Origin of the sequence: Clostridium tertium (assembly GCF_017873245.1) — a bacterium.
In the GTDB taxonomy this organism is placed as follows: domain Bacteria; phylum Bacillota; class Clostridia; order Clostridiales; family Clostridiaceae; genus Clostridium; species Clostridium tertium.
Window position 1 is genome coordinate 57672 of sequence record NZ_JAGGJY010000006.1, and the last position, 57671, is coordinate 115342.

Sequence of the window (57671 nt, forward strand, 5' to 3'; positions counted from 1 at the left end):
GAGATGCATTTATGAAGAAGAAAAAAATGTGGTTCAATCTGAAAATATGAGCTTTATAGTAGATGTTTTAGAAGGAGACCCATTTGTAAAGACAAAGAGTATTTTCTCTAATAAATACAATCATCTATGTAATAATGATAAATTAGTATCTAGTTCTTCATTTATAGATAGAGGGGTTAAGGTAGAAGCTTTTTATGAAAAGAATACTATTAATATAAGACCTCTATATGTTCATCAAAATGGTAAATCTGAACAAGCTGAAAAGGACAAGATGATCGGATTTGAAGTAAAGAGTTTAAAGGATGATGAAGAGTTTTCAATATTCTATTGTGGATTTGATACATTCAAAGGAAATAAAATCTATTATAGCGAAAAGGGTCAAGGAATATTCGGTAAGTTAACTATTTTTGATAAGGATAATAAAAGAATTAAACTTTTATAAAAGTAGCTTTAATTCATAGTAAAAAGGAGAATAATAAAATGTTAAAGGTTCAATTGATTTCAGGAAATGGAGAAGTTATTAAAGAAGCATTTAGTGAAGACCGTGTATATTTAGGTTACAAGGGAACTCTAGATGATGGAGCGTCAGTAAAAATTATTAACTCTAATCCCGGAGAATATTTATGGGTTAAGATAAACAAGTGTATTGACAAATCATTAGTTTATTTTAGAGGTACTGAGATGCATTATGTATTTCCTTTTACTGAAGAAGCTAAGGTAGCTTATCCAGTTGGAGCGTTTGAAGGCGATAGGCATTATTTTTCAGTTGAAAGACCTACTAAAGAGGAATTAATAAAGTATAGAAATGTAGCATTGAATCCTGCAGATCAAAAGAACGGAACAGGTGTTTATCCTCATGCAATAGCAAATGTTGAAACTAGAAATGAATCGGTATTCTTTGCAAGTAATGCAATAGATGGGATTTGTGTAACTGATGGACATGGAAGATGGCCATATCAATCTTGGGGAATAAATAAACAAAAGGATGCAGAGATAACTGTTGAATTTGGAAAAGAAGTTTTAATAAATAAAATAGGTTTATTCTTGAGAGCTGATTATCCACATGACAGTTATTGGACAAGCGTTAAATTATCATTATCAACTGGTAAAGAAATGATATTAAAAACAACTAATAGTTCAGAGTGTCAGTATTTTGACATTCCACTATCTAAAGTTGAATGGATAAGGTTGTCAGATCTAATAAAAAATGAAGATGAGTCAGAGTTTCCTGCGTTAACCCAAATAGAAGCATGGGGATGGATAGATGAAATTTAAATTGTTTTATTGATCAATATTAATTATATAGTAATTAATAAATAAAATAGATGAAAATTAAAAGTTAACATTGCAAAGGAAAAATAGATTAAAAGGTGCCTAAGTAATTGGGCACTTTTTGTATTATATATAAGTTACTTTAAATAACTTTCAATAAATATATATAAATAAATAAATATAAGTAGTGAAGAAGATAATAAAAAATAAAAAAGCTATAGTTCTCACTATAGCTTATAACAATCTAAAATTATCTTCTATTTTGTTCTTTTTTTGCTCTTCTACAAGAAATACATCTTGTTGGTTCGTTATCGAATCCTTTTTCTTTATAGAATTCTTGTTCTCCTACTGAAAAAATGAATTCGCTTCCGCAATCTCTGCATGTTATTGTTTTATCTGACATATATAGTCCTCCTAAAATTAAAGATTCTAATTTGATAATAATCTCTAATTTATGAGAAACTAATTATCGAAATGAAACTTTTTTGTTTTGTTAGCAACTTGCTACTCATTTATAATAACATGGATATAAATATAATGCAATAGTATTTGTAAAAAATATTAATTATTTTTTGAAAATTTTAAAATAATTATATATTATATATAAAATTATTACAAATATGTATGATGTTAAAAAATAAAAGGAAACTTGGGAATGCATTGATCCAATATCATTTACAACTGGAGAAATGAAAAAGAGATATGGTTTCATTTATGTAGATAGAAATAATGATGTTAGTGGATCACTTAAAAGATATAAAAAGAAATCTTTTGACTGGTATAAGAAAGTAATAAAATCTAACAGAGAAGTTTTATAATAATAATGTAATAGTAGACTGAGGAGATTTGAAACTTTCGTCTAGATATTGAGAAAAGAGGAGTATAATTACCACAAGGGAGTCGCGTTTCGCGACCCCCTTGTGGATTATTAATTATCAAATGAATAATCAATATTTAATGTGTATTATTTATTATTTTTTATATTACATAGGTATGATTAATTGAAGTAGAAATAAGTACTTTTAAAACCATAGTTTAATTTGGTAGTCATAAGGATGTCAAAATACCTATAACTATTGCTAGTGGTAATAGTGAAAATAATATTGATTTAATACACAAATAATGAGGTTAATTGAAAATGAAAGTTTTATAGAGATTCTTATTAATAGTGATGATTCTCAAAAGCTTATGTTTTGAAAAAGATAAAAAATATAAATATTCAGAAAAAATAAAAAAATGTATTGCGAATTAAGGAAAAAATTAGTATAATATATATGAAAATAATGTAATGTGTTTGTTTTAAGTTAGCGTGTAATCAATTAAGTTTGAGCATTAGCTGAAAAGGATTTATTATCCTTTTCAGCTTTTTTTATGCAATAATGTTATAAAAAATAATCAAATTATGAAAGAAGCCAAGTCGAAGCACAATTATAGAAAAATCAAACTTATATATGTTCATTTTGTAAGAGCAAATACATGACAAGAAAAATTTAAGGAGGAAAGAGGTAATGATAAAGAAATCGAAAAGATATTTATCAGCAATGCTTACAGGGGCCATATTATTATCAAATATGTCAGGCACAATTAGTGTATCGGCTGAAACTCTATCTAATGGAGTGCAAACTGTTGAAGTTACTACATTAGAAAATACTGAGTATGAAATTTATCCATCACCACAAAGTATAGAGTATGAGGAAGGAAGTTTTAGTTTTGACAATGGTGTAAACGTTGTTTATGAATCTGGTATAGATATTTATACTAAAGCTCGTCTTGAAAATGAAATTTTAAAAGCTAATAATATTGGATATGAAGTTTCATCATCTAATGCAGTTATTGATGGAAAAACTAATATTTTAGTAGGTATTGAAGGCTCTGGTGAATTTGTTGATAAGTATGCAGAGAAATACACTTTATCAACAGAGAATCTTTTTAGTAAAATTGATTCTTATTTCTTAGCCGCTGACAATAACATTATTACTGTTCTTGGAAAAGATACAGATGCAGCTTTTTATGGGTTAACAACTTTATATCATGTAGTAAATCAAATAAATAATAATAGAATAAGGAATTTTAAAATTGAAGACTATGCAAATGTAGTTACTAGAGGATTTATAGAAGGGTACTATGGAAATCCATGGTCAGTAGAAGACAGAAGTGATCTTATGACTTATGGTGGATATTATAAGTTAAATGCTTACTTTTATGCTCCTAAAGATGATCCAAAGCATAGAGTTCAGTGGCGTTCTCTTTACACTGAAGATGAGCTTACATGGATTAAACAGTTAGCTGATGCAGGGAATGCTTCTAAGTGTAGGTTTGTATATGGAATTCATCCATTCCCAGGAAATGATCCTTTTGGAATTAATAAAAATGAAGATGGATATCAAAAGGATTTAACTGATTTAAAAGCTAAGCTTAAACAAGTTATAGATCAAGGTGTTAGGCAAGTTGCTATACTTGCAGATGACTTTGCTAATCCAGGTGGAGAACTTGGGCTTAGATTAGTAAACGACATAACTACTTGGTTAGAAACTGAAGTAAAGTCACAATATCCTGATATGAAAACTACATTACCGTACATTCCTTTTGATTATATGGGAAATGGATCAAGTAATGAGTTCACTTCTTTAAAAAAAGCTCCAGAAAATGTACAACTTGTTATGACTGGTGGAAGAATTTGGGGGGAAGTAACTCAAAACTTCTCACAAACATTTAAGAATAATACAGGCAGAGCACCATATTATTGGATTAACTGGCCATGTTCAGATAACTCTAAGAAACATTTAATAATGGGGGGAAATGATACATTTTTACATCCAGGAGTAGATCCAACACTAATTGAAGGAATAATGTTAAATCCAATGCAACAATCAGAAGCTAACAAATCAGCGCTATTTGCAGTTGCAGATTACTCTTGGAATATTTGGGAGACTAAAGCAGAGGCAGATCAAAACTGGAATGATTCATTTAAATATATGGATCATAATACAGCTATAGAAACTGAATCTTCAGCTGCTTTACGTGAAATTAGTAAGCACATGATAAATCAAAATATGGATAGTCGTGTTACTGCATTACAAGAATCTATCGAATTAGCTCCAAAATTAACAGCATTCAAAGAAAAATATGATTCTGGTGCACTTGTTAAAGAAGATGCATTAGCATTAATTGAAGAATTTACAAAACTTAAAGATGCAGCAGATTATTATAAAAATAATCCAGGAAATTCAAAGACAAGAGATCAAATAATTTACTGGTTAAATTGCTGGGAAGATACAACAACAGCAGCAATTGGATACTTAAAAGCTATTATTGCAAATGAAGAAGGAAATAATAATGATGTTTGGACAAATTATTCAGAAGCACAAGCTGCATTTGAGAAGTCAAAGTCTTATGGATTCCACTATGTAGATCATACTGAATATGCAGAGGTAGGTGTTCAACATATTGTTCCATTCATAAAAACTATGGAACAAGCTTTAGCTCCAATAGTTTCTGGTATAGTAGATCCATCTAAGGTAGTTGCATCTGTTATAACTAATAGATCAGATGTTCCAGCTGGAAACTTATCAAATGTTTTAGATAACAATCCTTCAACTGAAGTTGTTTATAAGAATCCGAATACTATAGTAGCAGGAACTTATATTGGTGTTAAATACAATAAAGTAATTAATATTAAAGACATAGAATTTTCATTAGGTGCTATTTCTAATCCAAATGACACAATGCAAGAGGCTAAGCTTCAATATACAGTGGATGGTAGAGAATGGATAGATTTAAATGAAGAAGTTTATACTATGCCAAGTAAAATTACTGTTGATGGTTTAAATCTTGATGCAATGGGAGTTCGTGTGATTGCAACTAAAGATAGATCAAATACATGGTTTGGTGTTAAAGACATAATAATTAATAAAGATGATATTGTAGAAGAAGAACCTGGAATAAATGCAACTATAATAAGAACTCCAGGATGGCAAGGAATATATGCAGGATCTGAAGCTAACTTATTAGATGGAAATGATTCTACAGATGTTTGGTATAAAACTCATACAGGAGATATGAGTTATGCAGGAGATTATATTGGATTAGATTTAGGTTCAGTAATTCCAGTAGGAGATGTTAGATTTGTTGTTGGAAGAAATGGTTCGGGAGATAAGTGGACTAGTTACAAATTAGAATATTCAACAAACAATCAAGATTGGACAACATTTAAAGAATATACAGGAAAAGACAGTGGACAAGATATAATTGAAGAAAATCTTGAGGGAAAAGAAGCTAGATATGTTAGATTAACTAACAAGGAAGATGCACATAAATGGGTAATATTCTCAGAAATTAGTGTGAAAAAGCAAGGTTCAGATGTATCAACAAAGAATGTTTATACAAATACCGATTTAGAACTTGCATCAATTTTTGAAAATGAGGAGTTAACAAAATTAGTACCAAAAGAAAATATAACTTTACATGCTAATGAATATATAGGAATTAAATTAGATAGAATTAAAGACTTAAGTGAAATAAATTTAGAAGTATCGAATATAGATGGATTAACATTACAAACATCTATGAATGGATTAGAGTGGACTAATGTTAATTTAGAGTCAAGAAGTAATTTACAAGATGCTAGATATGTTAGATTAATAGCTAATAAAGAGGTTACTTTCAATTTAAATAAATTTGAAGTTAAATCTAATGAAATTTATGCTCCATCTATAGTAGAATCATTTGTAAAAATTAATGGTAAAGTAGAAAGCATATTTGATAAAAACTTTAATTCATCAGCATCATTTGATTCTTATCCAAGAAAAGATAGTGGTATAGTATTTGATCTAGGACAAACTATGAATATAAGTAATATTACTTATGCTGTTCTAGATACAGAAATAAATTATCTAAGAGATGCTAAATTCCAAATATCTTTAGATGGAAAAGAATGGACAGATGTAATAACTATTGGTGATGGTATAGAAAATGATGATAGTGATATTAATTCTAAGCCAGTTGATGCTGGATATGATCATGGAGATAGTACTACTATAGTTCCAATTTCTCATGCTTTTGTAAAAGGTGAATTAGATTCAGCTAAAGAAGCAAGATATTTAAGAATACTATTTACTGCAAATTATATGCATAGATGGGTTAAAATAAGCGAAATCTTAATTAACGATGGTGAATATGTTCCAGCTGTAAATGATCCAACTTTTGTTTCTAATCCAATAGAGGTAGAAGGATTTGGCCCACAAAATATTAAGGATGGCGATTTAACTACAGCATATAAACCAAATACTAATAATGGACAAGTAAAATCAGGAAGCTTAACATATCGTTTATCTGAAAATACAGATGTTAAGAAGATAAATATTGTTCAAAGTGGCAATGGTATTTCGAATGCTAAAGTTATGGTTAGAACTGGATATGATGAAGATGGACAAGAACTTTGGAATGAACTTGGAACACTAGATAAGAGTTTAAATGAAATTCTAAATACTAAGTATGATAACATCTATGAAATAAGAATTGATTGGGAAGGGGTAGCTCCTACTATATATGAAATAGTTACAATCAATAATTATGATATACCAAATATAACTGATTTAGAAGAATTAATAGCATCTTCTGAGGAGTATATAGCAGAAAACTACACAGCAGGAAGTTTTGCTATATTTACTGAAGCTTTAGAAACAGCAAAATCTACATTAGATAATTTAGCAAGTGTAAGTCAATCTGATATTGATAAAGCTAAAGAAGATTTAGTAAATGCAATAACTGGATTAGTTGATATTCAAGATTTAAAAGCTGTTATTAATAAAGCAAATGCTATTATAGGTAGTGATGTAGAGTACACAGAAGCAACATTCAATGCTCTTAAGGAAGCTTTAGAAGTTGCAAATACTGTTTTAGCTAATGCTGATGCAACAAAAGATATGGTAACAGAAGCTATAGACAATGTTGATAAAGCTATCGATTCTTTAGTTGTAGTTGAAAATAAACCTGCAAATAAAGAACAATTACAAGCTTTAGTTGATAAAGCAAGTTCAATATCAGAAGAAGATCTTTCAAAAGTTGAAGATGAATCATTAGTTGCTGAATTTAAAGAAGCTTTAGAAGAAGCTAAGGCTATACTAGCAGATGAAGAAGCAACACAAGAAGTTATAGATGCATCAGTAGCTAGATTAACTAAAGCAATAGAATCTTTATCTTTTGAAAATACAGATAAAGGAGCTTTAACTGATTTAATAGAAAAGATAATGAACTTAAATAGTGAAAACTATACAGAAGAATCCTGGAATGCCTTAAAAGATAAATTAGAAATTGCAAAGAAAGTTCTTTTAAATGAGAATGCAACTGAAGAAGAAGTTTCAAAAGCTTATGCTGAATTATTTAAAGCTTTCTCTGAATTAAAAGTAAAACCAAGCAAAGAAAGACTTGAAGCTTTAATAAATAAAGCAGAAGTTTATAAGAAGAAGGATTATACAAAAGAAAGTTTTGAAGTCCTTAGTGAAAAATTAAAAGTAGCTAAAAAAGTATTAAAAGATAAAAATGCTACAGAAGCTGATATATTAAAAGCAGAGCTTGAATTACAAAAAGCAATAGATCAGCTAGTAGTAAGAGACAATAATAACAATAATAATGGTAGCAATAACAACAGTAACAATGGTAATAACAATTCTAATAATGGTAGTGGTAATTTACCTATAACAGGAGGAACTTCATCACTTGCATTAGTAGGAATTGCAGTAACACTTATTGGTGCTGGAACTGTACTAAGAAGAAGAAAGTAATTTGAATTTTTCTGAGCCCCAGGATGATTTTCCCTTGGGGCTCAATTATTTATAAATTGAAATTATGAAAATTCTTAGATAAATCTATAAATTTCTAACAGGTTTAGTAAACAATTACATGAGACGGAAAAATAATGATATAATTTAAAATATGTAATAAAATGGATTAAAAAGTATTAGGAATATTAAATAAATAAGATTTATATTTGATTAATTATTTTTAAACTATTGTATAAATAAAATGGAGTGAAAAGATTTTAAAGTATATAATGTATATTATTTTGGATGAAACGGTAGAAAAATAAAGAATAGTAAGTAAGCTTGGATATATATAATAATCATTTATTTATTCATTCATATTTTATTTAAATACACTTATAGGGTATTGTTTAATATTATTAAATTTAAATAGTTTTAATAATATTATTCAAATAAATAAAAAAGATATTTTATAAGGGGAGGATTTAAGATGAGACCATTTCAAAAAAAATTTTGTGCTTTATTGGTAGGGATGTCTGTAATGACTAGCTTAGTACCAACAACTAGAACATCTGCAATACCTTTAAATGCTGAGGCTAAGCAAAAACAAAATGCTGAAACAGTGTATGTAGGTTTTATTAAGGATGGGGAAAGATCCACGTTATTTAACCAAGATTGGCGCTTTTACAAAGGTGATCAAGCAGGTGCAGAAGCTCTTGATTTTAATGATTCATCTTGGCGTTCTTTAAGCTTACCACATGACTGGAGTATTGAAGGAGATTTTACTGTTGAAGGTGAAGCTGAAAGTGGGTTTTTATTAGGAGGTACTGGATGGTATCGTAAACATTTTGTTATTCCAGAAAAATATGAAGGCAAAGAATTTACTATAAACTTTGATGGTGTTTATATGAATGCTGAAGTTTATGTAAATGGTAAGCTAGTAGGTGAACATAACTATGGTTATACAGCATTTGCTTTTGATATTACTGATGAATTAATATGTGATGGAGAAAGTGAAAATATAATAGCAGTAAAAGTAAAAAATCCAACTCCAAGTAGTAGATGGTATTCAGGAAGTGGAATATATAGAGATGTTACTTTAACAGTTACAGATTCTATCCATGTTTCACATTTAGGAACAACTGTTACTACACCAGAAATACAAACACAGCAAGGCGGAAATGTTGATGTAGTAGTTGAAACAGTTGTAGAAAATGAATCAGAGAACACTAGTGATATTAAACTTAAAACTACTGTTGTAAATTCTGATGGAGAAGAAGTTAGTAATCCAGTAGAAACAACTGAAAATATAGCTGCAAATGGAAACTTTACTTTTAAACAAACAGCAGTAGTAAATAATCCGAATTTATGGTCAGTTGATAACCCAAATATGTATAAAATAAAAAATGAAGTTATAGTAAATGATGAAGTAGTTGATACTTACTATACAGACTTTGGATTTAGATATTTCAATTTTGATAGAGATACAGGTTTCTCATTGAATGGAGAAAATATGAAGCTTAAGGGTGTTTGTATGCACCATGACCAAGGGGCTTTAGGAGCAGCTTCTTATTATAGAGCCGTTGAGCGTCAAATGGAGATAATGAAGGAAATGGGTGTAAATGCAATTCGTGTTACTCATAATCCTGCAAGTGAAATGTTATTAGAAATTTGCGATAGATTAGGGCTTTTAGTTATAAACGAAGCATTTGATACTTGGACAAACTCTAAGAATGGTAATGTAAATGACTTTTCTAAATTTTTCAATACCCCTATAGAAGAAGGCAATCAAATAATTAATGGAGAGCCAGGAATGTCTTGGGGAGAATTTGAAGCTAGAACAATGGTTAAAACTTCAATAAACAATCCATCAGTAATTATGTGGTCAATAGGAAACGAAGTTTTAGAGGGGATAGGTGGAAACTCTTCTAACTATTCTACAATTGCACAAAATATTGTTGAGTGGATTCAAGATGAAGATACAACAAGACCTGTTACTATTGGTGATAACAAGAGTAAGGGGGGACTTGGCAATACTAATGCCGTAGCTATTTCAGATGTTGTTGCTAATAATGGTGGTATAGTAGGGTTTAACTATGCTAATGAAAATCAATTTAACAGTTTAAGAAATAGTAAAGCTAACTGGATACTTTATGGATCAGAAACTAGTAGTGCAGTTCATAGTAGAGGATATTATAAGGTTAGAAATCATAACAATGAAAGTAAAAAGGATCTTCAACTACCTGAATTTGATAATAATTCAAATAAAGTAGGTTGGGGACATTCAGCAAGTGATGCATGGAAATACACAATAAAGCATGACTATAATGCAGGAGAATTTGTATGGACAGGATTTGATTATATTGGAGAACCTACACCTTGGAATGGGACAGGTCCAGGAAGTGTTTCAGGAGGAAATCCAGCACCAAAATCAAGTTACTTTGGTATAGTTGATACAGCGGGATTTGAAAAGGATGTTTATTATTTATATCAAAGTCAATGGAATGATGATGTAAACACATTACATGTATTACCAACATGGAATGAAGAAGATATCCCAGTTCAAAATGGAAATGTGCAAGTTGACGTGTTTACAGATGCTTATAAAGTTGAATTATATTTAAATGGAAGATTAATTGATACTAAAATATCTACAGAGCATATAACAGATGCAGGATACAAGTACTATACTTTTGAAAATGATTCATTATATCCAAGCTTCACTGTTCCATATGAGGCAGGTACAATAGAAGCAAAAGGATATGATAAGGAAGGTAATTTATTAACTAATACAGAAGGGAGATCTTCAGTTACAACTTATGGAGAAGTATCGACTGTAGATTTAAGTGCTGATAAAACTACTATAAGTGCAGATGGATATGACTTATCTTATATTACTGTTGATTTAGTAGATGCAGATGGAAACATAGCTTCAGGTGCAAATAATAGATTAACTTATACTCTTGAGGGAAATGGTAAAATAGTTGGTTTAGATAATGGTAACGCAGCGGATACAGATAGGTATAAACCAGCAACTGATAAATCAGGAACTAGAAGTGCATTTAGTGGTAAAGCTTTAGTTATAGTTCAATCAACTAAAGATGCAGGAGAAATGACTTTAACTGTTTCAGGTAAAGGATTAGAATCTAAATCTATAACTATTAATACTGTAAATACTGCAGGGGATAACAAGTATATAGAATCTTATGATATAGTTAAAGATTATTATGTATCATTAGAAGAAAAGCCATTATTACCAAAAGAAGTTACAGCTAGATATAGTGATGGTACTACTGAAACTGTAAAAGTTGATTGGAATGAATATGATGAAGCACAATTAAGTACTCCACAAATATTTAAAGTTACTGGTAAATTATCAGGTACAGATATTGCAGTAATTGTTAATATACATGTAATTGGTAATGTAGTTTCAATGGAAAATGTATCAACTTTCACTTATGCAGGAAATATACCTACACTTCCTAAGACAGTAAAAGGATATTTAGCAAATGGTACTGAATCAGAAGAGTTTGTTGTTAATTGGAATCTTGATGGTTTAGATTTTTCAACTGAAAATACAAATGTTTCAGTTCCTGGTACTGTAGAATTATTAGGGGAAACTTATAATGTTATAGCAAATGTACGTGTAGTTCCAGCTTTAAAAGCAGCTAAAAATCTTGCAATAAATAAATCAAGTGAAAATGATGATGTTCCAACATTATCTCAAAGTTGTAAAGTAACAGCAGATAACTTAAGTTCAATCAACAATGGAATTACAAATGGTGGGGAAAATGTTAATGAACGTTGGACAAACTGGAATGAGCGTAATTTAACTGGAGAAAATGGTGAACCTAAGGGTGCATATGTTCAATTTGATTGGAATAACAAATATGATATAGATCGTCTAGATTTATGGTTATTTACAGATAATTTAAGTGCAAGAATTCCAAAAAAAGTTGAAATTAGCTATAAAAATGAAAATGGAGAATACGTTATTGCGCCACATACAAATACAACAGAAGTATCACATACAGCTGGTGAAACAACTTACTTCTTAGATGAAGTTATAAACACTGATAGTATTAGAATTTATATGCAACAACCACAAGCTGGAAATTGTATTGGATTAACAGAAGTAAAAGTTTATGAATATGTAATGCAAGAAAATGCTAAGACTACAAACACTTTAACAGAAATAAAAATAGATGGAAAAGTTTTAGATAACTTTAATCCATCTACAAATGAATACTCAATTAATTTAGAAAAATTACCAGAGTTAGTTGAAGCAACATCAGAAGAAAATGCAGCAATAACTATATTACCAATTCATAATAATAAATCAACAATAGTTGTACGTGCAGAAGATGGATCTAAAAATGTTTATACTGTAAATTATATATTACCAGTACCAAAAGAGTATACAGTTACAGTAAATAAAACAGAGGGAGGTTCAGTTGCAGGTTCAGGAAAATATATAGAAGGTGAAGAAGCTACTTTAGTTGCAACAGCAAATGAAGGATATAAGTTCATAGGTTGGTTTGATGCAGAAGGAAAAGAAGTTAGCAAAGATGCAACTTACAGATTTATAGTTAGTTCTGATGTAGTATTAAATGCTAAATTCGAAAAAGTTCCTGAAGTTGTAGATCCAAGTGAACCAACAGACCCAGAAGAACCAACAAACCCAGAAAATCCTAGCAATCCAGAAAAACCAATAGAGCCAAGTAAGCCTGTAGAGCCAAGTAATCCAGGGGATCAAGGCGGTTCAAATGATCAAGGAAATACAAATGACTCAAGCAATTCAATAGGAGATAGTGATACTAAATTGCCTTCAACTGGTTCAGTAGTATCAAGTACTCAAATACTTGTATTAGCCTTAGTACTAGTAGGAGTAGGAACAGTTATATTAAGAAAAAGAAAATACGGATTAAAATAATTTATACTTTTATATGCCTCAGGGGAATTTCTCTTGGGGCATTTTTTATATAAAGAAAATAAAAATAGATTTGTCTATTGCTTCTTTAAAAATAAATTTATATTACCCAATATTTATGTGTAACAAATATTTAATGTAATCATATAATTAAATAAATTGAAAAAGAATGATATTAATTAAGTTAAATAATAAGTTTTTATAAAAAAATTATTTAAAAAAATTACATAAATAGAATTTTTGACATTATTAATAGAAAATTCGTGAAAAAGAATAAGTTTTATTATGTAGATATTAAAAAATAACTTATGAGCCTGAATGGAGGAGGTAATTTGGAAGAGCAGCTAATAAGTATTGAAGAAATTATAAAAATACTGAAGAAAAGGAGAAAAATTATAGTCATAATAACATTATTATCTACATTGGCTTCAGTAGTATTAAGTTTTTTTATAATTGAGCCTAAATATGAAGCAAGTACAAAGCTTTTTATAGGAAAAGAAACTACAGAAGCAAATCAAAGTTATAGTCAAAGTGATGTAATAATGTATCAGACATTAATGAAAACTTATTGCGAAGTAATAAAAACAAATGACCTTATTTTAAAAGCAGCAAAAGAAGCTAATATTGATTTAAATGCAGAAGAAGTTTTAGAAAACCTAAGTGTGATTACAATTGCTGATACACAAATTTTAGAAGTTAGTTTTAAAAGTGAAAATGCAAAAGAGGCAAGGGATTTAATTGAAGAAATCACAAAAGAATTTATAAAAATATCAAAAGAATTATTTCCAAATGGGAATGTAAAAGTGTTACAACAAGTAAGCCTTCCAGAGAAACCAGTAAGTCCTAATAAAATAATTAATATTTCAATAGCATTTTTATTAGGATTAATAGTAAGTGTTGCATTATCATTTTTACTGGAATTTCTCCGTAAGACAAGGGTTTGATTATATTATTAGATACTCATCCATTTTAAATAGGGTATATAATAATGAAAATAAATACTATTACTAGTAAGGTTTAGGAATAGTAAGCTAATAAATCAATTCTATTAATAAAGGTAAGATAATGGATTAAGCAGTATTAATAAAAGTAGGAGGAAGTATGAAAACTATTAGTTACTTAATCCTTAAAAGAATAATAGATATTATTGGATCGATTATAGGTATTGTTTTAGTAAGCCCAGTATTATTAGTAACAGCAGTTTTAATAAAATTAGAATCCAAAGGACGGATATTTTTTTCTCAAACCAGAGTTGGTTTACATGGAAAGGAATTTAAAATTTATAAATTTAGGTCAATGGTAGATGGAGCAGAAGCTCTTAGAAAAAGCATAGAGCATAAAAATGAAATGGCGGGGCCTATGTTTAAAGTGAGGGACGATCCTAGGATTACGAAAATAGGAAGGTTTATAAGAAAAACAAGTATAGATGAATTACCGCAGTTAATAAATGTTTTAAAGGGTGAAATGAGTTTGGTTGGACCAAGGCCAAGTCTTCCAAGTGAAGTTGAAAAATTTGAATCTTGGATGCTAAAGAGGCTGGAAGTAAAGCCAGGTCTTACTTGCTATTGGCAGGTATCTGGAAGAAATAATATTTGCTTTGAGGATTGGATGAAGCTAGACATCGATTATGTGAATCATAGAAATATGCAGCTAGATATAAAGTTGATATTTAAAACAATTATTTTGCTATTTGGAGATAAGAATGCATATTGATTGGAGGGAATGAATGAATATAGTAGTGGCTGGGACGGGCTATGTTGGGTTAGTTACAGGAGCATGTCTTTCAGAAATAGGGCATAATGTACTATGCGTAGATATTGATGAAAAGAAAGTTGAAGTAATGAAAAGTGGTAAAGCTCCGATATATGAGCCGGGATTAGATGAAATAATTAAAAGGAATTTTGATGCTGGTAGATTAGATTTTACTATTGATTATAAAAATGTATATAAAAATGCAACTGTTGTATTTATTGGAGTTGGAACTCCAGAGAGAGAAGATGGTTCAGCTAATTTAGATTATATCTTTGATGTATGTAAACAAATTGCTGAAAACGTAGAAAATGATTGTTTAGTTGTAGTTAAATCTACTGTGCCAATAGGAACTAATGAAAGAATTGAAGAATTCATGAAAGAAAATACAGTTAACAACGTAAATGTTGAGGTAGCATCTAATCCAGAATTTTTATCACAGGGAACAGCTATAGTAGATACGATGCAAGCAAGCAGAATAGTCATTGGAGTAGAATCAAAAAGAGCGGAGAAGATATTAATAGAAATATATTGTAAATTTAATAGGCCTATAGTTTGCACTGATAGAAGAAGTGCTGAGATGATAAAATATGCTTCAAATGATTTTTTAGCATTAAAGATAAGTTTTATTAATGAAATAGCTAATGTCTGTGAAATTATAAATGCAGATGTAGAAGATGTAGTAAAAGGAATGAGCTATGATAAAAGAATTGGGGACAAGTTTTTAAATGCAGGGTTAGGTTACGGAGGATCATGCTTTCCTAAAGATACTAAGGCACTTCATTGGCTAGCAAATGACCATGGATATGAGATAAAAACTATAAAAGCAGCTATAGAAGTAAATGAAAATCAAAAGCTTAAGTTATTTAGAAAAGCAAAGCAAAGGTTTGGAAGTTTAAAAGGAAAAAGAGTTGCGGTACTTGGATTGACATTTAAACCTGAAACAGATGATTTAAGGGAAGCTCCATCAATTTCTAATATAAAAAGATTATTGGATGAAGGAGCTGAAATAGTAGCCTTTGACCCAGTAGGAATAGAGAATTTTAAGAAAAAATATCCTACAGAAATAAGTTATGTATCTAATCCAGAAGACGCATTAAAAGATTCAGATATGGTATTTATATTTACCGAATGGAAGGAAATAAAAGCAATAGAAATAAAAAAATATATGGAATTAATGAAAACACCAATAATATTTGATGGCAGAAATTGCTTTAGATTAGAAGAAGTTAAAGAGACTAAAATAGATTATTACTCAATAGGAAGAAGAGAAATTCTTAATTTTAAAATTGAACAATAAAATGTGTATATTATATGAAAATATGGAGGTGAAATGGTAGAGTGAAATGAAAAAGATTTGTTTTATAGCTTCCACGGGAGGACATTTTGATCAACTAATGATGCTTAAGCCAATTATGGATAAGTATGATAGTTTTATTATAACTGAAAAAACATCTTATCAAGCTATAAAAGACAATAGAAAAATTTATTATTTAAAACAAGTAAATAGGCATGAAAAGATATTTATATTAAAAATGTTAGTAAATATTATAAATACTTTAAAAATATTTATAAGGGAAAAGCCAGATGTAGTTATATCAACAGGGGCTCTAGTTACTATACCAATTTGCATAATAGCGAAGATATTTAGAAAAAAGCTTATATTTATTGAATCATTTGCAAAAATTAATAGTCCTACATTAACAGGGAAACTTTTATATAAATTTGCAGATCAGTTTTATGTTCAATGGAAAGATATGCTTAAGATATATCCTAAGGCCATTTATAAGGGGGGGATATATTGAAAAAGTTGAGAAAGATATGTGCTTTTTTGCCAACTAAACTTGTTGTATATATAGATAATTTTAGAGCTTATGGGAAGGTATTAAATTTAAATGATCCAAAGTATTATGGAGAAAAAATACAATGGATAAAACTATATGGACAAGTTGAAAAATTTACTTCATTAGTAGATAAATATCAAGTTAGGAGTTATGTTGAAGAAAAAATAGGAAGTGTATATTTACCAGAATTATATATGATATATGAAAGTGTTTATGAAATAAATTATGATGAATTACCAGAAAAATTTGTTTTGAAGCTGAATAATGGATCTGGTGGAAATATCATATGTAGAGATAAGTCATTACTGGATAAAGAGAGAACTAATGAAAAGCTTAGAAGGTTAATGAAGGAAAAGTACTATAAATATACAAAAGAACTTCAATATAAAAATATAAAAACAATGATATTATGCGAAGAGTACTTAGAAGATAATAGGGGAGGTTTAATAGAGTATAGCCTGCATTGTTTTAATGGAAAAGTTGAATTTGTTGAGGTTCATACAGATAGGTTCAATGTATATAAGGAAAATTATTATTATCCTGATTGGTCAGAAGCTAAGTTTAGAGGAAAGTCAAAAAATCGTGCCAAGTGTATAGACAAACCAAAAAATCTAGAAAAATTAATTGAGCTTTCAGAAATATTAGCAAGTGATTTTACTTATGTAAGAGTTGATTTCAATGCTGTAGATAATAAATTATATTTTGGAGAGCTTACCTTTACTCCATCTAGCGGGACAGAGGGATTTTATCCTATTGAATATGATTTAGAAATAGCTGAAATGATAGATCTCAGTAAGTATTAAGTAAGTAAGTAAAAAGAATAGAAGTTGATAAGGAAAAAATGGGGATTGAGCAGTAAAAGTTGGAGTTAATAAATAAAAAATAGAAATTAAGCAGTGAAAAATAGAAATTGATATGTAAAAAATTAAGGGGGAGCAGTGACCGTTGAGGTTAATAAATAAAAATAGAAATTAAATAATTTAAGAATTATTGGGTAGCTGTAAAAAAATTGGGGCTTTAATAGATTTAAAAGGTGGTGAAGTTTATGGATAAAATACCTAAAGTTATACACTACTGTTGGTTTGGGGGAAATGAAAAACCTAAGTTAATAAATAAATGTATGGAAACATGGAAAAGGTATCTTAAGGATTACGAAATAATAGAGTGGAATGAAGAAAAGTTTAATATATATATGTGTAGTTTTACTAAGGAAGCATATGAAGATAAAAAGTGGGCATTTGTATCAGATTATTGCAGACTTTGGGTTCTATACAATTATGGGGGAATATATTTAGATACTGATATTGAAATCTTAAAGCCATTAGATGATTTATTAGATAATAAGTCATTTACAGGAGTTGAAGAGGAAGATCAAATAGCCTTTGGTATATGGGGATGTAGAAGGCAAGATAAGTTTTTAGGAGAGATTTTAGAATATTATAATTTGATAAATTACTCAGAATATAAGGGGAGATTACAAGGATTAGCAATTCCAATACACATTACAAATATGGCAAAAAAATTAGGGTATATAAAGAATCAAGATAGTATTTCTTATTATGGAGATGATGTGGTTGTATATCCTAAGGATTATTTTTATCCTAAAAGACATGCCTGGGAAGAGCCGAAAATAACAAAAAACACATATACAATTCATCATTATGAAGGAACTTGGAGAAAGCCACATCAAATATTAAGATCAAAAACTAAGGAGCTATTAATGAATGCTATTAGATATTTTCGGTAAAGAGGTGAATTTATGATTAGCTTAATTATACCAGTTTTTAATGTAGAAGAATATTTAAGGCAGTGCTTAGAAAGTATTATAAAACAAAGCTTTAGTAATTATGAAGTAATACTTGTTGATGATGGATCTACTGATAAAAGTATGGAGATAATTAGAGAATATGAAAAGAAATTTAAGCAAGTAAAAATATTATCTCAAATAAATAAGGGAGTTTCAGAGGCAAGAAATTTGGCTTTAAAACATGCTAAAGGAGAATATGTCTTATATATAGATTCAGATGATTTTTTGAAATTTAATATGTTAGAACTAATGGTTAATAAGGCTAATAAAACTAAAGCAGATATAGTCATGTGTAATTACAATCTTTACTATGGAGTTAATAATAAAAATAATAGAGTAGTTAGTTATAATGTTTTGGAGGACAAGATATATTCCTCAAGTGAAGTTATAGATATGATTTTAAATTTTAATATTCAAGGTCAGCTATGGAACAAGCTATTTAAGAGAAGTTTGCTTTTAAAAGATAATTTTAAATTTGAAAGAGGGAGGTATGTTCAAGATATATTTCCAGTTTTTAAAGTGATTAATAATAGTAATAAAATAGCATTTATAAATGAGGATTTATATTATTATAGGCAAAGAGAAACTTCAACTATTCATAAAAAAAATACTAAATTAGCAGAAGATTACTATCATGCAATGACTAGTATAATTCAATATATTATTAAGAATAATCTTCAAGTAAATTCCAATAGCTTTAAGGTATTTAGAGCAAGTATCTTATCATATTTTATTTATCATTATACTAATACAAATTTTAAGAGTAGCTATAGAAATTTTAAAAAATCTAAATATGCAGATTTAGATGTTAAATTAAAAGATTTTATATTTTTAAAAAGTTTAAATGAAATAGATAAATTAAGATTACTCTTATGGAAGCTTAGGATATTTAATTTAATAAAGAAGCTAAAAAATAAAATATAAGAAAAATTTTTTATAGACATTGAAGAAAAATCGTGAAAGCAAAAAGACAATTACAGATTTAGATAAAAAAATAATTAAAGTGAAAAGACAGTTATGGATTTATGAAAATATAAATTTTATGGAATATGATGTGGATTGCTTAATCGTTAAGGAGAATTATGAGAAGTAAAAGAGTAGTAAAAAATTATTTATACAATATGGGGTATGAAGTTTTAATATTAATTTTACCAATAATAACAGCACCATATATTGCAAGGGTTTTAGGGGCAGATGGTATTGGCATCAGTAATTATACTAGTTCTTTTGCAATTGTATTTTCAGTGTTTGGGAAATTCGGCATAGATAGATATGGAAGTAAGCATATAGCTTATACTAGGGATAATAAGGGAAAAAGAAGCAAAACCTTTTGGAATATATGGTTGCTGCAATTTATAAGTAGTCTTATATCAATTGTTGCTTATATTATATTTTCTACAATTCAAGGAAATTCATTAAAACTTTTATTCATATTACAATTACCAGTTGTTATATCGTCGTTAATAGATATAAGTTGGTTTTATATAGGGTTAGAAAATTTTAAGAAAATAGTAGTTAGAAATACAGTTATAAAGATTATAAGTGTAATATTAATATTTACTTTAGTTAAAAGCTATAGTGATTTAAACAAATATATTCTTATTAATTCTTTATCAGCTTTACTGGGATGTATTACATTTTGGAATTCTATATTTAAATATGTAAATAAACTTAAAGTTTCTAATATAAATATAAAACCATATTTAAGAGAATCATTTATATATCTTATTCCACAAATATGTATACAAGTTTACACAGTTGTAGATCAAATTATTGTAGGAACATTATCAAGTGTTACAGATGTTGGATACTATTCACAAAGCTTAAAGATTCCTAAAATGTCATTAGCCTTTATTACATCGTTAAGTATGGTACTTATGCCAGCAATAGCCAATCTATATGAAAAAGAAGATATAAAAAATATAGAGAAGTATTTAAAAAGTTCATTACAAATAACAATTTGTATTGGTATATTTGGGGCAAGCTCTATGGCAGCAGTAGCTAATAAATTTGTACCTATCTTTTTTGGAGAGGATTTTAATATAATAATTCCATACATGATGGTAAATAGTTTGATAGCAATAATCATACCTATAGGATTAGTTTTTACAAATCAATTTACTATACCAACTAGTAAAAATAGAGAATATGTAATTCCAATAGTTTTAGCCTCTATAGTAAGTATAATTTCTAATTTAATTTTAATACCTATTATAGGAGTAACAGGAGCAGTAATAACAATTATATTAACTGAATTAACATCCACTATTTTGAAAATAGTATTAATAAGAAAGTATTTAAATATGAAGGAATTGTTTAAAGGAACATATACTTATTTATTATTTGGAAGTGTTAATTTTATTATTGTTTATTTAAGTAGTTTTATTGTTAGAACTAATGGTATATCTTTATTATTTATATGTGGATTATGTTTTTTAGTTTATGGGGCATTAATGTTGATATTTAACAATCCAATTAAGGCAGATCTTCTAAATTTAATAAAAAGCAAAAGAAAAGATAGGAAAAAAATATTTTATTAAGGGTATTAAGTAGCATTTTATAGAAGGGGGACTATAGTGATATTTATAACAGTTGGAACTCAAAAATTCCAATTTAATAGATTACTTAAAGAAATTGATAGATTAATAGAAGAAGAGAAAATTACAGAAGAGGTATTTGCTCAAATTGGATATAGTGGGTATAAGCCTAAAAACTATAATTATAAAGACTTTATAGATAGGGATGAATTTGAAGATATAATAAAAAAATGCAAAATTATAATAACTCATGGAGGGACAGGATCTATTATTGGGGCAGTAAAACAAAGAAAAAAAGTAGTTGCAGTTCCAAGGTTAAAGGAATTTGGTGAGCATGTAGATGATCATCAAATTCAAATAGTTTCAGAGTTTGAAAGTATTGGATTTATAGAAGCTGCTCAAAGTGTTGAAATGCTAGGTAATACTATTGCTAATATAGATAAGTTAGAATTAAAAGAATATATTTCAAATACAGATAACATTATAAAAGAAATAGAAGTATTTATAAGGAAAATATAAAGCTAAAGATACTAATAGTAAAACTATCTATATAAAAAGAGGAGAGTTTATTGATTTGAATATATTATATTTAAATAACTCTGTACATTTAGGGGGAGACACTAAGTGCATTATAAAGCTTTCCAAGGAGCTTAAGCGTAGTAATAAGATTATAGTGGGAAGTAACGGTGGCAGCTTAGAAAGTGAATTTCAAAAAATGGGGATTAAACATTATAAAATAAAGCCTGTAAGTAGTATAAATATTTTCAGTATAATTTTTAATATTATACTGATTATTAAAATAGTAAAAAAAGAAAGTATAGATATTATACATAGTCATCATAGAATGACTACGTTAATGTCAAAGATAGCATCAAAATTTATAAAAGTAAAAGTGGTTCATACTCAGCATTTATGCATTGAAAATAAATTTTATTTAACTAGGATTTCGCTAAAAAATATAAAGACAATAACTGTGAGCCAAGGAGCTAAGGAAATTTTAAAAAGAAAATGTAAGTTAAATGAAAAAAATATAACAAATATATATAACAGCATAGAAGTAGAATGTAAAAATAAAGAAATAGATCCCCAATTATTAGAATTAAAAGAAAAAGGATTTTTTTTAGTAGCTCAAATAAGTAGGATTATTGATTACAAAGGAGTATACGATTTTGTAGATGTAGCAAGAAGTACTGTTAAAATTAATAAGGATATAAGATTTCTGTTAATTGGAGAAGGAGAAGAAAGTGAAAATTTAAATAAATATATAAAGCAAGGTAATTTAGAAGAGTATGTATATATGTTAGGAAGCAAGGACAATGTTATTGAACATTTAAAATATATAGATTTAATTTTATTATGTTCTTATATAGAGGGGTTACCATTAGTACCATTAGAAGCATTTTCACAGCAATTACCTGTTATTGCTACAAATATAGAAGGTACAAAGGAAGAAATAGTAGATGGAGAAAATGGATTTTTAGTTGAAGAAAAAAACATAGAAAAATTTACTGAAAAGATAAATGAAATCTTTAATAATGAGGACTTGTATAATTCATTAAAAGAAAATGCATATAAAATATTTAAGGAAAAGTTTGACGTAGATAGATATATAGCAGAACATATAGTTTTATATAATGAAGTATTATATGCGAAATAAATAAGGAGATAAGTATGTTGCTGTATAAACCAATAGCACATAAAAAAGAAAAATTAATATTTAGTTTATTTTTTATGATAGTAATAATCAGTCAAGGTATAAGAGGAAGATTAAATAGTATAACAAATACAAGTATATTCAACTATCATTTAATTCCAATAATACTAATTATATTAATGTTCATTAAAAGAAGTAATAAAGTAAGTAAGAAAAATTTTATTTTAATATTTTCAATAATTGGTTTTATAGGAATAGGATTTATAGCTAATAGATATAGTATATCTCAGCTTATAAGAACTACAATTGGATTTATACTTCCATTACTAATGTTATTAATTAATTATAAAGATGTAGACACAAATTATCTTTTACCTAAAATATTAAAGACATTTAATATATTTATTAATATTACTTTTTTAATTCAAATAATTATGAGCATAAAATATGGAAGAACTGGTGGAATAGTAGGACATCCTTTAACTTCAGGATGGTATTATGGGATATTCATAAGTTTAAATTGTATTTATTATAAATATTTTAATAGTAAGAAAGATTTTTTTATAATTAAGGATATACTAATTGCTTTAATAGGAACTGTTTTAGCATCAGGAAGAATTTCACTTATAATAGTGCTTATATTAAGTTTACTATATGCAATTAGTTGTTGTAGAAATAAAGTAATTCCATATGTTATTTTACCTATAATACTCATAGTATTTTTATCGACTTCAATAGTTGATAAATACATATGGGAAAAATTCAGGGCTACAGCTTCTTGGGGAGATATAACTAATGGAAGGTTACTTGGAATAAGAGAAATGAAATTTTTTAATGTATATCCTAAGTTTTTTACTGGAAAAGGTGTAGGGTATTCCAATTATATAAGTCAATACTTATTTGAAGTTGTAAATTTTGAAAACCCAATAATTATGTTTTCTTTTGATTATGGAATTATAACTGCAATAATGTTACTAATTGTTTCATTTATTTACCCAGTACAAAACTTTATAAGAAGTAAAAATATTTTATTAGCTATTAATTTTACTTCCATATTTATAATTCCATTCACATATAACGGATTAGCAGAAACAGTGGGTATATTTATAGTGTTGATATTTATTATTTATATATTTTTAATAATAAATAATGGAATTAAAAAGATTAATAAATTATAAAATAGAAAATCCAAAGGGGCTCGGTTCGTTAGCCCCTTTGGATTTTGTATTTTTGTTGTAAATAGAAAGTAAATTAATTGGAGGTAAATGTGTCATAGGGATTGTAACTTCGGACTAGAAAAATACAAATTCTAAAAATAATCCAAGTATATAAAAATAATCCATTTCTTATGTAATGAAGGAAATAAAATCTAAAAATATTAAAAGTTTAAATAAAGAATATTCTAAATTAAATTAAATAAGGTGTGATATTATAAATACATAAGATGTAAAGCATTACAAAAGATTGCGGTTTTCATCAAAGGTAAAGACCAATAAAATATTATATATGTAATTTAATATGGAGGGGTTTAAATGAGAATTAAAAAACTAACATCAATTTTGTTAGCAGCAACACTAACTTTAGGATTAGTAGCATGTGGAGGAAAGAGTGATAACACAGGCAATACTACAGGAGATAGTAAAGACAATAAGATAACAATATGGGCATGGGATGAAGCTTTCAATATAGTAGCGGCAAATAAAGCTAAAGAAATATATCAAAAGGAAAATCCAGATGCAGAAATTGAAGTTGTAACAATGGCTCAGGATGATATAGTGGCTAAATTAAATACAAGCTTATCTTCTGGATCTTATGAAGGGCTTCCAAATGTTGTATTAATTGAAGATTATAAAATTCAAGGATATTTAACAGCATATCAAGATGAATTTGCAGATTTATCTTCAGTAGCTAAGCGAGAAGACTTTGCAGATTATAAGACAGGTGTTAATTATGTTGATGGTAAATTATATGGAATACCTTTCGATAGTGGAGTAGCAGCAACATTCTATAGAACAGATTTAATAGAGCAAGCTGGATACACTAAGGAAGATATGCAAAACTTAACTTGGGAAAAATATATTGAAATAGGTAAAGCAGTAAAAGAAAAAACAGGAGTTGCAATGTGTACATTAGATCCTAGTGATATAGGACAAATCAGAATGATGTTACAAAGTGCAGGAGCATGGTATACAGATGCTGATGGAAAAGTTTCTATAGCAGATAATCAAGCATTAAAGGATTCTATAAAGATATATAATGATTTAGTGAAATCAGGAATTACAAAACAAGTAGCAGATTGGGATCAATTTGTAGGTGCATTTAATAATGGTGAAGTTGCATCAGTAGTTACTGGTTGCTGGATTGGACCTTCAATTAAAAAAGCTGAAGATCAAAGTGGAAAATGGGCAATAGCAGCATTCCCTAAGATGGCAAGTAATTCTAAATCAGTTAATGCATCCTCAATAGGTGGAGCAGGTTGGTATGTTCTTAAGAATGTTGGAAATACAGATATGGCAGTAGATTTCCTTGGAAAAACATTTGCTTCAAATACAGATTTAATGAATGATTTAGCAGATTCTATAACTTTAGTTAGTACTTTAAATAAAGCTGCTGAAGCTTCAAATTATTCAAAGCCAAGTGAATTTTTCAGTGGACAAGAAATATTTAAAGATTTTGCAGATTGGACAAGTAAAGTACCTTCAGTAAATTATGGTTTACACACTTATGCAATAGAAGATATTATGACTGAAGCTGTTCAAGCTATAGTTAATGGAGCTGATGTTGATTCAACATTAAAATCCTTCCAAAGTCAAATAGAATCAGCAGTAGCACAATAATAAATAAAAAAGAATTATCATAAGGAGAGTAGCCATTTATTAAAATAAAATTAGTAAATGGCTATTTCTTGTATAGGGGGAGTACACTTGAAAAGGAGTAATAAAAATAGGAGTCTAAATTATAAATTAGATAGAAAAGCTTGGTTATTTGTTATACCAAGTATCATACTAGTAACTGTATTTGTGTTTTATCCAATGATACAAGCCTTTATAACATCATTACAAAGCGGAATGGGCAATAATTTAAGCTTTGTTGGAATTGATAACTATAAGAGATTACTTACAGATTCAACATTTAAAAAGGCATTATTTAATACGGTATTATATTTAATAATTCAAGTGCCAATTATGATTATATTAGCACTTGTTATATCGGCTATACTAAATGATAAGAAATTAAAAGCTAGGGGGTTTTTTAGAACAGCAATATTCTTACCATGTGTTACATCTCTTGTAGCATATTCAATTATATTTAAAAGTTTATTTGCAACAGATGGGTTTGTTAATGCATTTTTAATGAATATAAATGTTATATCACAACCAATAGCATGGATTACTCATCCAATATGGGCTAGAGTATTAATTATAATAGCAATAACATGGAGATGGACAGGATATAATATGGTTTTCTATTTAGCAGGAATGCAATCAATTGATGATTCAATATATGAAGCAGCTGAAATTGATGGAGCAAGTGCTTTTATGAGATTTAAATCTATAACACTTCCATTATTAAAGCCTATAATTTTATTTACAACAATAAATTCTACAATAGGAACATTACAATTATTCGATGAAACTGTGAATATAACAAATGGAGGGCCAGCAAACGCAACAATTACTATTTCACAATATATTTATAATTTATTATTTAAATATTCACCAAACTTTGGATATGCAGCAGCAATTTCGTATGTAATAGTTCTTATAATAGTAATACTATCATTTATTCAATTAAAAGCAGGAGGGGATAAGGATGAGTAGAAAAAATAGTAAGGGTGTAAGTAAGCTAGTAAGTTTTATAAAATATACATTTTTGATTATTTTATCTTTTGTATCAATTTTCCCATTTATTTGGATGATAATAGCTACAACTAATAAGTCTGTTGATGTTACAAGAGGTACTTTGATACCAGGAAGCTATTTTTTTGATAACTTAAAAAATCTTTTAGCATCAGATCTTAAATATACGGTAGCCTTCAAAAATTCTTTTATAATTGCAGTTATCACAACAGCATTAGCTATGTTAGTTTCTTCATTGGCAGGTTATGCATTTGAAATATATAAAACAAAAACCAGAGATAAGATATTTAATTTTATATTATTATCTATGATGGTACCATTTGCAGCATTAATAGTTCCTTTGTTTAGATTATTTAGTAAGATGAATAATATTCCTGGATTAAAAGGAATATCATTAAATACTCATGGTGCAGTAATAATTATTTCAGTTGCAACAGCATTTTTAATTTTCTTCTTTAGACAAAATACAAAGACTTTTCCAAAGGATTTAATGGAAGCAGCAAGGATAGATGGACTCGGAGAATTAGCTATATTCTTTAGAATCTATATGCCAACTATGAAATCAACTTATGCAGCAGCTACAATAGTTACATTTATGGCTAGTTGGAATAGTTATTTATGGCCACTTATAGCATTACAATCACCTGATAAAAGAACCTTACCACTTGTAATATCAGCTTTAGGTTCATCATATACACCAGATTATGGAATGATAATGACTGCTGTTGTAATAGCAACATTACCTACAGCTTTAATATTCTTCTTAATGCAAAAGCACTTTGTTGCAGGTATGACAGGCTCAATTAAGGGGTAGTTAAAAGATAATTAAAAGTAAAAGTTTCAAAAGGAAATAAAAAAGAAAGTGGGCAACTGGGGAAATGTAATTGGGATTACTTTGGAGGTTCATTTTCTTTCTTATAATAAATGTAGAAAAATATAAGGGATTGGAGAGAGTTATATTGGATAAAAAAATAGATTTGCATGAAAAAATAAAAGGTAAAATACAGTCAAGAAAATTAGACTTAAAACAAAACTTAAGCCCAAGTTTAGATTGGTTGGAAGATCCAGAAATTTTTAGAATTAATAGAATAGATGCTCACTCAGATCATTTATTTTATGAGAAGAGGGAAGATTTAAAGTTAGGGTATAATATGCCACTTAAGCAAAGTTTAAATGGTAAATGGAAATTTTCTTATGCTGTTAATCCAAGTAATAGAATTAAGGATTTCTATAAAGAAGATTTTGACTGTAGTAGTTTTGATTATATAAATGTTCCAGGACATATTCAAATGCAAGGATATGATAAGTGTCAATATATAAACACAATGTATCCGTGGGATGGAGTAGAAGAATTAAGACCACCCCATATTTCAAAGGATTATAATCCAGTTGGAAGTTATGTTAAGTATTTTGAATTAAATGAAGAATTAAAAGATAAAAATGTTTATATTTCATTCCAAGGAGTTGAAACAGCATTTTATGTATGGATAAATGGAGAATTTATAGGATACAGTGAAGATACTTTCACACCATCAGAATTTGAAATAACGAATTATTTAAACAACGGAGAAAATAAATTAGCAGTTGAGGTTTATAAAAGAAGCAGTGCAAGTTGGATAGAAGATCAAGATTTTTGGCGATTCTCAGGAATATTTAGAGACATTTATTTATATGCAATTCCAAAGTACCATGTGCAAGATTTATTTGTAAAGGCTGGATTAGATGATACCTATACTAATGGGAAATTAAATATAAAAATGAAATTAACAGGGTTACTTGAATGTGGAGATTTTCAGGTGCAAGCTTATTTGAAAGATAGCAATGGAAAGTTAGTTCATAATTTTAAAGAAAATGAATTTATTATTGATAGTAGTAGAACTATTAATAATAGAAGCAATAATTTCAATGATTGCACAAGTGATAATAATAGTGAAATTAACGATATAAATAATAGTAAAGATATTAATGATGATATTATTTTTAATAATAAATTAGCTTTATGTGAGAATAATATTGGTAGAACAAATGATACTTATACAAAAATAAGAATTAATACAACAATAAATGAAGTTAAGCTTTGGAGCGCTGAAGAACCAAATTTATATAATTTATATATTGAAATCTTAGATTCTGAAGGAAATTTAATAGAAATAGTACCTCAAAAAGTTGGATTTAGACGCTTTGAATTAATTAATAATATTATGTGTTTAAATGGGAAAAGAATAGTTTTTAAAGGTGTAAATAGACATGAATTTAGTTCCAAAAATGGACGTGCAATAACAAAAGAAGATATGTTGTGGGATATAAAGTTCTTAAAGCAAAATAACATAAATGCTGTAAGAACATCACATTATCCTAATCAAAGTTTTTGGTATGATCTTTGTGATGAATATGGAATTTATTTAATAGATGAAGCTAACCTAGAAAGTCATGGATCATGGCAAAAGATGGGGGCTTGTGATCCAGAATGGAATGTGCCAGGTTCAATTCCAGAGTGGAGAGAGGTTGTAGTAGATAGGGCAGAATCAATGCTTCAAAGAGATAAAAATCATCCATCAATTTTAATATGGTCATGTGGTAATGAATCTTATGCAGGAAGTAATATTTTAGAAATGACAAAGTATTTTCATAAAAATGATGATAGTAGATTAGTTCATTATGAAGGAGTATTTTGGAATAGAGAATTTGATGAAATAAGTGATATGGAAAGCAGGATGTATGCAAATCCATTGGATATAGAAAAATATTTAAATAATAATCCTAAAAAGCCATATATAAGTTGTGAATATATGCATGCAATGGGAAATTCCTGTGGAGGAATGAAGTTATATACTGATCTTGAAGATAAATATCAAATGTATCAAGGTGGATTTATATGGGATTATATAGATCAAGCAATAGAAGTAATTAATAAGGATGGCAAAAAGGTATTTGCATATGGTGGAGATTTTGATGATAGGGCAACTGACTATTGTTTCTGTACAGATGGAATTATTTATGCAGATAGAACTATATCTCCAAAAGTTCAAGAGGTTAAAGAACTTTACTCAAATGTAAAACTTATTCTAGATAATAAAGGGTTTACTATAAAAAATAACAACTTATTTATTGGAACAGATAAGTATGATTTTATTGCGTATATAGAAAAAGAAGGTAGCAGAGTATTTGAAACAGTTATTAAAGCTGATGTTGCACCAGGGACAGAGAAGTATATTTATATAGAATATCCAAATATTGAAGATTTTGGTGAATATACTTATAATATATCTATGAGATTAAGTGAAGATTCGTTATGGGCAAGTAAGGGATTTGAAATATCTTTTGGTCAATCAGTTTATATTATTGATGCTAATGGATATAAAAAAGTTGATAAACTAATTAACTTTAGTAATAGCAATAATGAAGCCAATAAAGCTAATAAAGAAAATGAAAATAATGTGGTAAATAATGAAGAAAACAACATAATACATCAAAACTTAGATTTAAGTTCGAACTCTAGCCATAGCAAAGTTTTAGATTTATGCTCTAGGTCAACATTTAGAATAATTCATGGAGATGTGAATATAGGAGTAGTTGGAAAAAACTTTAGAATGATGTTCTCTAAGCAAGAAGCAGGATTAATTTCTCTTTGCTATGAAGGAATTGAATATATAACAAGAGTTCCAAGAACTTCATTTTTTAGAGCAACTACAGATAATGATAGAGGTAATGGTCATAATTTTAGAACATCACAATGGCAAATTGCAGGTATGCATCAAAGGTTAGAAAGGTTTGAATGTATAGAAGAAAATGATAAAATAATATTAACCTATACTTTTGAAATGCCAACAAGTGTTAAGACTAACAATGTAGTTAAATATACAGTAACTCCAGATGGAAATATAGAAGTAAATATACACTATAAAGGTGTACAAGGGTTATCAGAATTGCCTATATTTGCTATAGATTTTAAGCTTAAAAAAGAATTAAGCAATTTTGAATATTATGGGTATGGTCCAGATGAAAATTATATAGATCGTAATAATGGAGCAAGACTTGGAAGATATAAAAATAGTTCTATAAATAATCTTTCAAGATATTTAATTCCACAAGAATGTGGTAATAGAACAGGTGTAAGATGGGCAAATGTAACAAATAACAAAAATGAAGGCCTATGCTTTAAATATGTAGATATGCCATTTGAATTAAGTGTATTGCCATATAGTGCATATGAACTTGAAAATGCTATGCATATAGAAGAACTTCCACAAATTAATTATACTTGGGTGCGTATAATAGCAAAACAAATGGGAATAGGTGGAGATGATAGCTGGGGTGCTTTAGTGCATGATGAATATACAATACTATCTAATGAAGATATAAATTTAAAATTTATTATATGTAAGGCTTAGTATCTAATGTCCCTGGATTTCCAGAAGATTTGGCCCCAGGGGCATTGCTCCTGGGGATTAATTTTTTACAAAATGAGAGGGTGTTATTATGAGTAAAAATTATTGTAAAGTTTTAATAGTAGAAGATGAATTTATTATGAGGCAGGGAATTAAGCATATGCTTGAATGGGAAAAAGAAGGCTTTACAATAGTTGGGGAGGCAACAAATGGGCAAGAAGCTCTAGATTTAATAGAGAAACTAAAGCCTAACATAATAATTTCAGATATAGTTATGCCCATATTAAATGGAGTTGATTTTTCTAAAGTTGTGCAAAAGAGATATCCTGATTTGCAAATTATAATTTTAAGTAGTTATGATAATTTTGAATATGTTAAAGATACTCTTCTAAGTGGAGCTGTAGATTATATATTAAAGCCAACTTTAAACCCAGAACAATTATTAGTAACCTTAAAGAAGGCAGTTGATAGGATACCAGGACTAGAATTAGTTAAAAATGAAGATATATATTATAACAATTTAATTGAAAGATATTTACTTGGATTTGATTCTAATCTAGATGTTAATAAATTTAAAAATTTATTTCCTGATACTTGTTTTAGAATTTTGGGGATAAATTTAAAACAATCATTTGGAAAGAATAAGGAAAGTATAAAGAGAATTAAAAGAAAAGTAGAAGAATTTTTTATTTTGAATAAAAACTATTCTTATCTAAAGCTGATTATTAATGATGAAATACTTCTATATATAATTAATTATAAAGTAAGTAATGATAAAGAAATAGTAGATAAAATTAAAACTCATATCGAAAGAAATATCTTTCCTCAAGAAAATATATTATTTATAATTACACCTAAATTTGATAACATTTGCAAAGTTAAAGATATTTATAATGAAAAATTCATTCCATATCTAGCTCAAAAATTTTACTATAAAAGTGATTTCTTATTAAATACAGAACGTATAGAAATTAGAAGTAAGATAGAAAAATTTGATTCAAATAAATATTTAAATTATATAAAATCAAAAGAATTTAATTCAGCAATTAATATGATAAAGGAATATGTGGATTATGCAATAAATTCAATGATGGATGAGTACAAGCTTAAAAATCTAGTTAAGAACTTATTATACAATGTAGTAGTAAGCTTGGAGTCTTATGATATAGAAACGGATGAACTTAGGCAATTATACTTTAAGAAAATAGACAATGCAGCATATTCACAAGATTTTGCTGAAGAAATAAATCACATAATTTTAGAACTCAAAGATATTATTTCTAAGAATGTAAATATGGAAGAACAAAGAATAAAAGAGATTTTAGAATATATTAATGAGCATTATGATAAGCCTTTAGAGCTTAGCGATATATCAAAAGCGTTTAATTTTAATTATTACTATCTTTCATTTTACTTTAACAATCACTGTAAAGAAGGATTTTCAGAATATTTAAACAGAATTAGAGTTGAAAAAGCTTGTGAGCTATTGAAAGAAAATAAGGCATATGTATCTGAAATAAGTAGTATAGTTGGATATTCTGATCACAGTTATTTTTGTAGAGTTTTTAAGAAAATAGTAGGATATACTCCAAGCAACTATAGAAGGTTAAATCAAATTAAAGGAGTTTTAATTAATGAAAAAGAATCTGAAAACAAATAGCCTGTTTTTTAAAATATTATGCGTTGTTGTTGCTGGAGTTATTTGTGTATCAGTTTCAATTAGTTATATTATAATAAATATTTCAAAAGGGATTTTTACTGATACCTATAGTGATTCTCAGAAAAAAATATTTGGACAAGTAAATGATAAAATATATGATTTTCATGCTGAACTAGTTAAAGTTATAAACTCTGTAAATTCACATAGAGCTTTTAAAACATATTTTACTGAAGAAAACCTAGAAGTAGAGGAAATGTCTCAAACTATATTTGATCTAAAAAGACAAATGAAATCTGCATTAGCTACTAATACATATGACATAAGTGTATTAATATTAGGGTTGAATGGTTCATCATTTTTAAATAGATCAGAGCTTTTAACTATTAGGCCAAATGAAATATTGAGTATGGATATATCCCAAAATTCATTAGGCAAAAGCGATACTATACTATATCAGTATTTAGAAAATGGTTTTACATCTTCTACAAAGGATGAACCTGTAATAGTTATAACCAAAACTTTGAATTTAAAGGATGGCGAACCATATGGAATTATTTATTTTACTATAAAAGAAAAAGATTTTGAAAAGTTCTATGATTATTTTACTTTAGAAATAAATGATGTAGTTTTGTTAAATGAAAATAATGTTGTTTTATCTTCAAATAAAAAGGAAAACATCGGAGATGTACAGGAGGAATTTAAAGAAAGTATAGAAGAGCTTGTTTCAAAAGAAGAGTTAAGTAAAATTTATAATAGTAATAAAAATACTATCTTGATTCAAAGGCTTCCTTATTGTAATTTAACTATCTGTGGTACTGTTGATAATCATAAGGCATTAGGTAAAATGTATGATATTGGCAATATAATGCTAATTTGCTTCGTGATAACATTGTGTATTTTGATAGGTATATTTTTAATAGTTAGACAAATGACAAAGCCTTTATACTTACTTACTGAAAAGATGTCTAATGTAAGAGATGGAAAATTTGATGAATGTATAGAGGTAAGTGGTCCAGAGGAAGTAAAAGAATTATCATCTACATTTAATTATATGATAAAGGATTTAAATAAATATATACATGAGCTAGTTAAGGTACAAAAAGAAAAGAGAGCAGCAGAAATACATGCCTTACAGATGCAAATAAATCCACATTATATTTTTAATACTTTATCAAGTATTAAATGGCTCATATGGCAAGGAAATAATGATAAATCAATAAGTGCCTTAGATTCATTTATAAATTTACTAAGAAATACAATTAGTAAGACAGATGAATTTATTACTATAGAAGATGAAATAGAAAATATAAAGAACTACGTATTTATTAATAATATTAGATACGGTGATAGAATAAAAGTTGAATATTTTATAATGCCTGATTGTAATGATTACTTAGTTCCTAAGCTAATATTACAACCATTTATTGAAAACTCATTCTTTCATGGTTTTCCATCAGATGAGGAAGGAAAGATACAAGTTTTCATAAAGGAGCAAGGTGAAAATATAAAAATAGAAATATATGATAATGGTGTGGGAATAGAAGAAGAAACCTTAGAAAAAGTAAAAGAAAAAAAAGAAACAAAAAATGATCACTTTAGTGGAATAGGTGTAAATAATGTTGATAGTAGAATTAAACTTATTTATGGAAATGAATATGGAATAGAAATAAAAAGTAAGCTAAATAAAGGAACAACCGTGACGATTTTATTACCTATGAAGAAGTAGAAATTATGCTTGTTATATCGATATGAGAATATAATAATAGATTATTTAGTTCTTAATTATTATAATAGGAAATTAAATGATTTTAAGAGTGCTATATTTTAAATTGGAAATGAATATAAATATTTAATTTATGGTGAAGTAATTATATAATATTAGTATTATAATAAATTATATAAAGCCTAGTATAATTTTAAAATGTGGAAGAGGTGATTGTTTGCTTAATAAAATAGACTATAATTTAGAGGAAGATATTATAGAAGAAATAAAAGAAATATCTAGAAAATATCATAATATTAAAAAAGTAGTTTTATTTGGTTCAAGAGCAAGAAAAGATAACTCACCTAGAAGTGATATTGATTTAGCGATATATTTAGATGTTAAATCTTCAGACCTGTTAGAATTTATTGAAGATATAGAAAATAATACAGCTACCTTATTAGAATTTGATTTTTCAAATATGAATTCAATAGAGGATGAGGTATTTATTGAACAAGTAAATAAAGAAGGGATAGTTATATATGAGAAGCATTGATTTTAAGTATATGAATTTAAAAAAAGCTTATTCAAGATTAAAAGAAGTCAGTGATTTATATGATGGGAAAAATGATATAATAAGAGATAGTTTAATACAAAGATTTGAATTTACTTATGAATTAACTCATAAAACCTTAAAGGAATTTATGAAGTATTTAGGAGTTACCCTAGAAAACTCATTTCCACGTACTATTTTTAAGAAGGCATATGTGAATAATTTGATTTCAGATGATAAAGTATGGATAAATTTATTAGAAGATAGAAATTCTACGTCACATATTTATAATGAAAATATGTCTAATGAAATAGCAGATAGAATAGTTAATAAATATGTTGATGCTATTGGCGAGTTAGTAGAGAACTTAGAAAAGCTATTATAAGTTTTTAAAAATAATAAAAGGCCTCAGGGGTACTGCCCCTGAGGCTAAATGTTTTTATTTATAAATATTTTTCAAAAAATTCTTCTTCTGGTGTAAATAAATAGATAAGCCCTTCTAAGAAACTTATTAATTCAATAATTCCTATAATACCTGTAAAACTTAATATTAAATATAGTATTCCAATCTTATATTTACCTAAGTAAATTTCTGAGCACCAAACATTCCAAAGAAAATTGCAAGAAAAGCGGCTATATACTTACTAAAATCACTATTTAATATATCTATATTATAACGTATTTTTAGACGCTATAATATATAAGAAAATATTATTTAATTGAGAAATAAAAGGTATATATTTTCAAGTTAATTGAAATGTTTATATAGAAATTTGTATAAGTTTTATTATTAACGTAAGAAAAATTATTTTTATTAATCTTTATATATAAAGTTTATTATAATTTGCAAATCTAAATGAAAACCTTATAGTATTGTGCAATGATTTGGTATTGTTAATAACAAGCAAAAAAGTGATAATGAAAACGAGGGATGAAGATGAAAGAAAGAGCAAGAAGTATATTAGAATCAATCTTAGAAAAGGGAAGTATAAAATCTAAAACTTTAATTGAAGAATTCAATATATCAAAAAGAACTCTTTATTATGATATTGAAGATATAAACTATTTTATAAAAGACTGTGGCGAAGTAAGAAATATAAATCATGCATTTTCATTTATAGGAGATTACAACTTGCTACATAAAAAGCTTTATATTGAAGAAGATGATTATATAAATATAGAAAATAGAAAAAATTATATTCTATATAAAATACTTAATGAAGAAAAAGTCACAATAGAAGTTTTATCTAACGAAATGATACTTTCTAAAAATACTATAGTTCAAACCTTTGAATATTTAAAGAATGATCTTAGAAATATGGGGTTAACATTAGTTTATAAGAAAGGTTATAAAATAGTTGGTGATGAAACAAAAATAAGGGACATTTACATACTATTGATGGAAGAAGATAGGGAGTTGTTAAAAGATTATAATAAAAAAATACTAGATTTTGATAGTAAGTGTTTTCTTAAACTTACCGATTATTCTTTAACTAATCTTTCAAAGTTTGCAGAGTTTATAAATAGAAGAATAAAAAATGGATATACAATAAATTCTTATAAATTTAAATCTGATGTAAAAGGCTTTGAGTATTATAATTTGACTAAAACTCTTTTGAGTGAAGATGCTAATGAAGAAGAAATATCATATTTATGTGCATATATAAGTACACTTCCAAGTCTAAATAATAATGTTTCTGAGGATATAATTGAAAAATATGTTGATAAATTAATAAGAAGATTTGAAGTTAATACAGCTATTCAATTAGAAAATAAAAATGTATTTAAGAAAAATATTAAAAGACATTTATTGTCTTCATATTACAGAATAAGATTTAGATTCCCAATAAGTAATCCTTCATTAGAAGAAATAAAAAGAAAACATGATTCCTTATATAAAATAATTAAATCTATTTTAGAGGATAAAAATGACTTCCCAGATTTTATAGGGATAAGGGAAGAAGAAATAGGTTTTATTGTAGCATACTTTGGAGGATATTTAAGAGGTACTGAAACAGAGGTAGATATACGCAAAAAAGTGTTAGTTGTATGTCCTAATGGATTATTAATATCAAAAAATATTGAAATTCAATTATATAAGTACATTCCTGCTATAGATATTATAGGAGTTATGTCAATAAAAGATATGCAATGTTCTGATATAGATTATGACTATATAGTTTCAACAGTAGAAATCCCCAATAAAGAAAATGTTATAGTAGTAAATCCAATGTTAACTAAGTTAGATATTAAATTATTGATGGATAAATTAGTAACATTTAACCAAAGTAATTTACAATTTAATATTGAGCTAATAATGCAAGCAATAAAAAGGAATGCAAATATAATAAATTACGATAATTTGAAAAATGACTTAATAAAAATAATATATCAAATGGACGAAAAGGAGGCATACCAACCAATGTTAAAAGAATTAATTAATGAGCAAAGAGTAAGAAAAGTATCTAAAGTTAAAGATTGGGAGGAGGCTATCAAAGTTGCAGCAAGACCATTATTAGAAGATGGATCTATAAAAGAAGAATATGTGGAAGCTATGATAGAAAGTATAAAAAAACATGGTCCATATATAGTACTAGCTGACAGGTTTGCTTTACCTCATGCAAATGCAAAAGAAGGAGTTAATAGATTATCGATGTCCTTATTAACTGTAGAAGAAGAAGTAGATCTTTTAGGTAAGCCAGTAAATATATTCATGGTTCTTGCAACAGTTGATAATAATAGTCATATAAAGGCTTTAGCTTCATTATCAGAACTTTTATATGATGAAGAAAACTTAAAGATTTTTAGAGATGGTGATTCAAAAAAAATATTAAAAATTATAAATGATCAAAATTAGGAGGTATTATATTATGAAAATTTTAGCTGTTTGTGGGTTTGGAGTAGGTTCTTCAATGATATTAAAGATGTCAATAGAAAAAGTGTTAAAGGAAATGAATATAAGTGCTGAGGTAAATAATACTGACATAAATGATGCAAGAGGAGCAGATTGTGATGTTATATTAACTAGCGCAGAGCTTCATAGAGAATTAGAAGGTACATGTAATGTTCCTGTTTATCCAGTAAAAAAATATATGGACTTAGTAGAAGTAAGAGAAGTATTAGAGAAATTCTTAAGTGAACGTTAGGAGGAGATTTATATGGACTTTTTAATCAATAATGTGCTACGTAATCCACCACTTTTATTAGGATTAATAGCTGCTTTAGGATTAATATTGCAAAAGAAAAAATTTGCTGATGTTGTTAAAGGATCATTATTAGCTGCATTTGGAATGGTAATACTAGATCAAGGAACATCAATGCTAGTAAGTGCTATATCCCCTATAAATAATGCATTCCAAGCTCTAAGTGGAGCAGGGGCAGTAGCTGAAGGATTAAATGATGCTACATTTACAGCAAGTTATGGTGGTACAGTAGGATTAGCAATGTTTATTGGACTTGTACTACATTTGTTAATAGCTAGATTTACTCCAATAAAAACAATATTCTTAACAGGGCATATGTTATGGTGGTTCCCATTTATATTTGTAGCAGCTGGTGTTGAAGGTGGATTAGATGGTTGGATTCTTATAGCTTTTGCTGCAATTGCTTCAGCTTTATATTGGTCAATTATGCCTTGGTTATTAAGAAAGTATGTCAAGGATGTAACTGGTGATGAATCTTTCACACTTGGACATCCAAGTGGAATGTTAGCTTTAATATCTGGATTTATTGCTAGTAAAGTAGGAAATAAGGAAAAATCATGTGAAGATTTAAAGTTACCAGCAGGACTTTCTTTCTTCAGAGAAATTTCAATTACAGGTGGAATAGTAATATTTATTATGTTCATAGTAGTTGGACTTGCTATACCAGAAGGTCTTGGTGATATACAAGAAAATATATTTATTTATGCAATTAAACAAGGATTTACATTTGGTGCTGGATTAATAGTAATGTTACAAGGCGTAAGAATGTTAATTAATCAAATAGTTCCTGCATTTAAAGGAATATCTGAAAAAGTTGTTCCTAATGCATTACCAGCATTTGATTGTCCTATATTATTCAACTATAAACCAAATGCTGTATTAATTGGATTTATTACAGCTATGATAACTTCAACAATAGTAATATTAATTTGTAATTACTTCAATGTATTTAATATTTTAATAATACCATTAGTTATAACTTCTTTCTTTGAATGTGGAGCAGCAGCGGTTATAGGAGAAGGACAAGGTGGTCTTAGAGGAGCTATAATTGGTACAATGGTTGCAGCAATAGTAATGGTTATTTTAGTAGGTATCTCAGCTGTTGTATATTCAGGAACAATCCAAAATTGGATATTAATATTTGGTGGTAATGACTTATCATTATTTGGAATATTAGGAAAGTTAATTTCATCATTTCTTGGAGGTTTTTAATAAGATATGGCTTTTAAGTATATTGATAAAATAAAAGATTTAATAGATGTAATTGAAAAAGAAGAAAAAGAAAATATGGAAAAAGCTACAGAAATAATTGTTAAAGCTATATTAAACAAAAAAGCTATATTTTCTTTTGGAGCTTCTCATGCAGGAATACTAACAGAAGAACTTTATTATAGAGCTGGAGGTCTTGTAGTTATTAACCCTATATTTGCAAGAAATCTTATGTTAGATACTTCTCCAATTACTATGACTAGTGAAATGGAAAGATTAGAGGGTTATGGAACTACTGTAGCTAATAAAACTAATATATCTGAAGGTGATATAGTTATAGTACATTCAGTTTCAGGACGTAATCCAGTAAGTATAGAAATGGCAATTGAGTCTAAGAAAAAAGGTGCAACAGTAATTTGTATTACTAATTTGAGTTATTCTAAAGATGTGTCGTCTAGACATTCATCAGGTAAAAATTTATATCAAGTAAGTGATATAGTAATAGATAATCATGGTGAAAAAGGTGATGCATGTGTAGAAATAAGTGGGTTAAATCAAAAAGTTAGTCCTACATCAACTGTGGCTGCAGTTACAATAATGAATTCTATAATTGCAGAAGCAACAGAATTATTAGTTAAAAATGGAATGGATAAGCCACCTATATTTTACAGCGCCAATATAGATGGCGGAGATGAATTAAACAAAAAAATATTTGAAGAATATAGAGATGTAATACATTATCAATATTAATTATAAAAGGATCACATTAAGAGTTAAATTTAATGTGATCCTTTTATAATCCGTATTTAGTAATTTTTATTTTAGTAAAATTGCTGTAGTTTTATTAAGTAGATATGGAGCAATCTTCAATCTTTTTTAGAGAAATAGGCAAATTCCTTTGGGACTAAGAAATTTACCAATATAAAATGTTTTCAAAAAATTTTAAAATATACTTGTAAAGGTAATCAAAAGATGCTATATTATAAATATACAAAATATTGTACATTATATAAGGGAGTGATAAATTGGACGTTCAAAGTAAGCTTATGCAAAAACTTGGAATAGCAATTACTTCTTTAGCAGTTGAATTCTTATCTTTAAATGAAGGGGATAGAATAAAAACTGTAGCAGAGCTTGCTGAAAGTTACGAAAGTGCTCGAGGAACAATACAGTCTGCTTTAAAGTTTTTAAAAGAACATAATGCAGTAACCTTAGAATCTAGAGGTCACTTAGGAACATTTGTTAAAGATATAGATTACATAAGACTTTTAGAACTGACAGGAATAAAATCCTTAGTAGGGGTTATGCCATTACCTTATTCTAAAAGGTATGAAGGTTTAGCAACAGGGCTTTGCAAATGCTTAAATGATAGCGGAGTTAATACAAACCTTGCTTTTATGAGAGGTTCTAATCATAGACTAAAGGCCTTAGAAGATGGTAGATACGATTTTGCAGTGACTTCAAGACTAACTGCTGATTTTTATTTAGAAAACAACAAACAAATTCAAATAGTTAAAACTTTTGGAGATTTTAGTTATGTCAATGAACACATTATAGTTGTTTCCAAGGAATTTAATGGTGAATTTAAAAAAGGGACAAGGGTAGGAATAGATAACTCATCTATAGACCAATTTATGTTAAGTAAAATATATTTTGAGGATATAGAAGTTGAATATGTTCCATTAAACTATAGTCAATTCATCACAGCTATAAGAGAAAATAAAATAGATGCTGCAATATGGAATTTAGATGATATTGAAGATAGAAAAGATGATATGAAGTTTATTCCTATGAATAGAGAAAGTAAAAATATTAAAGATACAGAAGCAGTGATAATTGCAAATAAGAAGAATTCTATTGTTCCAGCACTATTTTCCAGAATATTAAATGTGGAAGATGTGAAGGAATATCAAAGATTAGTTATGGAAAAGAAGATAATGCCTCAATATTAGAGGTATTGTTAAAATCAAAATACAAAAAAATGTACGTTGGAGGCTTTGAAATGGAATTAACATTAAGATTAGATATATTAAGAGATGCAGGAGAATTATCAAAAGAAAATTACAATAAGATAATACAAGTTATAAATTATTTTGAAGAAAAAAGAGGAGTAAAACTTTTAGAAGATAATGCATCAATGTTTATAACTCATTTATGTTCTGCTTTAGGAAGAATTGAAGAAAATAACTTAGTTAATAAATTAGATGATGTTGTAGCACAATCTTTAAAAGAAAATGAAAACTATGATGAAGCACTTAAAGTAGCAAAGGATTTAGAAGCTGTCTTAGGTGAAATTCCAGATTCAGAACTTGATTTTATAGTGATGCATGTTTGTACATTAGTATAATTAGGGTAATCGAAAAACTAATGCGTATTAGACAGATTGTGATAAATAAATATAATTAATTTGTATACGATTTAAAAGTAGGTATATAAGATGTATTTATAATGAAGCATTAATATAAGCAATTTGTATAGGAATAAACAATAGATATTATGTGAGGAAATAAATATAGTTTGCAGATAACATATGAGAAATAGTATGGACAAACAAACTAAAAAAATTAGATAAAATTAAAAATAAATTTGATACTAAATCTGAAAAAGAGATTTGAGTACCAAAGATAAGAATTAGAGAAACTTATAAAAATTAGAAATTAAATTATTAAAACGAAAATTATATCAATATTATAAAATTAATCTTTAGGGGAGGAATAAAAAATGAAAAGAATAGTAATAGGTGGACAAATAGATAAGCAAAGAGTAGCAGATATAACAGCAAAAATAGTAGGAGATAGAGCAAGTATAGAAATTAAAAGTGATATAGAAGCAGCAATGGCAATAAAAACAGGAGCAGCAGATTTTTATTTAGGAGCATGTAACACTGGTGGTGGTGGAGCACTTGCAATGGCAATAGCACTACTTGGAATGGGACAATGCGCAACAGTATCAATGCCAGGAAATATTAAGAGTGAAGCAGAAATAAAAGCAGAAGTAGAAGCAGGAAAAAAAGCATATGGATTTACAGCACAACACGCAGAAGAAGTTATACCAGTAATTCTTAAATATCTACTATAAAAATCAATATAATTTGCAAAAATAACCTTTACTTAAATCACTAAGATTTATTATGTTTTATGTGATTTAAGTAAAGATATTTTAACAACTTATAACTATATGCTTTAATTAATAATATATATATCTATTAATCTATATATTTAGTAATTTGTATATTGTTAATATGTGCTATAAGAACTATTAGCATATGAAATGATAGTATGCTTGTTTTATGAAATAGCAAAACTTAGAGCATATATAAATTTAGTTATTCAATAAATATCATATTATAAAATTTTAGGAGGTATTATTTATGCAATATTTAGTTGTAGCACTTTTAGGTGCATTAGCAGCAATATTATCAAATGCTGGTATAGCTGTTTTCAATGATGGGTTTAGAGCCATAGTTCCAGAATACTTAGAAGGAAGAATGGACAAAAAGGCTTTAGCAGCAACATCTTTTGCAATTAGCTTTGGATTAGTTATAGGTTTTGGTATTCCAGTATCAATAGCTGCATCCATTATCTTAATTCACAGTATATTATTAGGTACTGATATCATTGGATCTTTTTGTCCAAGTGGCAAAAAGGGATTAGCTATATCAGGAGTAGTAGGAGCCCTTTATGGAGTAGGTATAGTTTATGGATTACAATTTGTAGTTGATTTATTTGCAATGTTACCAGTTAACTTCTTAGATGCATTAAAGCAAGTTGGAACTCCAATAACAGTTGCTTTTGCAGTATTCCCAGCACTTGTTGTTTCTTATCAATTTGGAATTAAAAAAGGGTTCCTTACAGGAATAGTTGCTTTAATAGTAAGACAAATAACTGCAATATATGGAACTTTCACTATAAATGGAGCTAGTGTTAAATTAGATCAGGAAGGTATGGCATTACTTGCAGGTATGATAATTATGATTGCTTTTGCAATGCAAGAAAAACCAGATCCAAATGCTCCACAAATTGATTTAGCAGCAATTTTTGAAGAAAGAGTTAAAAAAATTAAAAAGAACTTACCTTTATTAGCATTAATGGGTGGATTAATATCAGCTGCAACTAGTCTTACTTTAGTAGCTGGAGATCCAATAAGCTTAAATCTTTTAGCTGAAGGAAAAACAACTGAAGCTGCAATGACAGCATTTGCAAGAGGTATAGGATTTATACCACTAGTTGCAACTACAGCAATTTCAACAGGGGTATATGCACCAGCAGGTATGACATTTGTATTCGTAGTTGGATTCTTAATAGGAAACCCAATATTAGCATTTGTTGCAGGAGCTGCAGTTATGGCTTTAGAAATTTATTTCCTAGATGGATTAGCTAAATTAATGGACAAGTTCCCAGGAGTTAGAAAGTGTGGAGATAACATAAGAACAGCTATGAGTAAAGTATTAGAAGTAGCTTTATTAATAGGTGGTATGATGGCTGCACAAGCTATGGCACCAGGACTTGGATTATTCGTAGTAGTTGGTTTATATGTATTAAACAAAACTTCAAAGAAGCCAATAGTAGACATGGCAGTTGGTCCAGTTGGAGCAATTGGAGTTGGTGTTTTAATTAACATACTATACTTAGTTGGGTTATATGTAGTACCTAAGTAGGAATTGGAAAAGTTAAAGAGTGAAAAAGTGAAAGAATTTTGGAAATAACTCAGAAAAGCTGAGTTATGGAAGAATGAAAGAATTGGAGAAATAACTCGGACTGGCTGAGTTATGGAATTGGAAAAATGAAAAAGTTAGAGATATAACTTACACAAGCTGAGTTGTGAAGAAATGAATAATGAAAAGTTGAGGAGATAATTCAGCCGAAGCTGAATTATTAGAAATATAAGTTTCTTAAACTCCTTAGGAGTTTACTCATTAATTTTTTCATTATTCACTCTTTCATTCTTCCCATTAAATTTAAGGTGGTATTTATATGAATAAGGAAATAATTTATGCGCATGAGCACATTACTATAGATTTATCTGGTGTAAAAAAAGATGCAGATTGTTTTTTAAATAATAAGAAGCAAACTATTGAAGAATTTAAGGAGTTAAAAGCTAAAGGTGTTTCTACTATTATAGATGTTACAAATAGAGGAATGGGTAGAAGTACTGAATATGTAGCTGAAGTTATTAATGAAACTGGTTTAAATATTCTTCAATCAACTGGATATTATAAAGAACCATTTCTTCCAGAAGAGGTTTATAAAATAAATGAGAAGAAGATGGCAAATATTTTAGTAGATGAAATAATAAATGGTATAGATGAAACATCAGTAAAGGCTTCTGTAATAGGAGAAATAGGAACTAGTTTAAATAAAATAGAAGAAATGGAAAAGAAGGTTTTTGAAGCTTCATGTATGGCACATATTGAAACTGGAATTCCAATAATAACACATACAACACTTGGGAAATTAGGACTTGAACAAATTGAGATATTTAAAAACTTCAATGTAGATTTATCTAAGGTTACATTAAGTCATATAGATTTAAGTGGAGACTTAGAATATATGTTTAGATTATTAGATACTGGCGTAAATATAGCATTTGATACAATTGGGAAAAATAATTATCAGCCAGATGAAAAAAGAGCAGAATGGTTAAAGGCTCTTTGTGAAAGAGGATATAGCAATCAAATAGTTATGTCTATGGATATTACGAGAAAATCTCACTTTAGAGAAAATGGTGGACTTGGTTATAGTTATTTAATAGATAGCTTCCTGCCAAGATTATATGAAAATGAAATTTCTAGCAAGCATATAGAAAATATGTTAGTTAATAATATAAAAAATATTTATAACCTTAAGTAGGAGGAAGATGTATGAGAACATACCCATTACACTCAATAAGTTTAGATGAAGCAAAAAAACTACAATTTAAAATAATAGATACAATAACAAAGCATTTTGATGGAAGAGAAGTTCTATCTCTAGGTGACTTAGGTGTTGTTAAAGGATTGAATAAACCTACTTATACTAAGAAAGTAGAAAATGTTTTTGCAGAAGTTTTTGATGCAGAAGCTGCAATATTAGTAAGAGGTGCAGGAACAGGTGCTATAAGATGGGGATTGATTAGCTTTATGGAAAGTGGAGATACAATATTAGTTCATGATGCTCCAATATATCCAACTTCAAAAGTTACTATTGAAACTATGGGACTTAAGATTATAAAAGCTAATTTTAATAATTTAAATGATGTAAAAGATGTAGTATTAAAAAATCCACATATAAAAGGGGCATTAGTACAAAATACAAGACAAAAAATTGATGATTCTTATGATTTAGAAGAAGTTATAAAAGCAATAAAAGAAGCAAATTCTAATATAAAAATAATTACTGATGATAATTATGCAGCTTTAAAAGTAAAGAAAATAGGAAACCAATGTGGAGCTGATCTTGGAAGTTTTTCTTGCTTTAAGATATTAGGTCCAGAAGGTGTTGGAGTATTAATAGGAAATAAGGAACTTGTAGATAAAGTTTATTCACTAAATTACTCAGGAGGAAGCCAAGTTCAAGGTCATGAGGCTATGGAAGCATTAAGAGGTCTTGTATATGCTCCAGTTTCATTAGCAATTCAATCAGAGGTTAATGAAGAACTTGTAAATAGACTAAGAAGTGGTGAAGTTGAAGGAGTAAAAGATGCATTCCTTGCAAATGCTCAATCTAAGGTTTTATTAGTTGAATTAGATGAAAATATAGCAGAAGATGTTTTAGAGCTAACCACAAAATATGGAGCTGCATCACATCCAGTAGGATCAGAATCAAAATATGAATTTGTTCCAATGATGTATAGAGTTTCAGGAACATTTAGAGCTGCTGATCCAACCCTAGAAAAAAGAATGATAAGAGTAAATCCAATGAGAAGTGGTGCAGATACAATAATTAGAATTTTAAAAAGTGCAATTGAGGATGTTAAAAAAGAAATTAAGTAAGGGGGAGTAAAGATGTTTCTTGAAAAGACCATAGAAAGAAATAGGGAGTTAGTTCAAGCTGCATTTAAGCTCCATAAAGAAGGAGTAATAATACCAGATACTTATGTTATTGATTTAGATACTTTAATAGAAAATGCAAAAAAGCTTAAAGATGAAGCAGATAAGTATGGTATAAAGCTTTATTTTATGACAAAACAAATAGGTAGAAATCCTCTTATTTGCAAAGAATTTATGAAGCTTGGATATGACGGAGCAGTAGTAGTAGACTTCAAAGAAGCTGAAGTTATGATAGATAATGGAATAAAGATAGGTCATGTTGGACATTTAGTTCAAATTCCTAAAGCTTTAATTGAAAAAGTCGTTAAATCTAGACCGGATTATATTACAGTTTATTCAATTGAAAAAGCAAAGGAAATTAATGAAGTTTGTGAGAGGCTTAATATAAAACAAAATATAATGCTTAGAGTCTTAGGAGAAAATGATAATTTATATTCAGGACAATATGGTGGATTTAAATTAAATGAACTTAAGAGTATTGGATCAGAATTAGTTAAGCTTAAAAATTTGAACTTGGCAGGTGTAACTTCATTTCCATGTTTCTTGTTTGATGAAGAAAGTAATGAAATTAAAAGAACAAATAATATAGATACAATTAAAGAAGCAAAAGAAATATTAGAAAAAGAATTCAATATAAAAATAGAACAATTAAATATGCCATCAGCAACTTGTGTTAATTCTATAAAGAAAATATATGAAGAAGGTGGAACTCACGGGGAACCAGGACATGGACTAACAGGAAGTACTCCATATCATAAATTTAATGATGGAGATGAACTTCCAGCAATGGTTTATGTAAGCGAAGTATCACACAATTTATTAGATAGAGCTTATTGTTATGGTGGAGGTCATTATAGAAGATCTCACATGGAAAATGCTTTAGTTGGAACAGATGTAGATAATTCAAAAATGATTAAAGTTATTCCACCAACAGATGAAAGTATAGATTATCACTTTGAGCTATCAGAAAACTGTAATGTATCGGATACAGTAATCATGGCATTTAGAACTCAAATATTCGTTACAAGAAGCAATGTGGCTTTAGTAAAAGGAATAAAGATTGGTAAACCAGAAATAGTCGGAATTTACGATTCACAAGGAAGAAGAATCAATGGATAATTGAAAATTAACCTTAATGATATGTATTAACTTTCCGATTTTTATATAATTTCCAATTTAATACATATCATTAATGAGGCTAATTCTTCAATTAATAATTTTAAGTGAGAAATATAAGTTGGCGAAGATAAATGAAACATACCTAGTTATATTGGCCTTTATATTCGCAATTTATAATTATTGATTATAAAACTGAATAAATAATTAGAGGGAAAGAAATGGATGATGAGGATGGGATAATACCACAACCTTGTGCTGAAGTTTCTTTTAATTATAAGCCAAAAAAGGTAAAAAGTTATTAGCGAAATGGGTGAGGTATTTTTCACTCTTTCACAATTATTATAAATTAGAAATATAAGTTGGCAAAGATAAATAGAATATGCGGAGTAAGCATATAGCGAGCAATTAGAAGTACTTGGTGAAGGAAGAACTACTAGGCCTTAGCGTTGTTGGTTTGTTTGAGCATAGCGAGTTAACCAAAACTCTTGGCATAGTAGTTTTTTCGAAAATTTAATAGGAACATCTACTTCAGATAAGCTTCAGTAGATGGGCTTTCATACTAAGTTCAGCTAGCTTCACTAAGTATTCAATGCCTGCACAGCTATTTAGCTTATGGAGCATATCTAGTTATCGTAGCCTTTATATTAAAAGGAGGAATTAATATGGGAAAATTCGTAGTGATTGTCCTTGATGGTTTTGGCATTGGAGAAATGGATGACGTTAAAGAAACAAGACCACAGGATATAAATTCAAATACATGTCTTCATATATTAGAAAGAAGAGAAGATGTAACTTTACCTAATCTTGAAAAGTTAGGTCTTATAAATATATTAGGAACAGAAATAAATGGAATGAAGGAAAATCCTCATGCGACTTTTGGAAAAGGAAAGCTAACTCATTTTGGTGCAGACACTTTCTTTGGTCATCAAGAAATAATGGGAACAAAGCCAAAGATGCCATTTAGAGAACCTATAAAAAATAAAATAGAAGCTATATATAATGCAATTAAAGAAGCAGGATATAAAGTTTATTATAAAGAAGGTAAGAAAGAAAAATATTTAGTAGTTGAAGATGCGCTTACTGTTGCAGATAATATAGAATGTGATTTAGGGCAAGCATTTAACATTACATCATCTTTAGATTTAATACCATTTAGTAAGGTATTAGAAATTGGGCGTATAGTTAGATCTATTGCAACAGTTCCTAGAGTTATAACTTTTGGTGGTAAAGGTATTACTTTAGAAGATATACTAAATGCAGAAGAAGAAAAAGATGGAGGATATATAGGAATAAATGCACCAAAATCAGGAGTTTATAATAATGGATATGAGTGCATACATCTTGGATATGGAGTTAATCCTAAGACTCAAGTTTCAACAATACTTTCTGAAGAAAATGTACCAGTTTACTTATTAGGAAAAGTGGCCGATGTAGTTATAAATGAAAAAGGTACAAGTATTCCTATGGTAGATACAGAAAAGGTATTAAAGAAAACAATAGAAATATCCAAAGAAGTAAAAGAAGGTTTTATATGCTGTAATGTGCAAGAAACAGATTTATCAGGACATGCTGAAAATGTTGATAGATATGCAGAAAAGCTTCAAATTGCAGATAATCTTATAGGTGAACTTATTAAGACAGTAAAAGATGATGATATATTATTAGTAATGGCAGATCACGGAAATGATCCAACAATAGGGCATAGCAAGCACACAAGAGAGATGGTTCCACTTATGATTTATGGTGAAAATGTCAAAGAGGGATTTGTAGGAATAAGAGAAACTCTTTCAGATGTGGGAGCAACAGTTGCAGATTATTTTAAAGTAAAGGCGCCTGAAAATGGAGAAAGCTTCTTAAGTAAACTATTATAAAATATAAATAAGAAATAAAAATTAAACAACTTAATATAATAGGGAAATTAAAATAATGAAATTTAATGTTAAAGAAAGTTTAATATTTCTTGGTTTGTTTTAATTTCTCTTTTTTATTTAGTGTAAATACAGAGTCAAGTGTAAATATAGAGTCATTAGTAGAAATTATAAATTAACTATAATTAAATATTGTTACTATAATTAAATTTTGATAATGAAAGAGTTTCTACTATTTATTATAAGGAGGTTAATTCAATGATAGAAAATAAAACAAAGTTACATAAGACTAAAATTCTAGCAGAACAAAATTTATATAGGTCTGTTATTTCTATAAATAAGAATCTAGAGGAAGAGGTAGAAAATAAAGAAAAGGATTATTTAACTTTTGGAGTTAAGAATACTGTGGATATTCCTATAAGTTTGGTGGATAAACTGAGAAAAAATTCTAAATATTTATTTGCGACTATAGATAAGATGTCTCATCTTGGCAGAAGTATAGATACAGATTTAATTAATCCACTAACATATAGATGTATGACAGGATCAAGTAGTGGAACAGCTGTTAATATACTTAAAGGTATTAATGACTTTGGAATAGGAACAGATGGAGGGGGATCAGTATTAGCTCCAGCAATTAGTACTAACTTATATTCATTTATAGGATCTGGGGTAAGATTAGTCACAGGAAAGGAAAGTTTATCCACAGATAGTATATCTTTTACAGGAGGAATTGGAGTAATATCAAAAAGTTTCTTCATATTAAAAGGCGTAGCTGAAGACATATTAGAAAAGAAAATAAAATATAGTGAAGATAAAATAAGAGTATTGATACCTAAGAATAATTCAATTATCTTACCTGATGGAATAGATATGAGGTTAGAAATAGACAAAGTAATTCAGTGTATAAATGAAAATAAGCGTGTATATGAAAATAATGATGTAAAAAATAATAATCAAGATAATGCTATTAAGGATAGTATATTTAAGGTAAATGGAGTTGAGGACAAGTTGCTTGATGAGAAAATAAGAAGCAATAAGGGGCATAAGATATTTGATGAGGAAATAACAAGTGATGAGTATAAGCTTTATGAGGATAAAATAAGTAGTAATGAAATTAAGCCAAAATTTGAATTTATAGAATACTCTTTTGATAATATATATGAAAGAAATATTTCTATAAAAGAAATAAAGAATATATTTGATAATGATATTGCAGATATTATTTTAACTTATGAAGGGCCTATAGATGTCTATGGGTATGATGAAACTATTCAAAGAAGTTTTAAGGGAAAAGCTGAAAAAGAAATTACATCAAATGGAGGAAAAGGAATAGTTAAAGCAATAAATATGTGTAAATGTACAGGAATTACAATTCCAGGAGAAAAGCTTGCTAGTGGATTTGTAATTTGTGCAAAAGAAGGTATGCAAGGTTTAATTAATGCTTTTACTTTTGGGAAAGTTATTGAAGAAAGTGTAGAAAAGAATGAAATTTTTAATAGATATTTTATTGATAGAGAGAAGTTTGTGGAACCAATAGGCTAAGCTAATAGAATGATTGAAAAAGTTAGCCCCAGGGGAATTATCCCTGGGGCTTATAATGTTTGGGATAAGTAATAAGATATAGAGTTAAGAAATAGTTAAGATAAAATTAAGATTAGATTAAGAAAAAAAGAGAAAAGATGTTGTCTAGTAAAGCTAAATAAGACTAGTCCGGCAGTTTAATGTAATATATTAGTACAATATAGTTAACTAATATAATATAATACTAAAATGGTATGGTAATACATACTATATGATTTTAAGAAAAAAGCAAAAGAAAATATTAAATTAAAATAAAGGAGAAAATATGGTATTTAGTTCATCAGTATTTATTTTTATGTTTTTACCATTAGTATTATTTTTATATTATATTTCTGGTAAAAAAATTAAAAATTATATTTTACTTCTTGCAAGCTTATTCTTTTATGCATGGGGAGGAATGAGCTACTTAAAGGTATTAATTGTTTCTATTTTAATTAATTATATTTTTGGTTTATTGGTAGATAAGACAATTGATAAGAAACATTTAAGAATGCTTTTTTTAATATTGGGGATAATTTTAAATTTAGCTTTGCTATTTTATTATAAGTATTACGATTTCTTTCTAGAAAATATTAATACTATATTTAATATGAATTTAGAGTTAAAAAAAATAGTATTACCTATAGGTATATCATTTTTTACCTTTCAAGGTATGTCTTATATAATAGATATTTATAGAAATGATGCTAAGGTAAATAAGAATATTTTTTCAGTTGCTTTATATATATCACTTTTTCCTCAATTAGTTGCAGGACCTATCATAAAATATAAGGCGGTAGATGAGCAGATAAGAAACAGAAAAGAATCTATTGATTATTTTAGCTATGGAATAAATAGATTCATAATTGGATTAAGTAAAAAAATTATAATCTCCGATATGATTGGAGTTATATCCGATAATATTTTTATTTATGCTAATTCATCAGGAATTGATATTATAACAGCTTGGATAGGTGCAATTTGTTATACATTGCAAATATATTTTGATTTCTCAGGATATTCAGATATGGCGATTGGTCTTGGCTACTTGTTTGGATTTAATTTTCCGGAGAACTTTAATTATCCATATATATCAAAGTCTATTACAGAGTTTTGGAGAAGATGGCATATATCCTTATCTACATGGTTTAAAGAGTATCTTTATATACCATTAGGGGGAAATAGAAGAGGCAATGTATATTTTAACTTATTTGTTGTCTTTTTAGTGACAGGCTTATGGCATGGAGCTTCATGGAACTTTGTAGTTTGGGGCTTATGGCATGGTTTATTTATGATAATAGAAAGACTTATAAGAGATAAATCTTGGTATAAAAAAATCCCTTCATTTATAAAAATATTTATTACATTATTTATTGTAATAATAGGTTGGGTTTTATTTAAAGCAGCTACTTTAGAAGAAGGGCTACGATATCTATCAATAATGTTTGGATTAGTTAGCTTTAGTAATATAACATTTGAGTTTACTTATTTTATAAGTAGAAAATTTATATTATTAATAATTATTGGAATAATAGCATCAACACCAATGCCTAAAAATATCTTCAATAGATATAAGAGGATAAAGGCATTTGAATTAATCAAAACAATTTTAATAATTTTATTATTTATTGTATCAATAATATTTATGGTTAATTCAACATACAGTCCTTTTATTTACTTTCAGTTTTAAGTAAATAGAAAAAAGTGAGGTGATGAATATGAGTTTTTTCAAAAAAGATATGAAGTTAAAAAATTTAAATAACAAAGATGTACAATTTATAAAGATAAATAATTTAATAAAAATAGGAGCATTCTTTTTAGTAATTTTGATACCGATATTATTTATGAACTTTAAAAGAGATCAGGTTTCTAAAATAGATAATAGAATGCTTTTAAATTTTGAAGATATATTCTCAAATAAAGATATATTTAATAATATAGAAAGTTATATAGATGATAGAATTGGGTTTAGAACAGAAATGGTAGATATCTATGCTAAGGTTATGGATAAGGCTTTTAATGAGATAACCCATCCTAAATATGAATATGGAAAAGATGGCTTTATAATGTCTAAGGCAGAAGAAAATGAATTTGATCCAGAGTTTATGGATATATATTCAGATTTTATAAAGGAATTTCAAGACTATTGCAATGCTAGAGACATAAAGTTTTTATATGCAGTTGAGCCAAGAAAAGAGCTTATATATCCAGAATATATAACTGAAGGATATAATTATGAAAATAGAGATATAGAATACTTCTTGGAGCTTTTAGAGGAAAAGAATATTAATTATCTAAATAATATAGAAACATTAAGTGAAGCCAGGGAGAAAGGGAGTGCTTTAGATATATTAAAGCAAGGATATCGTAACTCTGGGGATACAGAAATAGTAGAGTTTCTAGAAAGTGAACTTTTGATAACAGATGAATTTAATGAATTAGATAAATCAAATGTATATATAGAAAATGAATATAATAAAAATTCAAAAAAAGAAATTGTAGATAGCAGAGGGTTACTTTATGACAAGGAATATGATGCAAGGCACTGGAATGAAACTGGAGCAATAATTGGAATATCTGCAATTTTAGATAGATTAAATCTATTAGACAATAGAGTTGAAACCTTTGATATAAGTAAATATGAGGCAAAGGATTATATAAATGATACTCTTGTTGCATCAAATTTTGAAATAAATGAAATCACAACCAAGTACAATTTAATAGAGGATAATTCTATTTATATAGAAGATCTAGAGGATGAAATAAAAAGACACGAAAATTTTAGTAATTTTACACATTATAAAAATGAGGCAAATCCAAATGCGCCTAGAATATTAATATTTGCAGGTAGCTATTTTGATGATAAGGAAAAGTTTCTCACAGAAAGCTTTTCAGAACTTATGAAAATTCATAACTACAGAAATGTTTTAGATTATGAATACTATATAAATATATTTAATCCAGATATAGTACTATTTGAATCAACAGAATATACACATTTTGATTTTTACTTCCCTGATGATGAGATGGAAGATAAGGTTCATATAAAAAACTTAAAAAATTACAATAACTTAAAAGAGGATAATTTTGTAGTTACTGAGTCAAATAACCTAAGTAACCACATTAATTGTAATAATATAACAAACTTTTCTATTGAAATAGATAGTGAAGATGTATTATTTGCCTATGCGTATATAAATAATAGAATACTAGATTGTAAAATAAATGAAATAGATAATCAAAAATATGTTGAGTTTTCTATTATGGCTTCTGAAATAAAAGATTTAAATGAATTTGATTTATATTTTATTTCTATGGATGAAGAAAGATATCAGAAAGTAAGCTTTGAATTGAGGTAGAGATTAACTTTTTAGAATTAATTAGAAAAAAGATTGAGCCTCATAGGGAATTCTCCTGAGGCTCAATCTTTTTTATCAACATTATTATTCATTTTTTAATATTTAATTTCTATTTAGTTATTCTATTGAAAATATGAATTTATGAAGTTCTTTGGTTGTGCCTTCTATATCTATATTAGTATGATACATATCAGTAAAACCTGCGCTTATAATATTTTCATCTGAAGGAAATCTTCCTTGTTCTATATTATTTAAGCCCATACCCAAAGCTTTAGTTGAAATTGATATAATTTCAGAGTTTGAAAGGTTAGTTGTTACAAGAGGTAGTATATTATTTATAAGCCAAGGAACTTCAGTTAAGTTAATATCTTTGAACTTAACAAATAAAGCATTTAATACATCTCTTTGACGTTCTGTTCTTTTAAAGTCTCTTCCTTCTGTATATCTGATTCTGCAATAAGCAGAAGCTTGTGTACCATTCAAAAGCTGAATACCGGAATTGTAAATATGTTCTGTAGTTGTTCCATTATTTTTATCTATATTATCTATGTAGCTATTAATATATTGAAGTTCGTCAGGCGTTATTTCAATTTCAACTCCACCAAGAGCATCTATTATTTTAGGAAGTCTAGCTAAGTCAACTTGAACAAATTTATCTATTTTTAAATTAAAATTGTAGTTTATAGCTTTAAGTATAGAACTTGGACCTCCATCTAATATTGTATAGTTTAAATTCATTTTTCCACCTTGAGGTAAATCTAGGTAGATATCACGCATCAAAGAGCAAAGTTTTATATTATTATTTTTAGTATCGATAGATAAAATCATAGTAGAATCAGCTGAACTAACGTCATAGTATTCAGAAAAATCACTACCAAACAATGCTATAGTTATGATATCATCAGCTTCTTTAGGGGGTTCCTTTCCTGTATTAGTTACATCACTTCTATCAATATCAACCCTTTCGACTTTGTTAGAAAGATAATATGAATAAGATGCTATTGAACTAATGATTATTAGAATAAAAGCTAGTAGAGAAAGTAGTATAATTTTCTTTTTTGATATTTTTTTCATATATAGGCCTCCAAATCTAAGATATAGGTATATTATAGCAAAATAAAGATAATATTGGAAATAGGTGTATGAATAATACATATGCAAAATAACTCTATTTGATATAAAATATAGAAAATGATAAAATTAATGCCAGGTATTAAAAATATATTAATATAAAGCTTATACTTAGGGGGAAGAAGAATGAAGAGATTAATATCTACAATAATAGTTTTACTATTTTTTATACCATCAATTCAGCCTTTAGCAGATAGTAAAACTGAGACTGAAAATATATATAATTATATGATGCAAAATAGTACAAGCCTTGGAGTGGACAATATTAATGGGGAATTAGATACTTCTAATACAGTATTAATGTCTAATGGTGCAACCAAAACAATAAATAATATAGTTGTGCTGATAAGATTTAAAGGTGAAAATGAATTTATGAATGTAGAAAAATCAGAGCAGTTAAATGACTCATATAATATGTTCAATGATTTTAATAATGATAGGTTAGCGGATGAAGGATCAATATCATTAAATTCATATATAAATGATTTAACTTATGGAGAAATAAAGGTAGATAGTTATTTTTATCCTAAGGGAAATAATACATTTTTATCAATCGAAGCGCCACAAACAAGAGAGTATTATGAAAAGTATGTTGCAGGAAGCAAGGAAGAAGAAGTCTTTATAAAATGGGCTTTTGACTCAATAAAAAACAATATAAACTTATCAGCAAATGAATTGGATAAAAATGGTGATGGAGAAATTGATGTAGTAACTTTTTTATGCACTGGAGCTTCAGTAACAAATAATATGCTGTGGCCACATGAAACTAAATTTATAGGAGACTCATCATTAAATGGTAAGAGGTTAGGAAACTATAACTTGATAAATATAGGTACTGATGAAAATAATATGTTTAATAAAAATTTACTTAGAGTAGCAATACATGAATTCTTACATGTATTCAATTATCCAGACTTATACAGGTATTATTATAGAGGAAATCCTGTTGGAGAATGGGATGTTATGGCTAATACAGATGGATATGGGCAATTACCTTTAGTATATACTAGAAACTTTTACAGTAACTTAAATATAAATATTGGAGAAATTAAGAGTGATGGTATATACACTGTTAAATATTCACAAAGTTCTAACAAAAATGATATAGTTGCTTTTAAGATTAAATCACCTTTATCAGAAAAAGAGTATTTTATGGTAGAGTTTAGAAAGAAGTCAGGAAACTGGGACAGCACTTTACCGGGATCAGGACTTATAGTTTATAGAATAAATGAAAATGTTAATCCATATTTGGGAAATAGAAATGGATATCCAGATCATATTTATGTATTTAGGAATGATGATGTTAATAGTACATATGCTTCAGGAAACACTAAAACTGCATTTTTATCACAAGAAATAGGAAGGACAAGCATTGGAAGTAGCGATTTAAAAAGTGGTTTTATTTCCAATAGTTTATACTTTGATAATGGACAAAATAGTGGTATTGTAATTTCTGAAGTAGGAAGTGCAAATGGGAATGAAATAAGTTTTAAAGTTACGTTTCCTAAAGAAAATAATGAAGTAAAATTTACTAGTATTATAGGAAGTGACAGGTATGATACAGCAGCGAAGCTTAGTAGTTCAAACTTTATTTCATCAGATACGGTTGTAATAGTTAATGGATTAGAATTAGCGGATGGACTAGCTGTTACTCCATTAGCTACATACTTAAAAGCACCTATATTATTAGTAGAAAATAATAATATTCCAAGTGAAGTTATAAATGAAATAAAAAGACTTGGAGCAAAGAAAGTTATTATTGCTGGTGGGGAGGGTGTTGTTTCTAAAAATGTACAACTACAACTAAATAAGTTTGGAATAAGTAACATAATTAGGTTAGCAGGAAAAAATAGATATGAAACATCACTACAAATAGCAAAATATATAGATTCCAATTGCTATGATATTGAAAATATAGTATTAGCAAATGGATACGCAGAAGCAGATGCAATGTCAATAGCTGCTGTATCAGGTAGAGATAGAATGCCTATTATATTATCAGAAACAAATATTTTAAATTCTAACACCTATAATTGGTTAAAAAGTAAGGGTTTAAAAAATGCATATATAATTGGAGGAAATGGTGTAATATCAGACAAACTATTGAATGAAGTTAATTCAATTACATTATTAGATATTAGAGAGAATAGACTTGGTGGGAAGGATAGATATAAGACTAATGCTATAGTAATTGATAGATTCTATGGAAATGAAATATCAAAGGTTTATGCTTCAAAGGGGTTAGAGCTGGTTGATGCTTTATCTGCTGGACCAATAGTAGCAAATAATAATGGTGCTATAGTTTTATGCGATAGCAACTTGGATATAGATCAAAATATAGTGCTTAAAAAAAGACAAAGTAATGAAATTATACAAATAGGTGGAGGAGTTTCGCTTAATTCAATATATTCCTTAAAATATGTATTAAAATAGAATGAAATGGAAATGCTTATAATACCTTAATAAAATAGGGTT

42 protein-coding genes and 1 pseudogene (1 of these 43 only partly in view) are annotated in these 57671 nt (G+C 27.8%); 41 read left to right on the forward strand and 2 right to left on the reverse strand.

The window, feature by feature from the left end; genetic code table 11:
- Positions 1 to 442: the 3' end of a heparinase II/III family protein gene (locus tag J2Z25_RS08490; protein WP_209739750.1), read on the forward strand. Its footprint begins 1544 nt before the window's first position; the window shows 442 of its 1986 coding nt (coding positions 1545-1986); its start codon lies off the left edge, out of view; it ends in the stop codon at positions 440 to 442.
- A gap of 38 nt (positions 443 to 480) precedes the next feature.
- On the forward strand, positions 481 to 1275 hold the full coding sequence (locus tag J2Z25_RS08495) for a hypothetical protein (protein WP_209739752.1): 795 nt from the start codon (positions 481 to 483) through the stop codon (positions 1273 to 1275).
- 247 nt (positions 1276 to 1522) lie between these two features.
- Here the strand turns inward: J2Z25_RS08495 and J2Z25_RS08500 are convergent, their stop codons facing one another.
- Positions 1523 to 1675, reverse strand: coding sequence for a zinc-ribbon domain-containing protein (locus tag J2Z25_RS08500; protein WP_008680595.1), 153 nt, complete (start codon positions 1673 to 1675; stop codon positions 1523 to 1525).
- Between the two features lie 244 nt (positions 1676 to 1919).
- Between J2Z25_RS08500 and J2Z25_RS08505 the strand changes: the two are divergent.
- The 38 genes and pseudogenes from J2Z25_RS08505 to J2Z25_RS08690 form a co-directional block, all read left to right on the forward strand.
- Positions 1920 to 2090: pseudogene (locus J2Z25_RS08505) on the forward strand (family 1 glycosylhydrolase); the annotation flags it as partial.
- 690 nt (positions 2091 to 2780) lie between these two features.
- Positions 2781 to 8054: a glycoside hydrolase family 84 protein gene (locus J2Z25_RS08510; protein WP_209739754.1), complete on the forward strand. Its 5274-nt coding sequence runs from the start codon at positions 2781 to 2783 to the stop codon at positions 8052 to 8054.
- Between the two features lie 469 nt (positions 8055 to 8523).
- The gene (locus J2Z25_RS08515; RefSeq protein WP_209739758.1) at positions 8524 to 12966 is read left to right on the forward strand and encodes a glycoside hydrolase family 2 TIM barrel-domain containing protein; all 4443 of its coding nucleotides are present in this window, start codon (positions 8524 to 8526) and stop codon (positions 12964 to 12966) included.
- A 329-nt stretch (positions 12967 to 13295) separates the two neighbouring features.
- Positions 13296 to 13907, forward strand: coding sequence for a YveK family protein (locus J2Z25_RS08520; RefSeq protein WP_209739760.1), 612 nt, complete (start codon positions 13296 to 13298; stop codon positions 13905 to 13907).
- Positions 13908 to 14064: 157 nt separating this feature from the next.
- Positions 14065 to 14676 carry a sugar transferase gene (locus J2Z25_RS08525; RefSeq protein WP_097033204.1) on the forward strand — a complete coding sequence of 204 codons (612 nt, stop codon included), beginning with the start codon at positions 14065 to 14067 and terminating at the stop codon, positions 14674 to 14676.
- 13 nt (positions 14677 to 14689) lie between these two features.
- Positions 14690 to 16012 carry a UDP-glucose dehydrogenase family protein gene (locus J2Z25_RS08530; protein WP_209739763.1) on the forward strand — a complete coding sequence of 441 codons (1323 nt, stop codon included), beginning with the start codon at positions 14690 to 14692 and terminating at the stop codon, positions 16010 to 16012.
- 46 nt (positions 16013 to 16058) lie between these two features.
- Positions 16059 to 16517: a PssD/Cps14F family polysaccharide biosynthesis glycosyltransferase gene (pssD, locus tag J2Z25_RS08535; RefSeq protein WP_097033206.1), complete on the forward strand. Its 459-nt coding sequence runs from the start codon at positions 16059 to 16061 to the stop codon at positions 16515 to 16517.
- Positions 16514 to 17359: an ATP-grasp fold amidoligase family protein gene (locus J2Z25_RS08540; protein WP_209739765.1), complete on the forward strand. Its 846-nt coding sequence runs from the start codon at positions 16514 to 16516 to the stop codon at positions 17357 to 17359. Before pssD ends, J2Z25_RS08540 begins: the two co-directional genes overlap by 4 nt.
- Positions 17360 to 17601: 242 nt before the next feature.
- Positions 17602 to 18303 carry a glycosyltransferase family 32 protein gene (locus tag J2Z25_RS08545; protein ID WP_209739768.1) on the forward strand — a complete coding sequence of 234 codons (702 nt, stop codon included), beginning with the start codon at positions 17602 to 17604 and terminating at the stop codon, positions 18301 to 18303.
- 12 nt (positions 18304 to 18315) lie between these two features.
- A complete protein-coding gene (locus tag J2Z25_RS08550; protein WP_209739770.1) occupies positions 18316 to 19287 on the forward strand; it encodes a glycosyltransferase in 972 nt (323 codons plus the stop codon).
- Between the two features lie 19 nt (positions 19288 to 19306).
- Entirely contained in the window at positions 19307 to 19456 is a 150-nt protein-coding gene (locus J2Z25_RS08555) for a hypothetical protein (RefSeq protein WP_209739772.1), read from the forward strand.
- Positions 19446 to 20903, forward strand: a complete 1458-nt coding sequence (locus J2Z25_RS08560; RefSeq protein WP_209739776.1) for an oligosaccharide flippase family protein — start codon at positions 19446 to 19448, stop codon at positions 20901 to 20903. The genes J2Z25_RS08555 and J2Z25_RS08560 overlap by 11 nt, the downstream gene beginning before the upstream one ends.
- Before the next feature lie 36 nt (positions 20904 to 20939).
- On the forward strand, positions 20940 to 21419 hold the full coding sequence (gene pssE, locus J2Z25_RS08565) for a PssE/Cps14G family polysaccharide biosynthesis glycosyltransferase (RefSeq protein ID WP_097033211.1): 480 nt from the start codon (positions 20940 to 20942) through the stop codon (positions 21417 to 21419).
- Between the two features lie 55 nt (positions 21420 to 21474).
- The gene (locus J2Z25_RS08570) at positions 21475 to 22557 is read left to right on the forward strand and encodes a glycosyltransferase (RefSeq protein ID WP_209739779.1); all 1083 of its coding nucleotides are present in this window, start codon (positions 21475 to 21477) and stop codon (positions 22555 to 22557) included.
- 14 nt (positions 22558 to 22571) lie between these two features.
- Positions 22572 to 23732, forward strand: coding sequence for a hypothetical protein (locus J2Z25_RS08575; protein WP_209739782.1), 1161 nt, complete (start codon positions 22572 to 22574; stop codon positions 23730 to 23732).
- A gap of 354 nt (positions 23733 to 24086) precedes the next feature.
- Complete coding sequence (locus J2Z25_RS08580; RefSeq protein ID WP_209739785.1) at positions 24087 to 25391, forward strand: ABC transporter substrate-binding protein; 1305 nt, start codon at positions 24087 to 24089, stop codon at positions 25389 to 25391.
- A gap of 87 nt (positions 25392 to 25478) precedes the next feature.
- Positions 25479 to 26375, forward strand: coding sequence for a carbohydrate ABC transporter permease (locus J2Z25_RS08585; RefSeq protein ID WP_209739789.1), 897 nt, complete (start codon positions 25479 to 25481; stop codon positions 26373 to 26375).
- Positions 26368 to 27228, forward strand: a complete 861-nt coding sequence (locus J2Z25_RS08590) for a carbohydrate ABC transporter permease (protein WP_209739792.1) — start codon at positions 26368 to 26370, stop codon at positions 27226 to 27228. The genes J2Z25_RS08585 and J2Z25_RS08590 overlap by 8 nt, the downstream gene beginning before the upstream one ends.
- Before the next feature lie 187 nt (positions 27229 to 27415).
- Complete coding sequence (gene lacZ / locus J2Z25_RS08595) at positions 27416 to 30805, forward strand: beta-galactosidase, LacZ type (protein ID WP_209739960.1); 3390 nt, start codon at positions 27416 to 27418, stop codon at positions 30803 to 30805.
- Between the two features lie 88 nt (positions 30806 to 30893).
- Positions 30894 to 32462: a response regulator transcription factor gene (locus J2Z25_RS08600; protein WP_209739795.1), complete on the forward strand. Its 1569-nt coding sequence runs from the start codon at positions 30894 to 30896 to the stop codon at positions 32460 to 32462.
- Entirely contained in the window at positions 32437 to 34188 is a 1752-nt protein-coding gene (locus J2Z25_RS08605; protein ID WP_209739799.1) for a sensor histidine kinase, read from the forward strand. Before J2Z25_RS08600 ends, J2Z25_RS08605 begins: the two co-directional genes overlap by 26 nt.
- 214 nt (positions 34189 to 34402) lie before the next feature.
- Entirely contained in the window at positions 34403 to 34720 is a 318-nt protein-coding gene (locus J2Z25_RS08610; protein WP_209739801.1) for a nucleotidyltransferase domain-containing protein, read from the forward strand.
- Positions 34721 to 34730: 10 nt separating this feature from the next.
- Positions 34731 to 35102, forward strand: a complete 372-nt coding sequence (locus tag J2Z25_RS08615; RefSeq protein WP_245173208.1) for a nucleotidyltransferase substrate binding protein — start codon at positions 34731 to 34733, stop codon at positions 35100 to 35102.
- 552 nt (positions 35103 to 35654) lie between these two features.
- The gene (locus J2Z25_RS08620) at positions 35655 to 37574 is read left to right on the forward strand and encodes a BglG family transcription antiterminator (RefSeq protein WP_209739806.1); all 1920 of its coding nucleotides are present in this window, start codon (positions 35655 to 35657) and stop codon (positions 37572 to 37574) included.
- Between the two features lie 13 nt (positions 37575 to 37587).
- Positions 37588 to 37863 (forward strand): PTS sugar transporter subunit IIB, encoded by a 276-nt coding sequence (locus tag J2Z25_RS08625; RefSeq protein WP_008680557.1) that lies wholly within the window; start codon positions 37588 to 37590, stop codon positions 37861 to 37863.
- A gap of 12 nt (positions 37864 to 37875) precedes the next feature.
- Positions 37876 to 39132, forward strand: a complete 1257-nt coding sequence (locus J2Z25_RS08630) for a PTS ascorbate transporter subunit IIC (RefSeq protein WP_099345857.1) — start codon at positions 37876 to 37878, stop codon at positions 39130 to 39132.
- Positions 39133 to 39138: 6 nt separating this feature from the next.
- On the forward strand, positions 39139 to 39879 hold the full coding sequence (locus J2Z25_RS08635) for an SIS domain-containing protein (protein WP_209739812.1): 741 nt from the start codon (positions 39139 to 39141) through the stop codon (positions 39877 to 39879).
- Positions 39880 to 40154: 275 nt separating this feature from the next.
- Complete coding sequence (gene yhfZ / locus J2Z25_RS08640; protein ID WP_209739815.1) at positions 40155 to 41081, forward strand: GntR family transcriptional regulator YhfZ; 927 nt, start codon at positions 40155 to 40157, stop codon at positions 41079 to 41081.
- Between the two features lie 50 nt (positions 41082 to 41131).
- Positions 41132 to 41476 (forward strand): PRD domain-containing protein, encoded by a 345-nt coding sequence (locus J2Z25_RS08645; protein WP_209739818.1) that lies wholly within the window; start codon positions 41132 to 41134, stop codon positions 41474 to 41476.
- 374 nt (positions 41477 to 41850) lie between these two features.
- Positions 41851 to 42207 carry a DUF2620 domain-containing protein gene (locus J2Z25_RS08650; RefSeq protein ID WP_209739821.1) on the forward strand — a complete coding sequence of 119 codons (357 nt, stop codon included), beginning with the start codon at positions 41851 to 41853 and terminating at the stop codon, positions 42205 to 42207.
- 292 nt (positions 42208 to 42499) lie between these two features.
- Positions 42500 to 43786, forward strand: a complete 1287-nt coding sequence (locus J2Z25_RS08655) for a YhfT family protein (protein ID WP_008680546.1) — start codon at positions 42500 to 42502, stop codon at positions 43784 to 43786.
- A 316-nt stretch (positions 43787 to 44102) separates the two neighbouring features.
- Positions 44103 to 44978 carry a phosphotriesterase family protein gene (locus J2Z25_RS08660; protein ID WP_209739824.1) on the forward strand — a complete coding sequence of 292 codons (876 nt, stop codon included), beginning with the start codon at positions 44103 to 44105 and terminating at the stop codon, positions 44976 to 44978.
- A gap of 11 nt (positions 44979 to 44989) precedes the next feature.
- Entirely contained in the window at positions 44990 to 46099 is a 1110-nt protein-coding gene (locus J2Z25_RS08665) for an aminotransferase class V-fold PLP-dependent enzyme (protein WP_209739827.1), read from the forward strand.
- Positions 46100 to 46111: 12 nt separating this feature from the next.
- Entirely contained in the window at positions 46112 to 47275 is a 1164-nt protein-coding gene (locus tag J2Z25_RS08670; RefSeq protein ID WP_209739831.1) for a YhfX family PLP-dependent enzyme, read from the forward strand.
- Positions 47276 to 47937: 662 nt separating this feature from the next.
- Positions 47938 to 49146, forward strand: a complete 1209-nt coding sequence (locus J2Z25_RS08675) for a phosphopentomutase (RefSeq protein WP_209739833.1) — start codon at positions 47938 to 47940, stop codon at positions 49144 to 49146.
- 255 nt (positions 49147 to 49401) lie between these two features.
- Complete coding sequence (locus J2Z25_RS08680) at positions 49402 to 50688, forward strand: amidase (RefSeq protein WP_209739836.1); 1287 nt, start codon at positions 49402 to 49404, stop codon at positions 50686 to 50688.
- 304 nt (positions 50689 to 50992) lie between these two features.
- Entirely contained in the window at positions 50993 to 52396 is a 1404-nt protein-coding gene (locus J2Z25_RS08685) for an MBOAT family O-acyltransferase (protein WP_209739837.1), read from the forward strand.
- 28 nt (positions 52397 to 52424) lie between these two features.
- Positions 52425 to 54065 carry an alginate O-acetyltransferase AlgX-related protein gene (locus J2Z25_RS08690; RefSeq protein ID WP_209739840.1) on the forward strand — a complete coding sequence of 547 codons (1641 nt, stop codon included), beginning with the start codon at positions 52425 to 52427 and terminating at the stop codon, positions 54063 to 54065.
- Positions 54066 to 54182: 117 nt separating this feature from the next.
- On the opposite strand, the gene J2Z25_RS08695 is transcribed toward J2Z25_RS08690, so the two are convergent.
- Positions 54183 to 55139 carry an LCP family protein gene (locus tag J2Z25_RS08695; RefSeq protein WP_209739841.1) on the reverse strand — a complete coding sequence of 319 codons (957 nt, stop codon included), beginning with the start codon at positions 55137 to 55139 and terminating at the stop codon, positions 54183 to 54185.
- A gap of 183 nt (positions 55140 to 55322) precedes the next feature.
- On the opposite strand from J2Z25_RS08695, the gene J2Z25_RS08700 reads away from it, so the two are divergent.
- Positions 55323 to 57629 (forward strand): cell wall-binding repeat-containing protein, encoded by a 2307-nt coding sequence (locus tag J2Z25_RS08700; RefSeq protein ID WP_209739844.1) that lies wholly within the window; start codon positions 55323 to 55325, stop codon positions 57627 to 57629.
- Positions 57630 to 57671 lie beyond the last annotated feature (42 nt).

What these genes read in the sequence shown, in the direction of transcription:
- J2Z25_RS08495 (WP_209739752.1), top strand. Translation starts at nt 481, where the DNA reads ATGTTAAAGGTTCAATTGATTTCAGGAAATGGAGAAGTTATTAAAGAA.
- J2Z25_RS08500 (WP_008680595.1), bottom strand. Translation starts at nt 1,675, where the DNA reads ATGTCAGATAAAACAATAACATGCAGAGATTGCGGAAGCGAATTCATT.
- J2Z25_RS08510 (WP_209739754.1), top strand. Translation starts at nt 2,781, where the DNA reads ATGATAAAGAAATCGAAAAGATATTTATCAGCAATGCTTACAGGGGCC.
- J2Z25_RS08515 (WP_209739758.1), top strand. Translation starts at nt 8,524, where the DNA reads ATGAGACCATTTCAAAAAAAATTTTGTGCTTTATTGGTAGGGATGTCT.
- J2Z25_RS08525 (WP_097033204.1), top strand. Translation starts at nt 14,065, where the DNA reads ATGAAAACTATTAGTTACTTAATCCTTAAAAGAATAATAGATATTATT.
- J2Z25_RS08530 (WP_209739763.1), top strand. Translation starts at nt 14,690, where the DNA reads ATGAATATAGTAGTGGCTGGGACGGGCTATGTTGGGTTAGTTACAGGA.
- pssD (WP_097033206.1), top strand. Translation starts at nt 16,059, where the DNA reads ATGAAAAAGATTTGTTTTATAGCTTCCACGGGAGGACATTTTGATCAA.
- J2Z25_RS08545 (WP_209739768.1), top strand. Translation starts at nt 17,602, where the DNA reads ATGGATAAAATACCTAAAGTTATACACTACTGTTGGTTTGGGGGAAAT.
- J2Z25_RS08550 (WP_209739770.1), top strand. Translation starts at nt 18,316, where the DNA reads ATGATTAGCTTAATTATACCAGTTTTTAATGTAGAAGAATATTTAAGG.
- J2Z25_RS08560 (WP_209739776.1), top strand. Translation starts at nt 19,446, where the DNA reads ATGAGAAGTAAAAGAGTAGTAAAAAATTATTTATACAATATGGGGTAT.
- J2Z25_RS08575 (WP_209739782.1), top strand. Translation starts at nt 22,572, where the DNA reads ATGTTGCTGTATAAACCAATAGCACATAAAAAAGAAAAATTAATATTT.
- J2Z25_RS08580 (WP_209739785.1), top strand. Translation starts at nt 24,087, where the DNA reads ATGAGAATTAAAAAACTAACATCAATTTTGTTAGCAGCAACACTAACT.
- J2Z25_RS08590 (WP_209739792.1), top strand. Translation starts at nt 26,368, where the DNA reads ATGAGTAGAAAAAATAGTAAGGGTGTAAGTAAGCTAGTAAGTTTTATA.
- J2Z25_RS08600 (WP_209739795.1), top strand. Translation starts at nt 30,894, where the DNA reads ATGAGTAAAAATTATTGTAAAGTTTTAATAGTAGAAGATGAATTTATT.
- J2Z25_RS08605 (WP_209739799.1), top strand. Translation starts at nt 32,437, where the DNA reads ATGAAAAAGAATCTGAAAACAAATAGCCTGTTTTTTAAAATATTATGC.
- J2Z25_RS08615 (WP_245173208.1), top strand. Translation starts at nt 34,731, where the DNA reads ATGAATTTAAAAAAAGCTTATTCAAGATTAAAAGAAGTCAGTGATTTA.
- J2Z25_RS08620 (WP_209739806.1), top strand. Translation starts at nt 35,655, where the DNA reads ATGAAAGAAAGAGCAAGAAGTATATTAGAATCAATCTTAGAAAAGGGA.
- J2Z25_RS08625 (WP_008680557.1), top strand. Translation starts at nt 37,588, where the DNA reads ATGAAAATTTTAGCTGTTTGTGGGTTTGGAGTAGGTTCTTCAATGATA.
- J2Z25_RS08630 (WP_099345857.1), top strand. Translation starts at nt 37,876, where the DNA reads ATGGACTTTTTAATCAATAATGTGCTACGTAATCCACCACTTTTATTA.
- J2Z25_RS08635 (WP_209739812.1), top strand. Translation starts at nt 39,139, where the DNA reads ATGGCTTTTAAGTATATTGATAAAATAAAAGATTTAATAGATGTAATT.
- J2Z25_RS08645 (WP_209739818.1), top strand. Translation starts at nt 41,132, where the DNA reads ATGGAATTAACATTAAGATTAGATATATTAAGAGATGCAGGAGAATTA.
- J2Z25_RS08650 (WP_209739821.1), top strand. Translation starts at nt 41,851, where the DNA reads ATGAAAAGAATAGTAATAGGTGGACAAATAGATAAGCAAAGAGTAGCA.
- J2Z25_RS08655 (WP_008680546.1), top strand. Translation starts at nt 42,500, where the DNA reads ATGCAATATTTAGTTGTAGCACTTTTAGGTGCATTAGCAGCAATATTA.
- J2Z25_RS08660 (WP_209739824.1), top strand. Translation starts at nt 44,103, where the DNA reads ATGAATAAGGAAATAATTTATGCGCATGAGCACATTACTATAGATTTA.
- J2Z25_RS08665 (WP_209739827.1), top strand. Translation starts at nt 44,990, where the DNA reads ATGAGAACATACCCATTACACTCAATAAGTTTAGATGAAGCAAAAAAA.
- J2Z25_RS08670 (WP_209739831.1), top strand. Translation starts at nt 46,112, where the DNA reads ATGTTTCTTGAAAAGACCATAGAAAGAAATAGGGAGTTAGTTCAAGCT.
- J2Z25_RS08675 (WP_209739833.1), top strand. Translation starts at nt 47,938, where the DNA reads ATGGGAAAATTCGTAGTGATTGTCCTTGATGGTTTTGGCATTGGAGAA.
- J2Z25_RS08680 (WP_209739836.1), top strand. Translation starts at nt 49,402, where the DNA reads ATGATAGAAAATAAAACAAAGTTACATAAGACTAAAATTCTAGCAGAA.
- J2Z25_RS08685 (WP_209739837.1), top strand. Translation starts at nt 50,993, where the DNA reads ATGGTATTTAGTTCATCAGTATTTATTTTTATGTTTTTACCATTAGTA.
- J2Z25_RS08690 (WP_209739840.1), top strand. Translation starts at nt 52,425, where the DNA reads ATGAGTTTTTTCAAAAAAGATATGAAGTTAAAAAATTTAAATAACAAA.
- J2Z25_RS08695 (WP_209739841.1), bottom strand. Translation starts at nt 55,139, where the DNA reads ATGAAAAAAATATCAAAAAAGAAAATTATACTACTTTCTCTACTAGCT.
- J2Z25_RS08700 (WP_209739844.1), top strand. Translation starts at nt 55,323, where the DNA reads ATGAAGAGATTAATATCTACAATAATAGTTTTACTATTTTTTATACCA.